Here is a 55,250-nt window from a genome sequence, read left to right as displayed (position 1 = left end):
ACGGGAAGGTGCTGAACCGGCACAACCTCGAACGCGCGCAGCGGTTCCTGGACCGGAAGGGCTTCTTCGCGATCGTGGCGGCCCGGTGGATCCCGTGGATCCGCACACTGGCGCCGCTGATCGCCGGGGCCGCGCGGATGGACCCGCGCCGGTTCATGGCGGCGACCGCGCTCGGCGGGCTGCTCTGGGTGCCGACGCTCGTGCTGCTCGGCTACTACGGCGCCGGCCTGCTCGACGCGCTGCCGTGGCTGAAGACGGTCGCGCTGTGGGTCAGCGTCGCGTTCTTCGTCTTCGGGACCGGCTTCGGCGTGGTGCGCTATCGCCAGGAGATGCGCCGTCCGGTGGACGAGCCGGACGACAGCAACGCCCGCGCCTGAAGCCCGCTCAAAGCTCCGGGTCGGCCCAGATCTCGAGCTGGATGCCGTCGGGGTCGCGGAACACGATGACGCGCGAGCCTTCGAAGGTGCGTGACGGCGCGGCCGGCTGGGACCAGACGCCGAATTCGGCGAGCCGGCTCTCCCATTCGGCCAGCTCGGCGACCGACCCCACCTTGAAGGCGACGTGGTCGAGCCCCGTCCGGCGCTCGTCGAACCCGCGTCTGCCGGTGTCCGCGTGCTGCACCAGCACCACGGAGAACTCGTCCCCGGCGGACCGCAGCAGGACCTTGCGCAGTCCCGTGTCCGGCTCTTCGCGCCGGGTGACCTCCTCGAGGTCGAGGACGCGGACGTACCAGGGCACGCTACGGTCCACGTCGGTCACGGTGAGCGCCAGGTGGTGCACGGACATGAGTTTTGCCATGGCTGTCGAAGCCGTCCTTTCGCGTGGCGGCTTCATCAGAGTCGCACAGCGCGACGGAGCCAAAACCTCGGTGACCAAGTTCCCCGGCCAATCGTGATCTCGCCGTCTCCGGACGTCTCATCCTCCGGAAATACCCTACCGCCGGTCACCCCGGCCTTACGGATGGCGACCGACGGTAGCAGTCAGGCATCCAGGCTCCGGGCCCGGAGGCGCTCGAGGGTGATCAGGCGTCGTTCCCGGTTGATGCGCTGCGTCGTCACCCGGTCGGGGTAGCAGCGGGTGAACATGTTCGTGAAGTGCGTGCCGTAGTGAATGGACTCCTCACCTCCCGTCAGCGGCCGGACGGTGGCGCCGAACGACGGCTCGTGGAAGTACGCCAGCGTGTACCGCTCCCGCGGCGCCAGCCGGACCTTGTGCGGTGTCGACAGCAGCCTGCCGCCGGTGAGGAACTGCAGGATGTCGCCGGGAAAGACGGTGAACACTCCTGGCTCGGGTTCGACGAAGTGCCACGGCTCGTCGTCCTGGTACATCCCCGCCGTGCTCTCCTGCGGCAGCCAGTTGCGGTTGCGGTGTTCCCCGGGCACCGGCGGCCGGACGAGGAGACCGCCGACGTCGTCCTGCGCGGCGATCACGAGCAGGCCGTAGTCGGTGTGCGCGCCGATCCCGCGTTCGGTCGTCGCGGACCGGGAGGGGAACCGCAGCACGCGCATGTGGTGCCAGCCGTCGCGGGTGAGGCGGGTCAGCCGGTCGGCCTCGAGGCCCAGCCCGAGCGCGACGAGCCGCAGGATCTTCTCGCCGATTTCCCCGACCTCCCGGAGGTGGGCCTTCATCACCGTCCGGTAGCCATCGTCCGGCCACGGCACCGGTCCGTGGCACGGCCAGGCTTCGGTGACGCGGGGGTCGTCGAGCGGGATGTCCGGGCAAACGGTGAAGATTTCGGAGAAGTCGGCTTCGCCCGCGGTCACTTCTTCCCCGGAGGCGATGTAGCCGCTGTAGGTCAGATCGCTGACGAACATCGCTTTTTCCGGTAGGGGTCTCGCGAAGAACCGCCTGCTTTCGGCAAGCGCTTCCCCGGTGATCCGGTCCTGCTCGGTCGTGGCCGCGACCTGGAAGATCCCGTCGGTCTCCCAGGTGCGGACCAGTTGACGGCCGAGTATTCGATCAACCGTCGTCCCACTCATCGAAACAGGCAGCTCGAACGTACGCAACGCGGTCATTCCTGTTCACCCTTTCGCCCGGTATTCGGGAACGTGCACCACACGAATAGCAGGAAATGCCGGTTCAGAAGGATCAGCGGCCGCCACCGACGTCCAGTACGGCGCCCGTGGTGAACGACGAGGCCGGCGACAGCAGGAACAACACCGCTTCGGCGATCTCGGCCGGCTGCCCGGCGCGGCCCATCGGGATCTGCCGCGCGTACTTCTCGAGCCGCCCCGGCAGGCCGGCGGCCTCGTGCAGCCCGGTGTGGATCATCCCCGGCGCGACGGCGTTGACCCGCACGCCTTCGCCCGCGACCTCCTGCGCGAGCCCGAGGGTCAGGGTGTCGACGGCGGCTTTGGACGCGGCGTAGTGCACCCACTCCCCGGCCGACCCGGTGCGCGCGGCCGTCGACGAGATGTTGACGATCGCCCCGCCCGCGCCGCCGTACCGGTCCGACATCCGGCGGACCGCCTCGCGGCAGCACAGGAACACGCCGGTGACGTTGACGTCGAGGGTCCGCCGGACGACCTCGACGTCGTAGGAGTCGAGCCGCCCGGGGGTGTTGCCGACGATCGCGGCGTTGTTGACCAGCGCGTTCACCGGCCCCAGCGCGGCGGCCGCGTCGAACAGCGCGCGGACGTCGTCCTCCACGGAGACGTCCGCGCGGAAGGCCAGCGCCTGACGGCCGTGCGCACGCACCTGCGCGGCGACGTCCTCGGCGGGCTCCGGGTCGCCGGAGTAGTTCACGACGACGTCGTAGCCGCGCGAACCCGCCAACGAGCAGATGGCCGCCCCGATCCCCCGGCTCCCGCCGGTGACGATGAGCGTCATCGTCAGATCGCGAAGTTGGCCAGGGGCAGGTTCTCCAGCACCAGGTCCGCGCGGTCCCGGGTCTGCGAAATGAGGTCGGCGTTGCGCTGGTCCGAGCCGAGCGCGCGCTGCCGGGCCTCGACCAGCGAACGGCCGTAACGGCGGTGGCGCGACACCAGGCGTTCGATCCGCTCGGGCTCGTCCGGCGCGAGGAACCAGGCCTCGGTGAGCAGCGGCCGGATGCCGCTCCACGGGTCGTCCGGCAGCAGCAGGTAGTTGCCTTCGGTGATGACCAGCTGGACCTCGGGCGCGACCGGGACCGCCCCGGCGATCGGCTCCTCGATCTCGCGGCGGAATTCCGGCGCGTACACCGTCTCGCGGCCTTCGGCGAGGCGGCGGATCATGTGGCAGTAGCCGGCGGCGTCGAACGTGTCCGGCGCTCCCTTGCGCTCGACCCGGCCCAGCCGGCGCAGTTCGACCTGCGCGAGGTGGAAGCCGTCCATGCCGACCACCGCGGCACGCGAGCCGAGCGCGTTCGCCAGCGCCCAGGCCAGCGTGGTCTTGCCGGACGCGGGCGCGCCCACGATGCCGAGCACGTTGCGCTGCCCGCGCACCGTCAGCCCCTCGGCCCTGACCAGCAGATCGTCGAACGCCGTCATGTCGTGTTCCTTCCTGCGATCGCGGTCGTCCACGACCGCGGTCCCACATGCCGCACCCGTTCGGCGGCCACCTCGTTGGCGAAGCGAATCCGGTCCGGCACCGTGCGTTCGCGCGTCACGGCGACGGCGAGCGCGCCGTGCCAGACGTCGCCCGCCCCCAGTGTGTCCCTCGCTTCGACAGGCGGGACGGGCACCTCTCCGGAACGCCCGTCCGCTGTGGACCACCGGACCGGAGCCGGCCCCGCGGTGGTGATCACGGTCGGTACGCCGCGCTGGTGCAGTCCGGGTTCCGGCGCGGTGAAGTGCGCGGAGCAGGCGGCGATGTCGACCAGCGGCAGAAGGTCGTCGAGCACCGGCTTCCAGCTCCCGGCGTCGAGCACGACGGGCACCCCCTCGGCCCTGGCTGCCTTCGCGACGGCAAGCGCAAGTTCCGGGTGGTGCCCGTCAACGAGCACCACATCAGCCCCACCAGCCTCAAAAAGTGGAGCTTTCCCTATGAAAGTGGCGCCTTCGGCGTTGCGGGAGACGACCGTGCGCTCGCCGTCGCGCTCGCGGACGGCGACCGCGCTGACCGGCGGCGGATCGGGCAGGTCGGGGGCCAGGTCGATGACGCGCACGCCGTGCGCGTCGAGGTCCGCTCGGGCGAGCGCTGCCAGCGGGTGCGCACCGAGGACGGTCAGCAAGGTCGCCTCGGCGCCGAGCGCGGCGGCCGTCACCGCGGCGTTCGTCGCGGGCCCACCGGCCGCGACGTCCACCGCGAGTGACTGCACCTTCTCACCCGGCGCCGGAAGCTCCGCGACCCGCTGGACGACGTCCACGGTGCACAGTCCCGCCAGCAGCACTCTCACTCCGGCCCGAGGCACTCTTTCCCGCCGAGGGCCCATTCAGCTGAGCCCGGCCACGTGGGTCGCGGCCGCGGCCTCTTCGACCTCGCCGTTCTCGTTGAGCCGCAGCGCACCCGTGAGCAGGCCGACGACCTGGTTCATCGAGTGCGTCTTCGGCGAGACGACCGCGACGCGCTTGCCGAGGCGGTGCACGTGGATGCGGTCGGCGATGTCGAAGACGTGCGGCATGTTGTGGCTGATCAGCACCACCGGCAGGCCGCGGTCGCGGATCCGGCCGATCAGGTCGAGGACCTTGCCGGACTCGGCGACGCCGAGCGCGGCGGTGGGCTCGTCCATGATCACGGCCTTGGTGCCGAACGCGGCCGCGCGGGCCACGGCGACGCCCTGGCGCTGGCCGCCGGAGAGGGTTTCCACGGGCTGGGTGATGCTCTTGATGTTGATGCCCAGCTCGTCGAGGATCCGCTGCGCCTCGGTCCGCATGGTGGCGGTGTCGAGCTTGCGGAACAGCCCGAACGCGCCGCCGAGGCGTTTCTCGCGGCCGAGGAACATGTTCGACGCGATGTCGAGCGCGGGCGCGACGGCGAGATCCTGGTACACCGTCTCGATCCCGTAGTGCCGGGCGTCCAACGGGGTCTTGAAGTGGACGGTCTGACCGTCCACTTTGATCTCCCCTTCGTCCGGGACCACGGCCCCGGACAGGGTTTTGATCAGCGACGACTTCCCGGCGCCGTTGTCGCCGACCACGGCGAGCACCTCGCCGGGGAGCAGGTCGAAGTCGGCGCCGTCGATGGCGGTCACCCGGCCGTAGCGTTTCACCAGTCCACGGGCCTGGAGGATCGGTTCACTCATGACTGCTGCTGCCTCCTCGCGATCCGGTCCACCACGACGGCGGCGATGAGCAGGGCGCCGGTGGCGAGGTCCTGGTAGTTGCCGTCGACGTTCATCTGCGTCAACCCGGACCGCAGCACCGCCACGACCAGCGCGCCCATCAACGTGCCGAGCACCGAGCCGCGGCCGCCGAAGAGGCTCGTCCCGCCGAGGACGACGGCGGTGATCGAGTCGAGGTTGCCGAGCTGGAACTGGTTCGGGTCGGCGTTCGGCGTCCGGCCGAGCGCCTGCCACGCGGCGATGCCGAAGGCCAGCCCGGCGACGATGTACACCGACAGCACCGTGCGGTTGACCTTGATGCCGGACAGCCGCGCGGACTCCGGCGCGTTGCCGACGGCGTAGACGTGCTTGCCCCACGCCGTTTTCGTCAGCGCGTACCAGACCCCGAGGTACATGAGCAGCGCCAGCGTCATGCCGTAGGTGATGGGGATGCCGCCGAAGAGGTAGCGCTTGGTGCCGAGCCACTGCAGCAGCCCGTCGGTCACCGGCACGGCCTGGCCGCCGGCGATCAGCTTGGACACCGCGGTCAGCATGGTGAAGGTGCCGAGCGTGATGATGAACGCCGGGAGCTTGATCCGCGTGGCGAGCGAACCGATGAAGATGCCGACGATGATCGTCAGCACGACCCCGGCCAGGAGCGCGACGAAACCGTTCGTGCCGGCGGCGGCGAGCTTCGCCATGATCAGCGTCGCGACGACCATCGAGGACGCGTTGGACAGGTCGATGCCCGCGATGAGGATGACGAGCGTCTGGCCCAGCGCGAGCGTCCCCACGACGAGGGACTGCTGGACCACGGTGGACAGGTTGTCGAGGTCGAAGAAGGTGTCCGTGGACAGCGAGAACACCACGATCGCGACGACCAGCGCGAGCGCCGGGCCGACCGCGGGGGCGCGGAGGAGGAACTCGCCGAGCGACGCACGTTCCTTTGTGGACGGACGGGCGACGGTGGCCGTCGTCGCGTTTGTGGATGTCACTGCGCGCCTCCCCAGCAGTTCTGCAGGCCCCACGCGGTGTCGTGGCTCTCGACGCCGGGCACGGGCTTGTCGGTGATCACGGCGGACCCGGTGTTGACGAAGCCCGTCGGCTTCTTCCCGGTCTTCGCGTACTCGACGGCGGCAAGCACGCCCTGTTCGGCCATCTTCTTCGGGAACTGCATGACGGTCGCCGCGTAGAGGCCGTCCTTGACGTTCTGGACGCCTTCGCAGCCGCCGTCGATCGAGCCCATCACGATCTGGCCGGTGAGCCCGCGGGCCTTCAGCGCCGCGTTCGCGCCGCGGCCCATCGGCTCGTTCATGGAGTAGACGGCGTTGATGTCGGTGGTGCGCTGCAGCAGGTTCTCCATGCCCTGCTGGGCGAGGCTCTGGTCACCGTTGGCCGCGGTGTGCCCCTTGATCTCGGGTGAGCCGTCGGTCAGCCCGATGCCCTTGAGGAAGCCGCCGTGGCGCTGGGTGTCGACCGAGCTGCCCGCCGTGCCGTCGACCATCAGCAGCTTGGGCGGTGTGCCGTTGAGCGCGGCCTTGACGTACGCGCCCTGCTGCTGGCCGGCCGCGAAGTTGTCGGTGGCGAAGGTGGCGTCGACGGCGTCCGGCGGCTCGGTCGCGGTGTCGAGCGCGATGACGAGGATCCCGGCGTCGCGGGCGTCCTTGATCGCCTTCAGCACGCCGGTGGACGAACTGGGCGTGATGAGGATGGTGTTCGCGCCCTGCTGCACAAGGTTCTCGATGGCGCGGACCTGGCCGTCGTTGTCGCCGTCGAACTGGCCGGCGAGCGCGCTGAAGTCGGCGCCGTTGGCCTGCGCGGTGGCTCTGGCCGAGTCGCGCAGCGCCACGAAGTAGGGGTTGGTGTCGGTCTTGGTGACCAGGCCGACCTTCGCTTTGCCGCTCCCGCCGGTGCTGGTGTTGCCGCCCCAATGGCGCTCGACCGTGCAGCCGGTCGTCGCGGCGAGGACGGCGGCCAGCACGACCGCGGTGAGACTTCGCTGTCTCATGGGTTCCTGCCCTTTACTGGTCCGAGGCTTGCCGATGGTCGGGAAGGTAGACAAGACTGCTCCGTGGGCGCAAGCGTTTGCGCAAACGCTTGCCGGAAAGGATTGGGATGCCCCAGCCGAGATCTTCGCGGCCGACCCAGCGAGACATCGCCGAGCTCGCCGGCGTCTCGATCACCACCGTCTCGCACGTGGTGAACGGGACGCGCGCGGTCGCGGAGGACACGAAGGCGGCCGTGCTGCGGGCGATCGAGGCGACCGGCTACACCGGCGACGCGATCGCCCGGTCGCTGGTCACCGGCGGGACCCGGTCGATCGGGATGGCGATCTCCCTGGTCGCCAACCCGTACTTCGCGACGCTGATGCAGGCGATCGAGCGGGAGGCGTCGGCGCACGGGTACACCGTCCTGCTGGCCGACACGCACGACACGGCGGACACGGAGCGTGACACCGTGCGGGCGCTGCGCTCCCGTCGCGTCGACGGCCTGCTGATCACCCCGGCACCCGGCGACGGCCCGGTGATCAGCGAGCTGGTGTCCCTCGACGTGCCGACGGTGCTGATCGACCGGCTGGCCACCCGCACCGACGTCGACCAGGTCGGCTCGGAGAACATCCAGGCGACGTCGGCGCTGACCGCGCACCTGGCCACGCTCGGGCACCGGCGGATCGGGATGATCAGCGGCATCCCCGGGCTGTCGACGAGCGAGGAGCGCGTGCTCGGCTACCGGCTGGGGCTCGGCCGGTCCGGCCTCACCTGGTCGTCCGACCTCGTGGCCTGCGGAAACTCCTCACGCGAGGGCGGCGCGCTGGCGTTGAGCACACTGCTGGCGCTGCCCGCGCCGCCGACGGCGCTGGTCGTCGCGAACGACAGCATGATGGTCGGGGTGCTGCACGAGGCGCGGCGGCGCGGGCTGCGGATCGGGCGCGACCTGCCGGTGGTGGTCTACGACGAAGTCGAGTGGGCGGACCTGGTCGACCCGCCGCTGACGACGATGGCGCAGCCGATCGAGGAGATCGGCCGGCAGGCGGTGCGGCTGCTGCTGGCCCGGATCAACGACCCGGCTCGCAAGGCCGAAACGGTGCGGTTGGCGCCCACTCTGCGTCACCGTGAGTCGTGCGGCTGCCCACCCGTTCACTCACCTCAGTGATTCTGGGTGCTCAGCAGCACCGCGTGGCCGTTCAGCGGATACCTTTCGGCTGAGCGTCTGCGAGGGCTTATGACCGTACTTTCGCCAGAGCTCCGGTTGTGGGACCCCCCGGTCACCTTCCGGATCGGCGTCGCGATGGGGGTACACGCGAACCCGTACTCGGGTGAGCTGCTGCGCTCGATCAGGGCGGCCGCCGCGCAGGCGGGGTGCGACGTCATGCTGTCCGACACCGAGGACACCGTCAGCGACGAAACCGCGGTGATGCACGCGCTGCGCGCGGACCTGGTGGACGGCGTGCTGCTGGTGCCCGCGCCCGGCGACGAAGCGGTGATCAACGGCCTGGTGCGGATGGGCGTGCCGACGGTGCTGGTGGACCGGGTGGCCGCCCGCAACGACGTCGACCAGGTGGGCACGGAGAACGTGCACGCGGTGGCGTCGCTGGTGAGGCACCTGACGGAGCGGCGGCACCGGAAGATCGGCTTGATCTCGGGTGACGACGGCTTGGAGGTCAGCCGCGAGCGCGTCCGCGGGTACCGGCTGGGCCTGGCACGGGCCGGGCTGCGCTGGAACCGCGAACTGGTGGAGTGCGGTTTGTCGACTTCGGGCGGCGCGGTCCGCGCGACGGCCAAGCTCCTGGACGGCTGGCCGTCGCCGACGGCGTTGGTGGTGGCGGACGAATCGATGCTGGTGGGCGTCCAGTACGAGGCCCACCGCCGGGGCATCCGGATCGGCTCGGAGCTGGCGGTGGTCGGCTACGGCGACATGGACTGGGCCCGCCGGGTGAGCCCGGCGGTGACGACACTGGCCCAGCCGGCGGCCGAGATCGGCCGCCGGGCGGTGCAGATGCTGCTGTCGAGAATGGCGGACCCGGACCGGCCGGCGGAGTCGGTCCACCTGGCACCGAAGTTCCTGCACGGCGCTTCCTGCGGCTGCTGAACTGGTGCGGTGATCCGGCTCGCGCACACCGCTGACCTCCCTTCCGCGACGCTCGTCACCGCACGCAACCTCCTGGACGACGCCTTCGACGGCGACTTCACCGACACGGACTGGGAGAACGGGCTCGGCGGGATCCACGCACTGGCCTTCGACGCCGACGGGTTGATCGGCCACGCGGCCCTGGTGCAGCGACGTCTCCTGCATGGCTCGCGCGTGCTGCGAGCCGGGTACGTCGAAGGGGTGGCCGTCCATCCGGACCACCGGCGGCGGGGTGTCGCCGGCGCGATGATGGCGTCACTGGAAGCCCTGCTGCCCGGCTACGACCTCGGGGCGTTGAGTGCCTCGGAGGAGGCGGTCGTGCTGTACGAGCGCAGGGGTTGGCAGCAGTGGCGGGGACCGACGTTCGCGCTGACGCCCACGGGTATCCAGCGCACCGCGGACGAGGACGGCGGCGTGTACGTGTTCCCGGGCAAGGCGCCGCTGGACCTCGACGGCGAGTTAACCGCCGACTGGCGGGCCGGCGACGTCTGGTGACAGTGTCGCCGCGGCTTCGAGGAGCATCCAGCCGCCCACCTGGACCGACATGTCCCGCTCCGGCGCGTCCTCCGGCAGCGGCACCCCTGGTGCCGGACGGTCCCAGTACGCGCTGAACAACGGCCCGTCGGGGGTTTCGGAAGCGCCGGACCAGCAGGCTGAGGCCGACTGAAGCACCAGAGAACGCGCCACCGCGGCCTCCGGACCCGGCAAAGCTCGTGCCGCCAACGCCAGGTACCGCGCCAGGATCGCCGCGAACAGCCCGCCGTCGCCGCCGCCTTGGCCGCGGAGCACCCCGCCGGGGGCGAGGTGTTCGGCCACCGCCCGGACCGTCCGCGCTGCTTCGTCCACTGAGGACAACTCAAGGCACGCGCCGAGGTACACCCCTTGGCAGTACGTGTAAATGTGCTTCACCAGTTCGCCCGTGCCGGCCCGGATCCCGTCCCACACGAGACCGGACGCGGGGTCGACCAACGTGGACGACATCCAGTCCGTCATCGAGCGCGCGCGAACGAGATTTCCCGACCGGGCGTGGAAGATCGCGGCCGGGCCGTTGGCCGGGGCGTTCTTGAAGTCGTCGCCTCGGCGCCACCAGATTCCGCCGCCCGCCGCCGATGTCCAGCCCGACAGCAACTGCGTGTCGATCGCCGCCAGCGCCGGGCCGGTGTCGATACCCAGCGACGAAACCCGTTGCAGCGCAAGGCCGAGCCACGCGATGTCGTCGTAGTAGTCGTTGGTCCAGCGGCCGAAGTTGCGCAGCCGCACCGAACGCACGAACGCGCGGATCAACGCGAGCCGGGCCGGCGAAGGCGCACGCAGCTGGGCATCCACCAACGTGTCCAGCAGGTGAGCCTGCCACCAGTAGTTCCAGTGCCAGTGCAGCCGCTGGCCCGCCGTCGACGGCCAGCCGCTGCGGCCGAGCACCGTGGCCGGCAGCGCCCAGACGCGACGCAGCTGCCGTACAGTCACCGCGCGTTCGGCAGCCGAGACGTCCATGTCGCGATTTTGCCTTGCCCACCGACATACCGCTCGGTATGTTGGAGGACCCGATGGCCTGCGAGGTGCCCATGACCACAGCACACGTCACCTGCCCGCTGTGTGAAGCGACCTGCGGCCTCGAGGTGACCCTCGACGAAAACCAGCAGGTCACGCGCGTGCGAGGCGACGAGAAGGACGTCTTCTCGAAGGGCTACATCTGCCCCAAGGGCGCGTCGCTCGGCGCGCTGCACCACGACCCCGACCGGCTGACCGCGCCGCTGCTCAAGCGCGACGGCGAGTTCGTCGAGGTCAGCTGGCAGGAGGCCTACGACGAGATCGCCCGGCGGCTCCCGCCGATCCTCGAGAAGCACGGCCGTGACGCCGTCGCGGTATACGCGGGCAACCCCGGCGTCCACAACATCGCGCTGACGCTCTACAGCCGCGTGCTCTACAAAGCCTTGGGCACCAAGAACTTCTACAGCGCGACCTCGGTCGACCAGATGCCGAAGCACTTCTCCTCCGGCACCCTGTTCGGCGACCCGCTCGCCATCCCCGTCCCCGACCTCGACCGGACGCGGCACCTGCTCGTCCTCGGCGCCAACCCGCTCGTCTCCAACGGCAGCCTGATGACCGCGCCGGACATCCGCGGGCGGCTGCGCGCGATCCGCGACCGCGGCGGCAAGATCGTCGTCGTCGACCCGCGCCGCACGCGCACCGCGCGGTTCGCCGACGAGCACCACGCCATCCGGCCCGGCACCGACGCGCTGCTGCTGTTCGCCCTGGTCAACGTCCTGTTCGCGGAGGACCGCGTCACGCTGGGCCGCCTCGCCGGGCACCTCAACGGCCTCGACGACGTCCGCGCGCTGGCGCAGCCGTTCACGCCGGAAGCCGTCGCGCCGCGCACCGGCATCGACGCCGCCGAAATCCGCCGGATGGCGCGCGAACTGGCCGACGCCGAAAACGCCGTGGTCTACGGCCGGATCGGCACCACCACCCAGACGTTCGGCACGGTCGCGAGCTGGCTGGTCGACGTCCTCAACGTGCTCACCGGCAACCTCGACGAGCCGGGCGGCGCGATGTTCCCGCTGGCGGCGTGCCAGCCCACCGGGAACCGGCGGCCGTTCGCGGTCGGGCGCTGGCGCAGCCGCGTGCGCGGCTACCCCGAGGTCGTCGGCGAACTGCCGGTCGCGACGCTCGCCGACGAGATCGAAACCCCGGGCGACGGCCAGGTCCGCGCGCTGATCACCGTCAGCGGCAACCCCTGCCTGAGCACGCCGAACGCCGGACGGCTGGCCGCGGCGCTGGAGAACCTCGACTTCATGATCTCCGTCGACGTCTACCTCAACGAGACGTCGCGCCAGGCCGACGTCATCCTGCCCGGCCCGTCGCCGCTCGAGCGCCCGCACTTCGACCTGGCGTTCTACCAGCTCTCGATCCGCAACGTCGCCAACTGGACGCCCGCGACGCTGCCGTCGGAGCTGCCGCAGGAGTGGGAGACCATGCTGCGGCTCACCGGCATCGTCACCGGCCAGGGCCCCGAGGCGGACGTCGCGGCGCTGGACGACTTCGTCGCCGCCGAGACCGCGCGCCGGAACCAGCTGGAGGTCAGCGTCGCCGGAGACCGCACCGGACCTGCCCGGCTGGTCGACCTGCTGCTGCGCGCCGGCCCCTACGACGTCACGCTGGCCGACCTCGAAGCCGCGCCGCACGGGCTGGACTTCGGGCCGTTGAAGCCGCGGATCCCCGAGGTGCTGTGCACCGCGTCCGGCCGGATCGAGCTGGCGCCCGCGCCGGTCGTCGCCGACGTCCCGCGGCTGCGTGACGAACTCGCGAAGGCGCCCGACGACGGACTCGTGCTGATCGGGCGACGGCACCTGAGCTCGAACAACTCGTGGATGCACAACCTGGAACCGCTCGTCCGCGGCGGCAACCGGTGCACCGTGCAGGTGCACCCCGCCGACGCGACGCGCCTCGGCCTCACCGACGGCGGGCTCGCGTCGGTGACCTCGCGCGCCGGCAAGCTCGAGGTGCCGGTGGAGGTGACCGACGAGGTCCGGCCGGGCGTGATCAGCATCCCGCACGGCTGGGGTCACGACGTCGACGGCTCGCGGATGCGGGTGGCGCACGCGAACCCCGGGGTCAACTCGAACCTGGTCGCCGACGAGACGCTGCTGGACGTTCCGTCCGGAACGTCCGTGCTGAACGGAATTCCGGTCGAGGTCGCCCCGGCCTGACGCTTGACACCGGTGTGGGCGCTGACGCATTCTCGGCTCCGATGTTGACGTAAACATCGATCTTCACCCGCGCGCCCCTCGGACATCGGAGTTCGTATGAAGCGCTTTGGCACCCGCATCTGGCTACGCGCCGCGATGACCGCGGCACTCACTGTCCCCCTGCTCGCCGTTCCGCACAGCGCCACCGCCGCCACGAACGCGTTCCGCGGCGTCAACTGGGCGGACGCCCGCGACAACTACGTGGACGGCTGGGTGATCCCGACCGGCCTCACCGCCGGGGACAGCTACGACAGCGTCCGCACCAAGGCGGACGGCATCATCACCGGTTTCCAGCAGAAACTGGGCGCGAACACCGTGCGGCTGCCGATCAACCCGCAGAGCGTCAACTCGGACTGGTGGGGGCGGTACAAGGGCGCCGCCGACTCGGCCCTCTCCCATGGCATGAAGGTCATCTTCGGCTATTGGGAAGCGAACAAGGACGGCTTCGTCGACGACGGAGGCGCCTGGAACACCATGTGGGACAAGGTGACCGCCGACTACGGCGGCAACGGCAACGTGTACTTCGAGCCGATGAACGAGCCGTTCGGCTACAGCCTGAACTCCTGGGTGTCGCTCTGCTCGACCTGGCTGTCCCGGCACTCGAACATCCCCCGCGGCCGGGTCCTGATCAGCGGCACCGGCTACAACGACAACGTCACCGGCGTCGGCGCGGCGAGCGCGTTGAACGGCACGCTGCTTTCGCTGCACTTCTACGGCTTCTGGGCCTCGGACACGACCCGCTCGGCGTGGACCACGAACCTCAGCAACCGGCTCGGGTCGTACTCGTCCCGCACCATCATCGACGAGGCAGGCGCCCCGATGACGACCGGTTTGGACTACTCCGCCGGGCACCAGGACGGCAACAACTTCACCGCGTACTTCGCCGCCACCACCGACCTGACCAGGTCCCGGCAGATGGGCGTCGTCTACTGGCCCGGCCTGCGCTCGGGCGACACGTATTCGATCACGCGGCAGACCGGCGGCGGGCTCGCGGTGAACAACGCGACGGGCGTCGCCCAGCTGCGATGGGGCTGGGGCCTGTAGTCACCAGGCGCGGCCGAGATCGGCGTGCTGCCGGATCCAGGCGTGCATGACGATCCCGGCCGCGACACCCGCGTTGATCGAGCGGGTCGTGCCGAACTGCGCGATCGACACGACCAGCGACGCGGCCGACTGCGCGACTTCGGACAGGCCCGGGCCTTCCTGGCCGAACAGCAGCACGCACTCGCGCGGGATCTCGGCCGTCTCCACCGGCCGGGCTCCCGGCGTGTTGTCCACCGCGACGACGGCCAGGCTCTGCTCCACGGCGAACGCCACCAGGCCTTCGACGTCGTCGTGGTGCCGGAGGTGCTGGTAGCGGTCGGTCACCATGGCCCCGCGCCGGTTCCAGCGGCGGCGGCCGACGATGTGCACCTCGGCGGCGGCGAACGCGTTGGCCGTGCGGACCACGGTGCCGATGTTGTGGTCGTGCTGGAAGTTCTCGATCGCGACGTGGAACGGATGCCGCCGACTGTCCACATCGGACACGATCGCCTCGCGGCGCCAGTAGCGGTAGGCGTCGACGACGTTGCGGCGGTCGCCGTCCCGCAGCAGCTCCGGGTCGTACCGCTCGTCCGACGGCCAGTCACCCGGCCACGGGCCGACGCCGACCTCTTCGCGGGCCACCCACTCGGTGGGTCCAGGCTGCGACATCCGGGGCTCCGCCCCGGGCCGGGGGCTCCGCCACCCGGACCCCCGAAAGGTTTGCGGTGTGCTCACACCGACGATTGTCGCCTAGCCGAGGCGGACCCGGTGCGCCCGGGCGTCCTCGCTGTGGTCGCGGTGGCGCCAGCGGTGGTACACGCCGACGTAGGAGTACACGACCACCACGATCGCGGCGATGCCGATCGCCGGCAGCCACGACTGCGGGAACACCGTGCCGTAGAGGTAGTAGGCGTTGAACCCGCCGGGCAGGTCGCCGAGGCCCTGCTGGTGCCGGAAGTAGTTCTCCAGCGCGGTGAACGGGCACGGCACTGGCGCCACGTTGACCAGGATGCCCCAGACCACCGCGAGCATGTGGACGAAGATCAGCTTCGGCCACCGCCACGCGAGGAAGCCACCCAAGCCGATGAGCACGAGAGCCAGGATGTGCACCACGACGGTGACCTCGGCCAGGAACTTCGCCATCGCACCCCCCTCCACCGATCCCCCTACCAGCGACTTTACTCCGGTGATCGGATCAGGCCGCCCTCAAGAGTGCCCCGGTGTGTGATGTTTAACCCCACCGGAGCAACCCGTTCACCTGGGCGGTGACGGAGGCGTTACGCCCGGTGGAAATTCCGGTGGGCGCTTCGCGGGGTACTGCGTCGGCTCCTCGTGCGGGTACTGGTCCGGCGCGCCGTCCGGTTTCTTCCGGTTCGGGTCGCGCGGACGGCGCGGTTCCGGCGGCTCGCCAGGCTTCGACGGCTCGTCCATGCTTCGACGGTACGCCCGGGGACCGCGCGCGGTCCCCGGATTTCGCCATCAGCCGATCGGTCAGTCCAGGCCGAGGTCGTCCTTGCCGAGGATGTACCGGTACTCCAGGCCTTCCTTCTCGATGGCTTCGCGCGCCCCGGTGTCGCGGTCGACGACCGTGACGACGCCGACGACGTCCGCGCCCGCTTCACGCAGCGCCGCCACCGCCGTGAGGACGCTGCCGCCGGTCGTGGAGGTGTCCTCGACGGCCAGCACGCGCTGGCCGCGGACCTCCATGCCCTCGATGCGCCGCTGCAGACCGTGTTCCTTGGTCGACTTCCGGACGACGAACGCGTCCAGCACGACCCCGTCGGTCGCCGCGGAGTGCAGCATCGCCAGCGCGACCGGGTCGGCGCCGAGCGTCAGACCGCCGGCGGCCACGTAGTCCCAGTCCGCGGTGAGCTGCCGCAGCAGCTTGCCGATCAGCGGCGCGGCCGCGTGGTGCAGCGTCGCCCGCCGGAGATCGATGTAGTAGTCGGCTTCCTTGCCGGAGGCCAGTGTCACTTTTCCGTGCACCACGGAAAGATCGGTGACCAGCCTGGCCAGTTCGAGTTTCGCCGCTTGATCCAACCCGGGGTTCGCCACGGCCGAGAGTCTTACACACGCGGCGCCTCACTCCCCGATCGATGTGGCGTCCACCGCACGCCCGCGCGTCGCGGCCCAGGCCGGAACGAGGATCGCCGCCAGCGAGAGCATCACGGCGATGGCGAGCACCGTCAGGTAGATCGCCACCGGCCCCGACGGCAGCAGGGAACCGGTCACCACCAGGCAGAACGGGACGATCGCGCCCGCCGCGACGAGCGTCCCGAGCAGCACCGCGATGGCCGCGATCAGCCCGCCTTCGACGCCGGCCATGCGCAGCACCTGGCCGCGGGTGAACCCGCCCAGCCGTTGCAGCCCGAACTCCCGGCGCCGCTTCGCGGTCGCCATCACCAGTGTGTTGACCACGGAAATCACCGTGTACGCGATGATCATCCCGACAAGCAGGTAGTTGACCCAGGCGCCGATCTCGTTGCCCTTCGCGTGCGCCGCGATCAGCGCGTCCCGGTCGCCGATCCGCACCGGCATCCCGGCTGTCGCTTCGCGTAGCCGCGAAGTCAGCGTCGCCGTGTCGACGCCGGGAGCGGCCCGCACCAGCAACTGCGGGACGAGCCCGATCGTCGTGTGCGGAGCCAGCAGCTCGGCGGGCAGCACGAGCCGTTCGAACCCGGCGCGCTGACTCACGACGGCGGTCACCCGCACCTCCACCGGCGTGCCGTCGCCGAGCCGCAGCGACAGCGTGTCCCCGACGTGGCGGCCGAGCTTCTCCGGCACCGCGACGGCGTTCCCGGTCAGCTCGCTGACGCCGAGCGCGGGCCAGCCGTCCTTGTCCTGGTTCGACTCGTACGGCTTCTCGACGAACACCGTGCTCGTGACGTACTCCGAAGCCTCGGCCACCCCCGGGGTCGCCAGCACCCGTCCGCGCACCGACGGGTCGAGCCCGTTCGGCGCGCCGACGACCGCGTCGGCACGCAGGTCTTCGGTGTACGCCTGGTTCGAGACGGCTTCCTGGGTGGTCTGCAGGTAGATGTTGGCGGTCGCGATGCCGACCGCGAGCATGATCGGGGTGACCGCGCCCGCCGTCCGCACCGCACCGACGCGGGTGTTGAGCAGCGCGACCCGCCCGGTGACGCCGCTGACCAGGCGCACCGGCCCGCTCAGGAGCATCGCCATCAGCTTCGTCACGCCAGGACTGATCGCCGCGAGGCCGAACGCCCACAGCATCACCGCCGGGCCGGCCGTGCTGGCCGCGACCGGGCCGGCCATCACGGCGACCGTGACGATGGCCAGTGCCGTCCCGCCCGCGAAGCACAGGATCGCGGTGATCAGCCGGATCGGCGTCAGCCAGCGCCGTTCGACGGCGGCTTCGGCGAGCGCCTCGGTCGGGCGGACCCGCGAAGCGCGTCGACCTGCGACGAAGGAGGCGGCCACGACGGCGAGCAGCGACGCGCCCGCGGCGACCGTCGCCGGGAGCCAGCCCTGCTCGAACCGCAGCACGTCCGGAACGACGTGCGCGGCCGCGAGCCGGCCGAACAGCCACTGCCCGAGCACCGGGCCGAGCACGACCGCGACACCGACCGCGAGCAGCCCGACGACGAGAGCCTCCCCGAGCACCATCCGCCGCAGCTGACGCGGAGTCGTGCCGATCGCCCGCAGCAGCGCGAGTTCGCGCTGGCGCTGCTGGGTGGACAGCGTGAGCGTGCCGGCGACGACGAACACCATGACCATCGCCGACAGCCCACCGGAGACGGCGGCCAGCACGATCAGGTCCTCGCCGCTCCGGCCGGCCTCGGGGAACTCGAGGACGCCGCGATCGGTACCGGTCGTCACGACACCGGCGTCCCCGACGACCGCCGACACCGCGGCGACGTCGCCGCCGAACACGCCGATGGTGTCGAAGCGGCCCGGATGCCCGGACAACCGCGAAGCGTCCGAAGGCGCGAAGAACAGGGCCGAATCCCGCATCGCCTGCGGGGCCTCGGCGATCCCGGCGATGCGGTACTGGCCGGCGATCCCGTGCGCGGCGACCGGCAGCACCCCGCCGACTGTCAGCCCGGCGGCCCGCGCCAACGCGGCGTCGACGACGACCTCGCCCGGTTTCGGCGCCTGGCCGCTCAACGCGTACGGCGTCAGCACGGCGGAATCCCAGGCGTGCCCGAGTGCGCTCGCGGCGCCGATCTGCGCCGGGAAGCTGACCTCGCCGACCACGCCCGTGACGCCGGGGACGGCGCGCAGGCGGTCGGCCAGTGCCGCGTCCAGCCGGACGCGCTCGGGCAGGGTCGCGTTGTCGAACTTGTGCTTGTCCTCGGGAGCGAGGGTCGCCGGGTCGTCCTCCGGCAGCTTGAGCGTCTGCTGCCCGCCGACGACGATCGGCGCCGCGGCCAGCCGCTGCACCGGCGTCTCGGACCGGATGCCGGTCTCCATCAGGCCACCGCACGCCGAGACGATCAGCGCGCCGAAGAACACGGCGACGAACGTCGCCAGGAAGGCGCCCTTGCGCAGGCGAAGGGTCCGCAGTGCCAGCATGAACATCAGATCCGCACCGCCAGCCGGTCCCAGGCACCCAGGTGGGTCATCCGCTCGGCGACGGTTTCCGCGGTCGGCCGCGCGAGCCGCCCGGCGATCCGGCCGTCGGCCAGGAACACGACGTCGTCGGCGTAGGACGCGGCGACCGGGTCGTGCGTCACCATGATCACCGTCTGAGCCGACGCCCGCACGGACTCGCGCAGCAGGCCGAGCACGTCGGCGGCGGTCCGGGTGTCGAGCGCGCCGGTCGGCTCGTCGGCGAACAGCACAGCGGGGTCGGTGACCAGGGCGCGCGCGATCGCGACGCGCTGCTGCTGCCCGCCGGACAGCTGCCCGGGCAGGTGCTTGCGGCGTCCGTCGAGCCCGACGTGCGCGAGGATCCGCGAGACGAGCCGCTTGTCCGGGCGCTGCCCGGCCAGCTGCCGGGGCAGCACGACGTTCTGCTCGACCGTCAGCGCCGGGAGCAGGTTGAACGCCTGGAACACGAACCCGACGCGGTCGCGCCGCAGCTTCGTCAGGTAGGTCTCGCTCTTGCCGTCGAGGTCCTGGCCGTCGAGCACGACGCGGCCCGACGTCGGGCGGTCGAGGCCCGCCGCGCAGTGCAGGAAGGTGCTCTTGCCCGAACCGGACGGGCCCATCACCGCGGTGAAGCCGCCGCGCGGGAACGAGATCGAGACCCCGTCCAGCGCGACCACGCCGTCGCCGTACTCCTTGCGCACGGCCTCGAGCCGAACCGCCTCAGTCGTCATGGCCGAAACGCTATGGGGCCGCGGCTGTCAGCACATTGAGGAGCGCATCCCCTTACGAGGTGGGGTATACCCCACCTCAGGTGCGGCCGCGGCCGCCGCTGATGCGCCGCAGCACCGCGCGCGGCAGCAGGCCGCCGATCGCGACGACGGCCTTGTACTGCAGGCTCGGCACGGAGATCACCTTGCCGCGACGCAGGTCCGCCAGTGCCTCGTTGACCACCTGTTCGACACCCAGCCAGGCGATTTTCGGGCCGGGTTTGCCGATGCCGGCCCGCTCGTGGAACTCGGTCGCGGTGAAGCCGGGGCACAGCGCCATCATCCGGACGCCCTTCGGCAGCGACACGGCGATGCCTTCGGTGAACGACGTGACCCAGTTCTTGCTGGCCGTGTACGTCGAGCCGCGGCCGCTGAAGAAGCCCGCGACGCTGCTGACCTGGATGACGTCGCCGTGGCCGCGTTCGATCATGCCGGGCAGCACCGCCCGGGTCAGCCGCAGCACCGCGGTGACGTTGACGTCGAGCTGACGCTGCAGCGCGTCCGGCGGGATCGTCCAGAAGTCGCCGCTCAACCCGAAGCCGGCGTTGTTCACCAGCAGGTCGACCGGCCCGGCGGCGAGGCGCTCCTCGACGGCGGCCCGTCCGTCCACTTCGGACAAGTCCGCGGGGAGCACTTCGACGGCGACGCCGTGGCGTTCGCGCAGCTCGGCGGCGTACGCCTCCAGCCGCGCGGCGTCACGGGCGACGAGCACCAGGTCGTACTTCTCGGCGGCGAGCGTGCGCGCAAACTGCGCCCCGATGCCCGCGGTGGCTCCGGTGATCACGGCGGTGTGCGGTCCGGGACTTCGCCCCGGGCCGGGGGTGGTGGTCATGTGAGTGAACGATACTCGCTGGTCAGGGCCGGACATGCGGGGCGATTCGGCGGGAAGTATCGTCCCGGCGCATGGGTAAGCACAACAGGCGCCTGAGCGGCTATCTGCCCAAGGTCGCTGTCGGCGCGGCACCCGTCGCGCTCCTCCTCGCGGCCCCGGCGACCGCACTCGCGACCCAGACCGACCTGACCCTGCCGCTCGACCGGATCGCGCTCCCGGTGGACCACCGGAGCGACGGCAGGCTCGACCGCGACGTCTCGGCCGCGACCGAGAACGAGACGTCGGCGGCGCGCGAGACCGTGGCCGCGACCCGCCACGACGTCGTGGCGAAGGAAGTCGCCGGCGCGGTGCTCGTCGACGACGTCGCGGAGTCCGCGACCGTCCGCCGCGAAGTGCGGCAGACCGCGACGACGGCTTCGACGCGGGAGTCCGAGTCCCTCGTCCGCTCCGGCCAGCACACCCTGCGGTTCGGCGACCTGCACGCGACCACCGCGAACAACCAGCGGGCCGGCCGGCGCGCCGGGCAGGCCGTGTCGCTCGCACCCGGTCTGCCCGACTTCAGCGAGCACCGGGTCGGCGCGGGCGAAGGCGCCGGCCACGGCGTCTGGCTCGCGGACGGCGTGGACGTGCTGAGCCAGAACGCGGAGCACGCCGACACCGGGCTGCGCGGCTCCTTCGCCGGAGACCTCCAGGGCGCGGTTTCCGCCCGCCGGTTGTCCGGGCAGGCCGTCGACCTCGGGGAGCTGGGCGCGCTCGGCACGACGTCCGAGCAACACGCGACCGGCCAGTTCTCCGGCGTCCTCGACCTGGGGCAGAAGCACGAACTGGGTGGTCAGCTGGGCCCGGCCGCGGGTCTGGTGCGGACGACACAGGCTCTCGGCCCGGCCAGGCCGGCGGGCACGATCAGCGGCGACCTCGGCGTCGACCACGTCGTCCAGGTCGAAGGCGGCACGACGTCGGTGCGCGGCACGCTCGACCAGCACCAGTGGGCGTCGGTGCGAGTGCTCGACCAGCCGGTGCTCGCGCTCTAGCCTCAGTCCTGCTTCGCCCCCGGCGGGGGGTCCGCGGGCGGCTCCTGGACCGGTGTCCCGGCGGCCGGGGTGCCCGGGCTCGCTCCGACGGCCGGGATCGGGGCGCTCGCCTGGGGGCGGCCCGCGTCGTAGTCCTCGTCGAACGGGTCGACGATGTCCGCGATCTCGCCGAGATCGCGGAGCAGCCGCTCGAGCCGCGACGGCCCGGCCGTCGGGACGACGCTGGCGAGCACCCACTCGTTCTCCAGCCAGGCCACGCCGACGTCGCCGCCGAGCTGGTCCGCGGCGTCGACCAGCTCCTGGGTGATCACCACGCGGGCGCCTTCGGCGTCGTCCGCGAAGGCGTAGCGCGAGCCGATCGGGCCGAGCATCTCCGGCATGTCCGTGCGCTGGAACGGCACGCTCGACAGCCACATCTCGATCGGGATCCGGTGCTTCTTGTTGCAGCGCACCGCGACGACGACCGCCGGGATCTGGCCCTCGGACTCGATGTCGAAGATGAACACCGGGCGGCGGCCGTCGGAGGTGAAGGTCGAGCCCGCGACGACGTTGACGGCGGCGTCCGCGCCGAAGTAGCCGATCGCCCCGCCGGACCACTGCTGCGGCAGCCGCTCGTCCTCCTCGACGAACTGCCAGCCGCGCAACTGTGCCCAGCGCATTCGCTCGCGGTTGCGCGAGCCCTCCTTCGCCCGGTCGGCCGCGAGCAGCCCCAGCCCCGCCACCAGCGCGACGGCGGCGATGACGAACCAGATCCACGCCGGAATACCCACGATCGTCAGGGTATCGCCTGCTACGCCGAAGAGATGATCGCCGGTACCCGTGTCGCCGCGCCCGTTCGGACCATTTCCGCGGGAAAACGTCGACAAATCGCCACAAGACGCCACTGTGGACGCCCGTGGACCGCCGCGAAGGGCACCCTCGCGGACCTTGAGGGTGCCCTTCACGGCAATCGGCGGCTCAGACGCGGGTGACGGTCAGCGCGTCGCCCGCTTCCAATTCCGGGATGTCGACGCGCACGGTGTCGCCGTCCCGGATCTCACCCGCCAGCAGCTGCTTCGCCAGCTTGTCGCCGATCGCCGACTGGACCAGCCGCCGCAGCGGGCGGGCGCCGTAGATCGGGTCGAAGCCGTTGAGCGCGAGCCACTCGCGGGCGCCTTCGGTGACCTCCAGGTGCAGGCGGCGCTGTGCCAGCCGCGAAGCCAGCCGGGCCACCTGAATGTCCACAATGGACGTCAGCTGCTCGGTGCCGAGCGAGTGGAACACGACGATGTCGTCGAGCCGGTTGAGGAACTCCGGCTTGAACTGCCGCTGCACGACCGAGAGCACCGCGTCCCGCCGCTGCCGCTCGTCGAGCGACGGGTCGGCGATGGCCTGCGAGCCGAGGTTCGACGTCAGGATCAGGATGGTGTTCCGGAAGTCCACCGTCCGGCCCTGCCCATCGGTCAGCCGCCCGTCGTCGAGGACCTGCAGCAGCACGTCGAAGACGTCCGGGTGGGCCTTCTCGACCTCGTCGAGCAGCACCACCGAGTACGGCCGGCGCCGGACGGCCTCGGTCAGCTGCCCGCCCTGGTCGTAGCCGACGTAGCCCGGCGGCGCCCCGACCAGGCGCGCCACCGAGTGCTTCTCGGAGTACTCGCTCATGTCGATGCGCTGCATCGCGCGCTCGTCGTCGAACAGGAACTCGGCCAGCGCCTTGGCCAGCTCGGTCTTGCCGACGCCGGTCGGGCCGAGGAACAGGAACGAGCCGGTGGGGCGGTCGGGGTCGGCGACGCCGGCCCGGCTGCGGCGCACCGCGTCCGCCACGACCTGCACGGCCTCCCGCTGCCCGATGACCCGCCTGGTCAGCTCCTCCTCCATCCGGAGCAGCTTGCCGGTCTCGCCCTCCAGCAGCCGGCCGGCCGGGATGCCGGTCCACGCGCTGACGACGTCGGCGACGTCGTCCGCGCCGACCTCTTCCTTGAGCATCATGTTCTGCTGGCTGGCCTCGTTCGCCGCGGTGGCCGCTTCGAACTCCTTCTCCAGCGCGGGGATCCGGCCGTAGCGCAGCTCGGCCGCCTTGCCGAGATCGCCGTCGCGCTCGGCGCGCTCCGACTCGCCGCGCAGCTGCTCGAGCTGCTCCTTGAGCTCGCGGACGCGCTCGATGGAGCCCTTCTCGTTCTGCCAGCGCGCGGTGAGCGCGGTCAGCGTCTCGCGCTTCTCGGCCAGCTCGGCGCGCAACGCGTTGAGGCGCTCCTTCGAAGCGGCGTCGCTCTCCTTGGCGAGCGCCATCTCCTCGATCTCCAGGCGGCGCACGGCGCGTTCGACCTCGTCGATCTCCACCGGCCGCGAGTCGATCTCCATGCGGAGCTTGGACGCAGCCTCGTCGACCAGGTCGATGGCCTTGTCCGGCAGGAAGCGCGCGGTGATGTAGCGGTCGGACAGCGTCGAGGCGGCGACGAGGGCGGCGTCGGTGATCCGGACACCGTGGTGCACCTCGTAGCGCTCCTTCAGCCCGCGCAGGATCGCGATGGTGTCCTCCGGCGACGGCTCGCCGACGAGCACCTGCTGGAACCGGCGTTCCAGGGCGGCGTCCTTCTCGATGTGCTGGCGGTACTCGTCGAGGGTGGTCGCGCCGACCATGCGCAGCTCGCCGCGGGCGAGCATCGGCTTGATCATGTTGCCCGCGTCCATCGCGCCCTCACCGGTCGCGCCGGCGCCGACGATCGTGTGCAGCTCGTCGATGAAGGTGACGACCTCGCCCGCGGAGTCGGTGATCTCCTTGAGCACGGCCTTCAGCCGCTCCTCGAACTCGCCGCGGAACTTCGCGCCGGCCACCATCGACCCGAGATCGAGGGCGACGACGCGCTTGCCGCGCAGCGATTCCGGCACGTCACCGGCGACGATGCGCTGGGCCAGACCCTCGACGATGGCCGTCTTGCCGACGCCCGGCTCGCCGATCAGGACCGGGTTGTTCTTCGTACGCCGCGACAGCACCTGCACGACGCGGCGGATCTCGGTGTCCCGGCCGATGACCGGGTCGAGCTCGCCGGCGCGGGCGCGCGCGGTGAGGTCGACGCCGTACTTCTCGAGCGCCTTGAAGGTGCTCTCCGGGTCGGCGCTGGTGATCCGGGCGGAGCCGCGGACCTTGGCGAACGCCTCCTGCAGCGCGTCCGGCGTCGCGCCGTGGCGCTTGAGCAGGTCGGCGACCTGGCCGCCCTCGGTCGCGAGCCCGACGAGCAGGTGCTCGGTCGAGACGTACTCGTCGCCCAGCTCGGTGGCCAGCTTCTGGGCGCGCGTCAGCGACTTGACGGCGAAGGCGTCGAACTGCGGGCTCGACACCGTCGCGCCGGTCGCGGACGGCAGCGCCGCGATGAGGGGCTCCAGCTCCTTGTGCACCACCCCCGGGTCGGCCCCGACCGCGGTCAGCAGCGGCGCGGTGAGCCCCTCACCCTGCGCCAGCAGGGCGCCCAGCAGGTGCGCGGCCGCGACGTGCGGATTGCCCGCCATCGTGGCCGCCTGCGCCGCCGAGGAGATCGCCTGCTGGGTCTTCGTGGTCGGGTTGAATGCGTCCATCCCTCACCTCATGCTCGGTACTGCGACTGAAAACGCCAGGTGACAGGGCCTGACCGTGGCCCGTCACCATCCATAACGCACGAAAACTTGAGTCTGTTCCGCTCAACTCTGACCGGGTGCGACGGCCCTCGCCGGCAGCCGCGAACCCAGCGTGCCCAGCCCGGCCACGGCAAGACCGGCACAACTCCCGACCAGTACCCAGGGTAACCAGTCCGCCACGGAGAACAACGCCACCACGGCCGGCGCGATCACCTGCGCCACGGTGAACGCGTACTGATAGGCAGCGAGATAACGGCCACGGGCGACCGGAGGTGCCGCGGCCTCGGCCAGTGCCCCCGATCGCGGGCCGAAGACCAGGTCACCGGCGGCGAACACCAGTGTCGACGCCAGCAGGTAGGCCACGCGCCAGCTGTCCGGGACGAGCAGCACGCCGAGGCTGACCAGGCACCACGCGGCGAACAACGCCGAGCCGGCCCGCATCGCGGCGATCCGGCTCAGCCGCGCGGTGAGCCGCAGCGCGAGCGTGCCGCCGAGGCTGGTCAGCACGGTCAGCAGGGCGAGGATCGCGCCCGGCAGCCAGGCCGGGCCGCGCAGCCGGTCGAGCACGAACACCGGCATGCCGATCAGGAAGAAGTCGAGCGAGAGCCCGAAGAGTCCGCTGAAGAGGATCAACGCGAGGTACGGCCGGTTGCGCAGCACCCGGATGGACCGTTCGCCGTGCTCCCGGTGCGGACGGGCGAGGTGGACGAAGAAGGCGAGGATCGACGCGGCCACGAAGAACGTCACCGCGTCCGCGGCGAGCGCGATGCGGTACCCGATGGCGCCGAGCCAGGTCAGCAGCGCGCCCGCCGCGAGACCGCCGAGACCGAAGGAGGCGGCCCGCACCATCCCCACTTCGGCGAACGGCCGATCTTTGGGGACGTCGCCGGCGACGTCCGCGATCAGCACGAACAAGGAGCTGTAGAACAACTGCTGACCGGCGGTGAACAGGACCGTGGCGGCCACCACCGGACCCGCGCTGCCGGCGAAGAGGTAAGCGCCCGTGCCCGCCGCCTGCAGCAGCTGGGCGACGATCACCACGGCCCGCGGCCCGACGCGGTCCACGAGCCGGCCGGCCAGCGGCGGTATGACGAGGCCGCCGGCCGCGCCGAGAGTGACGGCGGTGCCCGCCACGGCCAACGGCAGACCGACCACCTGGGTGACGTAGACCAGTGCCAACGGGAGGAACAGACCTGAGCCGAAGTTGTCGATCCCCAGCGCGCACAGCAGTGCGGTGCGGCAACGCGTCACCTCCCGACGTTAACCCTGCCGAACACCGGGAAGTCAGGACCGAAAGGAGACAATCTGCCCCGCGAAAGACCACTTCGGGTGGTGCTTCGTCAACGCGGTGTCACTTGGTCGTGTCGGCCAGGCAGGCGTCGCTGCCGAGGGCGCGGCGGAGGTCGGCGTTCATCTCCGCGAGCCGCCCGGTGAGGTCGGTGACGCGCTCGTCGTCCCAGCCGCCGAGCGCCTTCTCCATGAACTCGAGGTAGTTGGCGCGCCAGCGCGCGAGCTCGGCGCGGCCCTTCTCGGACACGCTCACCAGGGACGCCCGGCCGTCCTCGGGCGCGGGACGGCGGTCGACCAGCCCCGCGGCGGAGAGCTGGGTGATCTGCCTGCTCACGACCGACAGGTCCACGAACCGGCGTTTGGCCAGTTCGGACGGCCTGGCCTCGCCGTTCTTCGCGAGGTCCGACAGCAGCATCGCGGCCGCGGGGTGCAGCCCCGGTTCGCTCTGCCAGGCCTGCATGATCCAGGCGTGCTGGAGCTGGGACGCGGCCTTCAGCTCACGCATGAGCTCGACCCGGACGTCGTCCTCGGTGTCGTCGAAGCCCATCGGAACCTCCCGGCGCCCTTAGTTGTGCAATACAAGTTTATTGCCGGACGCTTGCCATGGGCAACCATCGCCCCGGTGAGGTCGCCCACGCCGTGACCGGGGCGAATACACCCGGTCGGAGCAACAATGCGAGCAAAAGGCCGCCCGGCGGCTACCCTGCGGACGGGCCGTGCGAGCGGCGCGATCGAGTGACGAGGTGGAAACAGTGGCGATGGATCCAGGAGGCGGCCGTGAGCGGCGGCATCCGATCACGCGCCGCCGTCCCCGGGCCCGGGCCGGCGGTGCATGATCCGGTGCCACCGCTCACCCGTCCCCAAGCTGCGTCTTCTGGGGCCGAGCCCCAGACCCCGGCCCCGGGGCACGCCCCCCTGGACCCCCCGAAAGCAGTAGTCATCCACCCATGACAGCCGACTCCGTCAGCCCGCTCCCCAGGTCATCGGCGCCGCGCGAAGCCCCCGCCGCCGTGACCGCGATGGTCCGGCTCATCCGGGACAGCTGGGCGAAGGCCGAGCCGTACATCGCGGACATCTCGCAGTTCTTCTACGGGATGCTGTTCACCCTCGCCCCGACCACGCGCGACTTCTTCCCGATCAACATGGAGATCCAGCGCGGCAGGCTGGTACGCGCGCTGGTGCACATCGTGCAGATGGTGGACCGGCCCGACGATCTCGCGCCGTTCCTGCAGCAGCTGGGCCGCGACCACCGCAAGTTCGGCGTCGTCCCGCGCCACTACGAGGCGGTCGGCACCGCGCTGCTGGCCTCGCTGAAGAACCACCTCGGCCGGGAGTGGACGCCGGAGGTCGAACGGGCCTGGGCCGAGGCGTTCACCATCGCCGCGCGGGCCATGCAGGACGCGGCCGCGGCCGACCAGAACCCGCCGTCGTGGCAGGCCACCGTGGTCGAGCACCGGCGGCTGACCTGGGACCTCGCCTTGGTGCGGCTGACCCCCGACCAGCCCGTTCCCTACCACCCCGGCCAGTACGTGAGCGTCGAAGTACCGCAGCGGCCGCGGCTGTGGCGCTACCTCTCACCCGCGAACGCGCCGCGTGAGGACGGCGGAATCGAGTTCCACGTCCGCGCGATCGACGGCGGCTGGGTCTCCCGCGCCATCGTCAGCCACACCCAGCCCGGCGACGTCTGGCGGCTCGGCCCGCCACTCGGCCGGATGACGGTCGACCGGGAGCGGTCGCGGGGTGTGCTGATGGTCGCCGGCGGCACCGGGATCGCGCCGCTGCGGTCGATCCTCGACCACCTCGCACTGTGGGGCGAAAACCCGAAGGTGCGCCTGTTCTACGGTGGGCCGAGCCGGGAGGACCTCTACGACCTGGACGAACTGCGCGCGCTCGCGACCATCAACCCCTGGCTGACCATCACGCCGGTGGTGGAGCACGGCGGCGAGGTCCCCGGGTTCGAGCAGGGCACGCTGGCCGAGGCGGTCACGCGGTACGGCGCCTGGCCGAACCACGACATCCTCGTGTCCGGCTCACCGGCGATGATCCGCGCGACGGTGTCGCGCATGCTGGTGGCGGGCAGCGCGCTGGACCAGATCCAGTACGACCCGTTCACGATCGACTAGGCGCGTTTCCCGCCAATAACTCGCCACACCTGACAAATCATGTGCTGATCGTTTTTACTCAGTGCCAGATCGGGTTGACTTGGCGTGGCGAAATTGCTCCGATCGAGCGGGAACGCGCGGAATCACGCGCATCTGCACGGGAATAGGCCTACAGTCGGGACGTCTCGGGGGCGGCACCGCTACAGCGTTGCCGCGTGGACGGCACAAAAAGCCTTCGCACGACTGGAGAATACCGTTCCCGATGAGTGCTGAATCCGTGAAGATCTCCGCGCTGCCCCCGACCGTTCCCGTTTCGGCCGTGGAAGGTAGCGAGATGGCCCGGCTGATTCGTGAAAGCTTTGCCGCGATCGAGCCGAAAGCCGACGAACTGGCGCAGTACTTCTACGGCGCGTTGTTCGTGGTCGCGCCGGATTGCCGCGCCCTGTTCCCGATCGCCATGACGACCCAGCGGAACAGGCTGCTGCGCGCGCTCGTGTACGTCGTGCAGATGGTGGACCGGCCCGACGACCTCGCGCCGTTCCTGCGGCAGCTGGGCCGCGACCACCGCAAGTTCGCCGTCGTCGCCCGCCACTACGACGCCGTCGGCGTCGCGCTGATCGAGGCGCTGAAACGGTTCCTCAAGGAGAAGTGGACCCACGAGGTCGAGTCCGCGTGGACCGCGGCGTACGGGCTGATCGCCAAGACCATGCGCGAGGCCGCCCAGGCGGAGACCGAGCCGGCGGCGTGGACGGCGACCGTGATCGAGCACCGCAGGCTCACCCGCGACGTCGCGCTGGTGAAGGTGCGGACCGACGGCCTCCTGCCGTACCGCGCCGGCGGCTACGTCAGCGTGGAAGTGCCGCAGCGACCCCGGTTCTGGCGGTACCTCTCCCCGGCGAACGCGCCGCGCGGCGACGGCCAGCTCACCTTCCACGTGCGCGCGGTGCCCGGCGGCTGGGTCAGCGGCAGCATCGTCAGCCACACCAGGCCGGGCGATGTCTGGCGCATCGGGCCGTCGATGGGGATGCTGAACGTGCGGCCGACCAGTGCGAGGCGGCGGCTGCTCATGATCGGCGGCGGCACCGGGATCACGCCGTTGCTGGCGATCCTCGACGACCTCTCGCACTGGAAGCGGAATCCGCCGGTGCACCTGTTTTTCGGTGGCCGAAGACCGGATGACCTGTACGCGCTGGACGACCTGCACCGGCTGGCCATGGCGTCCAGCTGGCTGACGGTCACCCCGGTCACCGAAGAGGGCGCGCTGGCCGGCGGCGATCGCGGCACGCTCGCCCACGCGGTGACCCAGCGCGGCACGTGGCGGAACCACGAAGTGCTCGTTTCCGGATCGCCGCCGATGATCCAGGCGACCATCGCGAAACTGCTGGCCGGCGGGGTCGAACTGGAACGAATATCCTACGACCCGTTCACGATCGACTGAGCCTTTTTGCCTGAATGGACTGAGGAACTCTCAGCGTCTCGCGCGGAATCGGCAGGTTCTCGCGGACCTCGTTCTTCGGCGAGCGCCTGCGGCAGCCGGCCCGACCTTCGCACTGAGCCGAGTGGAGCAGTGAAATCGTCGAACGGCGGTAGTTCGTTGACCGTCGCGCCCTCATCGCCGTATGGTCTAGACCACATCTTCCCGGATGTGTTCGTTCGCCCTCTCTCCGGAACAACGGTGTTCCCCCTCGAGGAGCCGAAATGACCTGGAAACGCAAGCTCTTCGCGGCCGCGGCCGGTGTCGTCCTCGCCCCGCTGCTGGTCGTCGTCCTCCCCGCCACCACCGCGAGCGCCCACGGGTACGTCTCGGACCCGCCCAGCCGGCAGGCCAACTGCGCGGCCGGGAAGGTCTCGGGCTGCGGCGCCATCGTCTACGAACCCCAGAGCGTCGAAGGTCCCAAGGGCCTGCGCAGCTGCAACGCCGGCTTGGACCGGTTCGCCGAGCTCGCCGACGAATCGAAGCCGTGGCCCGCGAAGTCCGTCGGCACGACGGTGACGTTCAACTGGGTGTTCACCGCCCGGCACTCCACATCGAACTACGAGTACTACGTCGGCAACACCCGCGTCGCGGTGTTCAGCGGCAACAACCAGCAACCACCGGCGACGGTGTCGCACCCGGTGAACCTGGCCGGCTACTCGGGCCGGGTGAAGGTCCTCGCCATCTGGAACATCGCGGACACCACGAACGCCTTCTACAGCTGCGTCGACCTCCAGATCGGTGGCGGCGGCACGCCACCGACGACCACACCGCCCCCGACGACGACCAAGCCGCCCACCACGACCCCGCCCCCGACGACCAAGCCGCCTTCGGGTGGCACCTGGTCGGCAGGCACGGCGTACAAGGTCGGTGACGTCGTCACCTACGGCGGCGCGAGCTACCGCTGTCTCCAGTCGCACACGGCCATCGCGGACTGGGAGCCGCCGAACACCCCGGCGCTCTGGCAGCGCCAGTGAGGCCTGACTCGCTCGCGGCTACCCGTTGACGAGAGAAGGCCTCCCCGGTCGCCCGGGGAGGCCTTCTCCGCTCAGGTGGTCAGCGGCGCTTGGGGCGCCAGACCACCAGGGCCGTCTGCTGGTTGAGCGGCACGAGGTCCCGGCGGTACGACGCGTGCGCCGCCGCCGCGGCCTGTTCCGCGGCCACGTACGCCGCGGCCAGTTCCTCGGTCAGCTCCGCGAGCCGGGCCCGGAGCGCATCGACCTGGTTCTCCAGCTCGATGATGCGCTTGATCCCGGCCAGGTTGACACCATCCTCCTGCGACAGCCGCTGGACCTCGCGCAGCAGCGCGATGTCCCGCATCGAGTAGCGCCGCCCACCCCCGGCGGTGCGGCCCGGTGACACCAGGCCCTGCCGGTCGTAGGTGCGCAACGTCTGCGCGTGCATCCCGGCGAGCTGGGCCGCCACCGAGATGACGAACACCGGGGTCTCCTCGTCGCCCTCCGGGGGAATCCCGCCGAACATCCCACTCACCTACCTTGGAGCAGCTCGGTGATCTCCGGCCGGGGGTCGTGCCCGGCCATCGCCTCGGCGTACGCCTGCAGTGCCTCGCGCGCCTTGTCGTCCAGTTTGGCGGGAATCGCCGCCTGGAGGGTGACGAGCAGGTCGCCCTGCGCGCCATCGCGCTTGGCGATGCCCTTGCCGCGCACGCGCAGCACCCGTCCGCTCGCGGTGCCCGGCGGCACCTTGAGCGAGACCTTGCCTTCGAGCGTCGGCACCGTGATCGTGGTGCCGAGCGTCAGTTCGGTGAAGTCCACCGGGACGGTGATCGTCAGGTCGAGCCCCTTGCGGCCGAACAACGCGTGCGGGGCCACGTGCACCCGGACGTACAGGTCGCCCGCCTGCGCGCCACCCCGGCCCGGCTCGCCCTGGCCGGCCAGCCGGATCCGCTGGTCGTCGTCGACGCCCGGCGGGATCCGGACGGTCAGCGTGCGGGTCCGCGTGCTGACGCCTTCGCCCCCGCACTCCGGGCACGGGTCGTCGATGATCGACCCGCGGCCGCGGCAGTCGCGGCACGGCTCCGAGAACGCGAACGCGCCCTGGCTCCGGCTGACCAGACCCGACCCGGAACAGGTCGGGCAGGTCCGCGGCGAGGTGCCCGGCCGCGCGCCGTTGCCGGCGCACGACCCGCAGGTCGCCGGGCTCGACAGCCGCAGCGGCAGGGTCGCGCCCTTGACCGCCTCGGTGAAGTCGATCCGGACGTCCGTCTCGACGTCGGCTCCGCGCTGCGGCCGGTTCGCCGTGGCGCCCGCCGCCCCGCGGCCCCGGCCGAACAGCCCGCCGAGGATGTCGCCGAGCCCGCCGAAGCCGCCCTGCTGGCCGGCGCCGGCCTGGCCGAAGATGTCGCCCACGTCGAAGCTGCCGGAACCGCTGGCGCCACCGGGGAAGTTGAACCCGCCCCCGCCGCCGAACAGCCGCCGCGCCTCGTCGTACTCCTTGCGCTTGGCCGGGTCGGACAACACGCCGTAGGCCTCGGAGACGGCCTTGAACTTCTGCTCCGCCTGCGCGTTGCCGGAGTTCGCGTCCGGGTGGTTCTCCTTGGCCAGCTTCCGGTAGGCCTTCTTGATCTCGTCCGCGGTGGCGTCGGAGGAGACGCCCAGTTCACGGTAGAAGTCCTTACCGATCCATTCCCGTGCACTCATCGGGCGTCTCCTCCTCCCACTTGAACCGGATACTGCTTACTGCTGCTGGTCATCGGCTCCGCCGCCGAGTGGCAGCTCGCCACCGACGGTCGGGTCCACCGGGGCCGCGCCGGGCTCGTGGTCGGTGACGCCGACCAGCGCCGCCCGCAGTACGCGGTCCCCGAAGCGGTAGCCGCGGCGCATGACCACGGTGACCGTCGGGCCCGCCACGTCCGGCGAGGTGTTGTGCTGCACGGCCTCGTGCACGCTCGGGTCGAAGGGCTCGCCCTCGCTGCCGAACGACTCGAGACCCGCGCGCTGCAAGCCGCTGATCAGCTTGTCGCCGACCGCCTTGAACGCCCCGGTGAGGTCGCCGTGCTGGTCGGCCCGCTCGAGGTCGTCGAGCAGCGGCAGCAGGTCGTTCACCACGGTCGCCTTCGCGCCGAGCACGACCGCCTCGCGGTCACGCTCGACCCGCTTGCGGTAGTTGGCGTACTCCGCCTGCAGGCGCTGAAGGTCGGCGGTGCGCTCGGCCAGCTCCTTCTCCACGTCGGAGAAGACCGACACCGAATCGTCCACAATGGATTCGCCGAGGGAGGGACCCGCGTGCTCCACGGGCGCCTCGTCCGGGTCCGGTGCGGCGTGGGCCGGACCGGGCGGGCGGACCTGCCCGGTCTGGGGGTCCACCCGTCGCCGATCCCGTACGACCACCGGCTCCTCGGGGCCTCGGCCCTGGTTCTCGGATTCGTCGTAGCTGTGAGTCACTTCTTCTCGTCCTCTTCGACGATCTCGGCGTCCACCACGTCATCGGCCTTGGCCTGGCCGCCGGCCGCACCGGCGTCGCCGGCCGCGCCGGCGGCGCCCGAGGCACCGGCCGCACCGGCCGCCGCGTCGGCGTTCGCGTTGGCGTACAGGGCCGTGCCCAGCTCCTGCGAAGCGGTGTTCAGCTTCTCGATCGACTCGCGGATCTTGGTCGAGTCGGTGCCCTTCAGCGCCTCGTTGGCCTCGTCGATCGCGGTCTTGACCTTGCCCTTGAGGTCGTCGGGCAGCTTGTCGTCGTTGTCCTTGAGGAACTTCTCGGTCTGGTAGACCAGCGTCTCGGCCTGGTTGCGGGTCTCGGCCTCTTCGCGACGGGTCTTGTCCTCCTCGGCGTGCGCCTCGGCGTCCTTGACCATCCGCTCGATGTCGTCCTTCGGCAGCGCCGAGCCACCGGTGATCGTCATCGACTGTTCCTTGTTCGTGCCCAGGTCCTTCGCGGTCACGTGCACGATGCCGTTGGCGTCGATGTCGAAGGTGACCTCGATCTGCGGCACGCCACGCGGTGCGGGCGGGAGACCGGTCAGCTCGAACATGCCGAGCTTCTTGTTGTGCGCGGCGATCTCACGCTCACCCTGGAACACCTGGATCTGCACCGACGGCTGGTTGTCGTCCGCGGTGGAGAAGATCTCCGAGCGCTTGGTCGGGATCGTGGTGTTGCGCTCGATGAGCTTGGTGAACACGCCGCCCTTGGTCTCGATGCCCAGCGACAGCGGGGTCACGTCCAGCAGCAGGACGTCCTTGACCTCGCCCTTCAGGACACCGGCCTGCAGCGCCGCGCCGACCGCGACGACCTCGTCCGGGTTCACGCCCTTGTTCGGCTCGCGGCCACCGGTCAGCTCCTTGACCAGCTCGGCGACGGCCGGCATGCGGGTGGAACCACCCACGAGCACGACGTGGTCGATGTCGCCGACGGAGATGCCCGCGTCCCGGATGACGTTGTTGAACGGCGCCTTGGTGCGGTCGAGCAGGTCCGAGGTGATCTTCTGGAACTCCGCGCGCGAGAGCTGCTCGTCGAGGAACAGCGGGTTCTTGTCCGCGTCCACGGTGATGTACGGCAGGTTGATGCCGGCCGAGTTCGAGCTGGACAGCTCGATCTTCGCCTTCTCCGCCGCCTCGCGGATGCGCTGCAGCGCCATCTTGTCCTTGGTCAGGTCGATGCCGTTCGTGGCCTTGAACTTGTCGACCAGCCACTTGACGATGCGCTCGTCCCAGTCGTCACCACCGAGGTGGTTGTCACCGGAGGTCGCGCGGACCTCGACGACGCCCTCGCCGATCTCCAGCAGCGAGACGTCGAACGTGCCGCCACCGAGGTCGAAGACCAGGATGGTCTGTTCCTTCTCGCCCTTGTCCAGGCCGTACGCCAGCGCGGCGGCGGTCGGCTCGTTGACGATCCGGAGCACGTTCAGGCCGGCGATCTGCCCGGCTTCCTTGGTGGCCTGCCGCTGCGCGTCCTCGAAGTACGCCGGGACGGTGATCACCGCGTCGGTGATCGTCTCGCCCAGGTACGCCTCGGCGTCACGCTTCAGCTTCATCAGCACCCGGGCGCTGATCTCCTGCGACGTGTAGTTCTTGCCGTCGATCTCGGTCTTCCAGTCGGTGCCGATGTGCCGCTTCACGGACCGGATCGTCCGGTCGACGTTCGTCACGGCCTGGTTCTTCGCCGGCTGACCGGTCAGCACTTCGCCGTTCTTGGCGAAGGCGACGATCGAGGGGGTGGTCCGGGAGCCTTCCGAGTTGGCGATGACCGTCGGCTCGCCGCCCTCAAGGACGGCGACGACCGAGTTGGTCGTGCCGAGGTCGATGCCGACCGCTCGCGCCATGGTGCTTTCCTCCTGTGTAAGCAGCTCGCCTGCTGTGGTTCTTGACCTGCACGTTCGTCCCCACCTTGAGCGGGGTCCTGGCAAGTTCTATCCGGCCTTCGCGCGCCTCGTCAAGTCGTACTTGAGTCGACTGCACTCAACCTTCGTACCCAGCCTAACGAGCCGGTTCGGGTTCTTGTTCCCGGGTTCACCGGCAGACCACCCCAGGAGCGGGTGTGACCCCGCTCACCAGGTAGTCCACCTCGGCCGCCCGGGCGCAGGCGGAGTTGAATAGCCCTGTGTGACCGTCGTCGAGGCGGGTGAGCAGGGCCGCGCCGTCGATGCTCGCGGCCAGCCCGCGGGCCCAGGCCAGCGGCGTCGCCGGGTCGTGCGCGCCGCCGACGACCAGGATCGGCGGAGCGCCGTGCACCGGGTGGGGCTGTGGTGGGTTCTTCGCCGGGATCGGCCAGCCGGTGCACCCGCTGGTGAAGTCCCAGTACTCCGAGTACCGCCAGCTGTGCGGGGCCACGGCGCGGACCAGCGCGGCCATGACACCCATGTCCGCCGGCCCGGTGAACGGCGACGGGAAGTCGTGGCAGCCGATCGCCCGGTAGGCCCCGTAGATCGGGGACCGGAACTGGTTCCGCTCGGTCAGCCCCTTGGCGTCCGGGAACTCGCCGCCGGCCGCGGCCAGCGCCTTGCCCAGCGCGGGCCACTCGTCCCGGAGGTAGAGGTGGTTGTAGACGCCGGCCGAGACCTCGTCGGCCGTCGCCTTGCGGCCCAGGTCGCTCGACCAGATCGCGCCGTGCGCCGCCCGCGTGACGACGTCGTCGTAGAAACCGAGGACGTCCTGCCCGCGCAGGACGCAGCCCGCCGAGCCGCGGCACCAGTCCGCGAACCGGACGAGCGCGTCCTCGGTGGCCGCGGCCTCCTCGAGGATCGCCTGACGCAGCGGCCGCGCGTGGTCGACCGCGCCGTCGAGCACCATCGTGCGCACCCGGCCGGGGTGCTTCGACGCGTAGACCGCGCCCAGCTCGGTGCCGTACGAGAGGCCCAGCCAGGAGATCTTCGGCTCGCCGAGCGCGACGCGGATCGTTTCGATGTCCTCGGCCGCGCTCTGCGTGTCCACGGTCGCCAGCAACGGCCCGGTCCGGGTCAGGCAGTCCTCGCCCGCCTTCCGGTTGTGCGCCACCAGCGCGTCGAACCCCGGTTTCGTCGCCGGGAACCGGTCGAGCGCCGGATCCCACAGCGTCGCCGCGTCGCACGTGATGCGTGGTGTGCTGAACCAGTCGCCGCGCGGGTCGAAGCCCACGACGTCGAACCGCTGCCGCAGCCGCGCGAGGTCCGGCGACGCCAGCCCGCCGAACTGCACGAACCCGACGCCGGAACCGCCGGGCCCGCCCGGGTTCACCAGCAGCGAGCCGATCCGGCGGGCCGGATCGAGCGCGGGCAGCCGGGCCAGCGCGAGCCGCGCCGATCCCAGCTCCGGGCGGGCGCGGTCGATCGGCACGTCGACCGTCGCGCACTCCGTTGCCGGTTCCTGCTGCGTGGCACACGGGTGCCACGCGGTCGCCGCCGCTGCGGCGACGGCCGGGACCGCCGCCATGATCACGACCGCCGCGACGATCGCGCCGATCCGGCCCACGTCCATGATGTCTTTCCTCCCCCTGCGCGCCGTCCCTCGGCGCACCCCATTCCTAACAGCGACCACCGACAACTCAGGAGCGGCGGACGTGCCGGGAGGCGAGGGAGAATTCGATATTTCCTTGCCGCGCAACGACTTCAGCCGGCGTGCCGACCCACGAAGTCACTCGATAGTGGGAATCCACGGAGACCGGCACCCCCTGCGCCGGAGTTTCGGTCTGCTCGCCGCGCATGAAACCCACGACGCCGAACATCGCAATGGCCCCCAGCAGCGCGGCGGCCAGCACTCGCCGTTCGATCTTGCCCATCGGAAAAGCCCCCGTAGTAAGGAAAGTCAGTAAGGAAGTCAGGCCGCGCGGACCCTGACGCTGCCGCTGTCGGTGGAAAGGTCGAGCACGTGCCGGCCCGAGCCGTCCGTCGGGACGTCGATGTCCCGGTGCCCGCTGTCGCTGTCGCCCTGCACGCGGTACGGCCCGCCCGGCGCGTTCACCTCGACGCTGCCGCTGTCGGACTTCACCTTGACGTCGGTCTCCTGGGTCAGCGTCAACTCGACGCTTCCGCTGGAGGACGTCACGTCGACCGGCCCGCGCACGTCGTTGCCCTGGACGTGGCCCGAGTCGGCGTGCAGCTGGACCTCACCGACGTTCCGCACGTCGATCGCGCCGCTCTCCAGCCGCAGCTTCACCGTGCCGGAGACGTCCTCGACGCGGGCCTGCCCGGAGTGGGACTGGACGTCCACGCTCGACACCCCGGCGACGTTCAGTTCACCGGAGTCGAGCTTGCCGGTGACCGGAACGCCGGCGGGCACGACGACCTCGAAGTCGACCGTGCAGTTGCGCCCGCAGCCGGCGAGCACGAGCTGGTCACCCTCGACGCGGAAGAAGTCGCCGCCCGGCTTGCTTCGCCAGTTGTAGTGGATCGTCTCGCGCACCGTCGGCTGTCCCGAGCCGGTGCGGATCTTCACCGACCCCGAGTCGCCGTCCAGCTTCACGCCGCGGACGGTCTCCGAAACGGTGTGGTTGTTCTCGAACCTTGAGCCCAAGCCCCAGCCGAACGCGGTCGCCACCCCGACGCCGATCAGGACGATGCCACCCAGAGCCAGAAGCGGGCGCGCCATGGTCGTTGGTCCCCTCAGTGTTGTTTCCTCTGCGTGGGAAACGTTAGGGGTGAGTGAGAGGGCGGCACATGGGGGTAACCCCCCGAAAGAACCCTGAGATCCCTCCCTGAGACGCGGGGGTGGGTCCAGGGGCCTAACCTGGCGCAAGTCTCGGAGTTCCTTGATCAGGAGGATCCATGCCGCAAGCACCCGGCCCGTACGAATCCCTGCCCGACGTGCCGTCCTTCACCCTCCGCAGCAACGACGTCGCGCACGGCGAAATCCTGGCCACGCCCCATTTGTCCGGCATCTTCGGCGCCGGTGGCGAGGACCGTTCGCCGCACCTGGCGTGGGAAGGCTTCCCGGCGGAGACGAAGAGCTTCGCGGTCACCTGCTACGACCCGGACGCCCCGACCGGCAGCGGGTTCTGGCACTGGGCCGTGTTCAACCTCCCGGCCTCGGTGACGGAGCTGGCGGCCGGCGCGGGCGACGGCTCCGGCCTGCCCGAAGGCGCGGTGACGTTGAAGGGCGACGGCGGGGTGCAGCGGTTCCTCGGCGCGGCGCCCCCGCCCGGGCACGGCCCGCACCGGTACTACTTCGCGGTGCACGCACTGGACGTCGACAAGCTCGAGGTGCCGGACGACGCGACCCCGGCGTTCCTCGGCTTCAACATGTTCGGGCACACCCTGGCCCGCGCCGTGATCACGCCGGTCTACGAGAACAAGGGCTGAGTTTCCGGGCCCGGCGCTGTCGCGGATCGGCGACAGCGCCGGGCCCGGTTTTGTCGGTGCCCGATGACACACTGCGGTCATGCCACCACCGATAGCGACACCCCGGTCGAGAGCGCTGGGGTTCGGACTCAGGAAAGCGCGGACGGCGCGCGGGATCGGGCTGCGCGAGCTGGCCCGGGCCACGGGTGTGCACGCGGCCGAACTGTCCAATTGGGAACTCGGCCTGCGGGTGCCCAAGGTCGAAGAGGTCGCGCTCCTGCTCGGGCAGCTGAGGGTGGATGTCGAGGAGCGGAACCGGTTGCTGGAGCTGGCGGCGCACGCCCGGGAGCCCAACTGGCTCGAGAGCGACATGCCCGACGCGCCACGGATCCTCACGACGCTGGCCGAATACGAGCGCACCGCGGTGTCGATCTTCAGTTGGCAACCGCTGCTGGTGCACGGGCTGCTGCAGACGCCCGACTACGCGCGGGCCGTCTTGGCTCTCGGCGGCACTCCGGCGGCGCTGATCGACCAGCGGCTGCGGGTGCGAATGATCCGCCAGGCAGCGCTGCGCGAGCATCGGGCGCCGGAGTGTTCCGTCCTGCTCGGGGAGATCGCCCTCCGGCAGCGGATCGGCGGCACCGAGACTTTGCTGGAGCAGCTTCGCCTCCTGCTCGATCTCCCCCGCCGGATCGAGGTGCGGGTGGTTCCGTTCGGCGGCGACTACCACCCCGGGCTCAACGGTTCCTTCAGCGTCTTCGAGTACTCCGACCTGCCGGCCATCGTCTTCCTGGACCAGTACCGCGGCAGCGCCTACCTCTACGATGAGGATCAGGTGGCGGATTACAAGTCCGCCGCGAAGACCCTGGCGTCCCTCGCCTTGAGCGCGGCCGAATCGCGCGCGTTCGTCGAGGGGGTGATCGCCGACTTGGAGGCCTGACGTGAACAACTGGCGGAAGTCCAGCTACAGCGGGCCAGAGGCCGAGTGCGTGGAGGTCGCGCTCGCGCGGGTGGTGCGGATCCGTGACACCAAGGACCGCCCGGGCGGAACGCTCGAAATCTCCACCCGATCGTGGGACGCCTTCCTGAAGCTCAGCGCAAGGACTCCGTGTTGACGCCTTCGCGCTCCAGGTAACGGCCCTTGGTGTGCTCGCCGAAGCCGAACTGCCGGTACAACCCGTGCGCGTCGGCGGTGTGCAGCATCCAGCGGAAGCCGGCGCCGGGGCCGTTGTCGATCATCTCGCGCACGATCTCCTTGCCGAGCCCGGCGCCGCGGGCGGAGTCGACGACGAAGACGTCGGCCAGGTAGGCGCTTCCCACGCCGTCGGAGAACGCCCGCGCGAAACCGACCTGCTCGCCGCCGCGGTAGGCGCCGATGACCCGCCATGACCCGGCGATGGCGGCGACGACCTGCTCACGCGTGCGCCAGCGGCCCCAGTACGCCTCGGCGGAGAGGAACTTCCACACCACTTCGAGGTCCAGCCGCGCCGGGTCGTCGTCGAGTTCGAAGTCACCGAAAGTCCGCATGATCCGAAGCTAAAGGAAGCGTCAACGCGGTTTCAGCAGGTAATCCACCACCGGGCGCAGCTCCTCCGCCGACGGCGGTCCGTCGTCGATCAGGCCCTGGATCAGCAGCCCGTCGATGCCGGCGAGGAACACCCGGAACGCGACCTCGTCGTCGTGGCGGACCATCGACGTCAGGACGTCCAGCCAGCGACGCGCGGCCGGGCGCAGTTCCGGCTTCCGCGCCGCCAGCAGGTACAGCTCGTACTCCGCCATCGTGCGCCCGCGCTGCGGCCCCAGCGCCTCGGCGAGCAGGCCCGCGACCTCCTCGGCGCCGCGGCTGCCGCGGGACCGGGCGCGGTCGATCATCCAGTAGACCTCGGTCGCCATGTCGCGGGCGCACGAGATGAGCGTCGCGACGAGCAGGTCGTCCAGTGACGAGAAGTGGTACGTCGTGGACGTCGTCGGCACGCCGGCCTCGGCCGCGACGGTCCGGTGCGTGACGCCCGCGACGCCGTCGCGCTCGATCACGCGCAGCGCGGCCGCGATGATTTCGGCGCGCCGCTTGTCGCCCCGGGCCTTGCGTCCGTCGACCTGCAGTTTCACGGCGACGCCCTCTCGAGTTCGTTCAGCACCGATTGAGGGGAAACTACCTGAACGATCGTCCCGAAACAAAGAGCGACGTACACCACATCGATGGGACTTAAGGCCACTCCACGGGTTACTCATCGGTAGGAAGCGTTAGCCTGCCGGCTACCACCACACGATTCATCCGGACGAAAGGCACCCGAACGATGGGCGCTCTACAACTGACGCTGGGCGGCATCGCCGTCGTCCTCGGCGTCGTCGCCTGGGGGATGTTCGCCGCGACGATCGCGCGCTTCGTGCGCGTCATCCGGCTCGGGCAGCCCGACTCGACGCGCAACGGGCCGTTCATGCCGCGCTTCAAGACCCTGGTCAAGGAGTTCGCGGCCCACACCCGGATGAACCGCAAGCGCAGCGTCGGCCCCGCGCACTGGCTGGTGATGTGGGGCTTCCTGCTCGGCTCGCTCGCCCTGTTCGAGGCCTACGGCGAGGTCTTCGTACCCACCTGGGGCTGGCCGATCCTCGACGACTTCCCGCCGTTCCAGCTGCTCATGGAGCTGCTCGGGCTCGGCACGATCGCCGGCATCCTGGTGCTGATGGCGATCCGGCAGCGCAACCACCCGCGTCGCGCCGACCGCCAGTCGCGCTTCCAGGGCTCCAACTTCAAGTGGGCCTACTTCATCGAGGCCGTCGTGCTCGTCGAGGGCATCGGCATCATCGGCGTCCGCGCCGCGAAGGCCGCCCTCGGCGCGCACGAGACGCCGACCTGGGCCGCCTTCGTCTCGAACCCGCTCGGCGAACTGCTCCCGGCCAGCCCGAACCTGGTCACGGTGTTCGCGTTCGTCAAGCTGATGAGCGCGACGGTCTGGCTGATCGTCGTGGCCCGCACGATGACCATGGGCATCGCGTGGCACCGCTTCAGCGCGTTCTTCAACATCTACTTCAAGCGCGAGCAGGACGGCGGCGTCGCCCTCGGCGCGCTCAAGCCGATGATGAGCGGCGGCAAGGTCCTCGACCTCGAGGAGGCCGACCCCGACGAGGACACCTTCGGCGTCGGCAAGATCGAGGACTTCAGCTGGAAGGGCTGGCTGGACTTCTCCACGTGCACCGAGTGCGGCCGCTGCCAGGAGCAGTGTCCCGCGTGGAACACCGGCAAGCCGCTGTCGCCGAAGCTGGTCATCACGCAGCTGCGTGACCACGCCTACGCGAAGGCGCCGTACCTGCTGGCCGGCGGCAAGCGTGACATGGCCGGTGACGAGATCGGGCTGTCCGGCGACAACATGTACGCGGGCATCGACGTCCTCGCGATCGCGGAGTCGCAGAAGGCGCTGATCGGCGATGACGGCGGCGTCATCGATCCCGACGTCCTGTGGTCCTGCACCAGCTGCGGCGCCTGTGTCGAGCAGTGCCCGGTGGACATCGAGCACGTCGACCACATCGTCGACATGCGCCGCTACCAGGTGATGATCGAGTCGTCCTTCCCCAGCGAGCTGAACGGCATGTTCAAGAACCTGGAGAACAAGGGCAACCCGTGGGGCCAGAACGCCAAGGACCGGCTGGCCTGGACCGAGGACCTCGACTTCGAGGTGCCGGTGTTCGACGGCGACCTCGGCGACACCGAGTACCTCTTTTGGGTCGGCTGCGCCGGCGCGTTCGAGGACCGCGCGAAGAAGACGACGCGTGCGGTCGCGGAGCTGCTGCACATGGCCGGCGTCAAGTACACCGTGCTCGGCTCGGAGGAGTCCTGCACCGGTGACCCGGCGCGCCGCGCGGGCAACGAGTTCCTGTTCCAGATGCTGGCGCAGCAGAACGTCGAGATCCTGAACTCGGTGTTCGAGGGCCGCGAGCGGAAGGCTCGCAAGGTCGTCGTGACCTGCGCGCACTGCTTCAACACCCTCGCGAACGAGTACCCGGAGCTCGGTGGCCAGTTCGACGTCGTGCACCACACGCAGCTGTTGAACCGCCTGGTGCGCGAGAAGCAGCTGGTGCCGGTGGCGCCGGTCGCGGAAGACGTCACCTACCACGACCCGTGCTACCTCGGCCGCCACAACAAGGTGTACGAGGCGCCGCGCGAGCTCGTCGGCGCGACGGGCGCGCGGCTGCGCGAGATGCCGCGGCACGGCGACAAGTCGATGTGCTGCGGCGCGGGCGGCGCGCGGATGTGGATGGAAGAGAAGATCGGCAAGCGGATCAACGTCGAGCGCGTCGACGAGGCGCTCGGCACCGCGCCGTCGAAGATCGCCACCGGCTGCCCGTTCTGCAAGGTGATGCTGAACGACGGCCTCACCGCGCGGCAGAGCGACGGCAGCGCGAGCGAGAAGGTCGAGATCGTCGACGTCGCGCAGATGCTGCTGGAAGCGGTCAAGCGCAAGCCGGAGCCGAAGCCGGTGCCCACCGGGGCGCCGTCGCTCGCGGAGGAGTGACACCAGGAGAAGGACGCGCGGCCCCGGTCAGGACTTCCTGGCCGGGGCCGTTTCCATTCCGGAAAGTGATAGTCGAACAGCCGGTTCGCATTCTCGTAGCCGAAGCACTACACATTGTCACCGCACACGATTCTGGCAACCCGCACCGTCCACAAGCTGGGATTTCGCGACAGAAATCGATTTCCCGAATGATGTTCATGATATTCACCGAAATGGCCTATCAAGGCAATGGCAAACTATGAACTGAAGGCTGGACAACCGGCGTATCCTGGCGTTTCCTCGCCGCCGCCGTTGCCAGCGAGGGCGACTTTGACGACCACGGAATCAGGGGGCGGCGAGGATGGCTGAGGACCGGAGAACCACGGCGACCGGACGCGTGGGCGCACGCTTCCCGGCGACCGGCCGGCACGCCCTCCGCACCCTCCCGGACGACGTCGAAGACCGCCTCGCCCTGCCCGAGCCGTCGCCCCGGACCGGCCACGTCGGTGCCCGGTTCCCCGCCCCGGCGGCCGTCGAGCCGCCCGCCCCGGCACCCGCCGAGCCGGAACCCGAACTCGTCGAAGAAGCCGTCGCCGAGCCCGTCATCCCGCCGCAGGACCACATCCCCAGCCCGCGGACGCTCGTGCGCCCGTACGTCCTGACGCGCGGCCGGACGCAATCGCGGCGGCACCTGGCGATCGAGGCGCTCGTCTCGACGCGCGCCGGCGCGCACTGGAACGTCGCCCGGCTGACCGGCGAGTTCCGCTCGGTGCGCTCGCTCTGCCACCACCCGCGCTCGGTCGCCGAGGTCGCGGCCACGCTCAGCGTGCCGCTCGGCGTCGCCCGCGTGCTGCTGGACGACATGGCCGAACAGGGCCTGGTCACGATCCACGACAGCCGTGTCAGCGCCGACGGCCGTCCGGCGATAGCGCTCATGGAGCGCGTTCTGCACGGCCTGCGCCGGCTCTGACTATTACGCTCGGCAAGGTGAGCGAGGAACCCGAAAACGCCGGTAGCGAAAGCACGTTGACCGTCCTGCTCGCCGGTGGCGTGAATCTGGCGATCGCCGTCATGAAGCTGATCGCGGGGATCATCAGCGGCTCCGGCGCGATGCTGTCCGAAGCGGCACACTCGGTCGCCGACACGATCACCGAGGTCCTGCTGCTGACCGCGTTGAAACGCTCGGCGCGCCCCGCCGACCGCGTTCACCCCTTCGGCTACGGCAAGGAGCGCTATTTCTGGTCGTTGCTCGCGGCCGTCTCGATTTTCGCGTCGGGCGCGATGTTCGCGCTCTACGAGGGCGTTTCGACCATTCTCGGGCACGGCGAAGCGCAGAGCACCTCGGTCCTCAGCTACATCGTCCTGGCGGTGGCGTTCCTGCTCGAAAGCACGTCCTGGCTGCAGGCCGTCCGCCAGGTCGTCCGGGAGTCGAAGGCCGAGAACCGGTCCCTGTGGACGTACCTGCGGCTGATCGACGACCCGACGCCGAAGACCGTGCTGTTCGAGGACTCGGCCGCGCTGGTCGGCCTGCTGCTCGCCTTCGGCGGCATCGGACTGCACCAGCTCACCGGCTCGGAGGTCTGGGACGGCGTCGCGTCGATCGCCATCGGGCTGCTGCTCGCCTGCGTCGCCTACCTGCTCGGCCGCACCAACCGCGGTCTGCTCGTCGGGCGTCAGGCCGACCCGACGCTGGTCCGAGGCGTCCGCGACCACCTCTCCGCCGCGCCGGAGATCGAGGCCGTCGTGGACCTGCAGACCATGCTGATGGGCACCGACCAGGTCCTGGTGTGCACCCGCGTCGACTTCGACGATTCACTCGGCGCCGCGGACCTCGAACGCGCCTGCGTCCGGCTCGCGGTCGAGCTGGCCGAGGCGTTCCACGACGTCACCGAAGTGTTCATCGAACCGGTGCCGCGCTCGGACCCGGAACTGCGGGCGACGGTGCTGGCGCGCTACGGCGATATCGCGGAACGGTGGAGCAGGCCTCAGTAACTCAGTAACTCAGTAGCCGAAGTCCTGGACCCAGTACCAGCCCTTCGTGGTGACGCCGACGCCGAGCTTGGTGAGCGTGCAGTTCAGGATGTTCGCGCGGTGGCCCTCGGAATTCATCCAGGCTTCCATGACCTGCGCCGCGGACGTCTGCCCCTTCGCGATGTTCTCCGCGCCCGGCTTCGCATAACCGGCGTTCTTGATGCGCTGGTCGAAGGTCGTGCCGTCGGGGCTGTTGTGGGAGAAGAAGTTCTCGGCCGACATCTGGTCGCTGTAGTCCTGCGCGGCCTTCGTGAGGTGGGATTCCTCGGCCAGCGGCTTGCAACCGGCCTTCGCTCGTTCGTCGTTGACCAGCGTGAGGACCTGGGCGGCCACCGAGGGCGCGAGCCGGGCGGCGGGCTTGGTGGTCGGCGTCGGCGTTTCGGACTTGGTCTGCTCCGGCGCCGGGGACGTCTCGGTCGGAGTGGGCGCCGCGCTGGACGTCGTCGGCACCGGTGCCGGCGCCGGTGGCTCGGCCTGCTTCGTGGTCTGGACCTGACCACCGGCGAGATCGGTCCCGGCGCCGGCCCCCGCTCCGGCGGGCGCGTCGGGCAGCACCAAGGCCGCGGCGCCGAGCTCGGCGGTGTTTCCTTCGGCGGTGGCCATCCAAGTGCCGGTAGCGGCGGAAAAAACGCCGAGCAGCACACTGAGTGACACCATCACCACACGAGAACGTTCACCAATGGGGGACACGGCGCAGGAACGTATCACGGAACGATTACAGCGAGAACCCTTCTTGCGCACTGGTCACAATTCTTCGGCCCGCTGTCGGTGACGGGTCCGGATTTCGCGGCAATCGGACGCTTCCGCGTTACTCCATTCAGCCGTCTTTTCTCAGTGCCATTCGATTGCACTGGGCGACCAGTCGGGTCGATTCCGGTTACTTCGGAGCCGTCAGCTTCGCCGTCGACTCGTGCGTGAGGGCCGTGGCCGCCTCGATGAACCCGATCACCGTGCGGAGTTCGTCGTCGCTGTAGCGGTCACACAGCTCGTACATGCCCTTGACGAGGTGGTCCCACAGGTGCACGGCACCCGCGATGGCCTGTTCGTCCAGCGCGATCAGGACCCGGCGGCGATCGTCCGGGTGCGGACGGCGGTCGACGATGCCCTTGCGCTCCAGCCGGTCGATCATCGCGGTCACGGACGCGGGCGCCAGGCCGGACAGCCGCGCCAGGTCCTTCGGCGTCTGCGGCCCGAACCGCGCGAGGTAGTCCAGGACCTTGCCCTCGACCGCGGACAACCCCCGCGTCTCGGAGATCGCGGTGTGGAACATGACCGTCTCCGTCGACAGCTCCCGCGACCTGAGCAGGACTTTCTCGACCAGCTGCGCTCGTTCGCTTGACACAGCGTCCAGCTTAGCCCACTCTTTAGTTCGACAGAACGAATTAGTTTCTAAGAGATTCGAGGGAACGAACGAGATGACACGGGCACTGATCATCGGGGGCGGCATCGCGGGCACGATCACGGCCATCGCCCTGCACGAGGCCGGGCACGAGCCGGTGCTGTTCGAGGCGTACGACCGGAGCTCCGAAGGCGTCGGCGCGTTTCTCACCCTGGCCGTCAACGGCTTGGCCGCACTGCTCCCGCTCGGCCTGAAGGACGTGGTCCGGAGCGCGGGCTTCGATTCACCACGGATGTCGATCGGGCTCGGCAACGGCACTCAGCTGGCCGAGTTCACGCTGGGCGGCACACTCCCGGACGGGACCGTGAGCCAGACCGTGCTCCGCTCCGACCTCTACGTCGCCCTGCGCGACGAGGCCGCGCGGCGGGGGATCCAGGCCGGGTACGGCAAGCGCCTGATCGGCGCGAGCCAGACGTCTTCCCAGGTCAGGGCGGACTTCTCGGACGGCTCGCACGCCGAAGGCGACTTGCTGATCGGCGCCGACGGCCTCCGCTCGCGAGTCCGCACGATCATCGACCCGAACGCGCCGTCGCCGCGGTACGTGCCGCTGCTCAACACCGGCGGCTTCGCCGAAGGGCTGAAGCTGCCGGACGAGCCGGGCGTGCTGAACATGGCGTTCGGCAAGCGGGTCTTCTTCTGCCACGTCGTCAGCCCGGACGGCCGCGTCTGGTGGTTCGCGAACCCGGCCCGCAAGACCGAGCCGACCGAGTCCGAACTGGCCAAGCTCGCCGGCGAGAAGCTGCGGGCCGAGCTGCTCCACCTGGTGGCGCCCGACCGGACGCCGGCCACCGAGATCATCCGCGCGACGCGGGAGATCTACCCGGCCTGGCCGACGTACGACTTCCCGACGGTCCCGGTCTGGCACCGCGGCCGCATGGTGATCATCGGCGACGCGGCGCACGCGACGTCACCGGCGGCGGGCCAGGGCGCGTCGATGGCCATCGAAGACGCCGTCACGCTGGGCAAGTGCCTCCGCGACGTGCCGGACATCGCGCAGGCGCTGACCACCTACGAGGGCTTGCGGCGCGAGCGCGTCGAAGCCGTCGTCGCGGCCGGGAAGCGCAACGGCGACGACAAGGTGATCGGCCCGGTCGGGCGCGTCGTCCGCGACTTCTTCATCAAGCGGGCGTTCTCGAAGCCGTCCAACGAGGACCCGAACGCCTTTATGTGGAACCACCGCATCGACTGGAACGAGAAGGTCTCGGCCTGACGACCGACGCACTCTTTCCCGCCGAGGGCGAATCCACTACCGCCAGGTGTCGACGCGGTGGAAGTTCTTGTACGCCCGGCTCGGGGTCGGGCCGCGCTGCCCCTGGTAGCGGGACCCGGCTTCGCTCGAGCCGTACGGGAACTCGGCCGAGCTGGAGAGCCGGAAGATGCACAGCTGGCCGATCTTCATGCCCGGCCAGAGCGTGATCGGCAGGTTCGCGACGTTCGACAGCTCGAGGGTGATGTGCCCGGAGAAGCCGGGGTCGATGAACCCGGCGGTCGAGTGCGTGAGCAGCCCGAGCCGGCCGAGCGAAGACTTGCCCTCGAGGCGGCCGGCGAGGTCGTCGGCGAGGGTGACGAGCTCGAACGTCGAGCCGAGCACGAACTCGCCCGGGTGCAGCACGAAGGGCTCCTCGCCCTCCTTCTCGACCAGCGAGGTCAGCTCGTCCTGCTGCAGCTGCGGGTCGATGTGGGTGTACTTGCTGTTGTCGAAGACGCGGAAGAACCGGTCGAGCCGGACGTCGATGCTGGACGGCTGGACCATGCCGGCATCGAAGGGGTCGATGCCGAGCCGGCCGGCGTCGAGCTCTTTGCGGAGGTCACGGTCACTGAGCAGCACGGCCGAAGCCTAACGGGTGTGTTCAGGCGGCCCGCATGTGCTGCGCGTAGCTGGTGTCGGGCGCGAAGATCTTCTCGAGCCGCTTCACGTACCCGCGACGCCCGGCCTCGCCGAGCCGTTCCTGCAACGCGGTGGCACCGGGGATGAACCGCCGCACCGTCTCGGCGGCGAAGTTGACCCCCGCGACGGTGACGATCACGGCCTGCGCGACCGGGTCGTTCGGGAGCCCGAGGAAGTCGGCGTTGGTCTTCCCGAGCACGAGCCGGCTGATCGACGAGTGCACGGCCACGGAGACGTGCGAGAGCACCTTCCCGACGGCACCGCGTCCCTCGCCGACGGCGGCGTTGGCCTCGACCAGCGCCTTGGCGAGCCGTTTCGAATCGTCGTCGGGGATGAACTCGGTCGCGGCGAGCAGCCACAACAGGCGCCAGGCGTCCTCTTCGCCGCTGGGCAGCAGTTCGTCGTCGACGCCCATGAGCCAGCCGATGTAGCGCCACAGGTGCAGGATGTCGCCGCGTTCACGGGCGGAGTAGCGGAGGCCGAGCAGCTGCGTGCCGAAGACGTAGACGAGCGAGAAGAGAAGGAGGGTCCCGGCGGTCTGCACCTGGTTGACGGGCCGGTCCCAGGCGTCGTAGTCCCAGTCGTCCCGCCGGTTCATGGCGGCGCGCACGTGGGCGTGCACGAGCCGGATCCGGAGGGCGGAGGCGTAGCCCTTCTCGCCGTGTTTGAGGGCGCCGGGCGTGGTGACGTCGATCCACCAGGTGGCGGTCTCGACGAGCCTGCGCGTGGCCTTGTGCTCGATCTGCCCGGTCCCGACCAGGGATTTCGTCGCGCGCGAGGCGAGGTAGCCACCCATCAGCGACATGTCCCCGAGCGGGAACAACCCGAGCAACCCGGCCCGGGTGATGGCCTTGGCCCCGCGTTCGAGCCGTTCATCGTCGACCCAGTAGGGCTTCGCCTCGACTTCGGCGAAGAAGGCCTTCAACGGCTCGGGCGCCGCGCTGTCGACGCCGTTCTTGATCGCCGCTTCGAAGAGTGCGTGTCCCTGCCCCTTCGGCTGCTGCGCCATCCAGGCGACGACGTCGTCGGCGAGCCGATCCTGGACCTGGGCGAACTCCCGCAACCGCGCGACCTGCCGCTCGTCACCCCGGATGTCGCCTTCGATGAACAGCCACCTGCCCAGCCGGAACCCGCCTTGCCGGAACAGCTCGGGCTCGTCCATGACAGCTCACCTCCGATGGCGACAACAAGTGTTGTCACTTGACGCGCCGACGTCAAGGAGGGAGGGGCCTGGACAAGGGGATCACGCCGCCGTGTATGCTGGCAACGCACTGCGGATGTAGTTCAATGGTAGAACATCAGCTTCCCAAGCTGAATACGCGGGTTCGATTCCCGTCATCCGCTCTCAGCCGAAAGCCCCGGGCGCGAAGTCCGGGGCTTTCGCATTTGTTTCAGGACCAGAAATTGTCGTCGGCGGCTTCGTCGCTCGAAACGTCCGTGAGTTCCGCGGCTTTGCCGTCGCGGATGCGGAAGACCAGGGCGTGGCGGGTGTCCAGCTGCTTCCCTTCGCGCCTGCCGGTCACGTGGTAGACCGTGACGACTTCGTCGTCGTTCGCGTACACCTCCTCCAGCTCCACCTTCAGCGTTCCGCCGCTGCGCTCGGCCAGTTGCCCGTACATGGCCAGGATCGAGTCGCGGCCCTTGTGGTCACCGGAGAACGTGTTGTGGCCGGGCATGTGCTGCACGGCGTCCGGCGCGATGATTTCCGACAGTGTGCCGAGGTCGCCCGCGGAGAATGCCTCGTAGCCCCGGCGGACGAGAGTGGCGTTCTGGTGTTCGGCCATGGATGACCTCCTCGGATAGGATGTCCGTCCATCGAACGCGCTCCCGCGGACCACGGTCAAGACTGCCCGGGCCCAGGTTTTTCAGGTGAACGGTAAGGAAAACACCCACTACGAGCCTTGTCTACTGTGGACCCAACCGGCGTCGCAGATGAGCCACGTGCGCCGCCGGCAGGCCGGTCTCCACCGCACGGTCCAACGCGCCGAAAGCCGACGGGGAACCCAAGCGGTGCAGCAACTCCGCCCGCGACGCGTGCCACCACGGGTAATCTTCGAGCCCCGCCAACCCGTCCACCAGAGCCAACGCCGCCGCCGGGCCGTCGCGTTCCGTCACCGCCGCCGCCCGGTTCAGGTGCACCACGGCCGTGTCCTGGACCGACAACAGGACGTCGTACCAGGAGATCACCGCGTCCCAGTTCGTCTCGGCGTACGACGGTGCCAGATCGTGGCATGCCGCGATCGCCGCCTGGACCACGTACGGGTTCGGCACCGACGGCGTGCGCCGCAATCCCACGCCCACCAAGGCGACGCCCTCCTTGATCAGCGCGGCGTCCCAAAGAGAACGATCTTGCGCGGAAAGCAGCACGGGCAACCCACATGCGTCGAACCGAGCCGTGCGGCGGGCGTCCTGCAACAACATCAGCGCCAGCAACCCCAACGCCGTCGGCTCGTCCGGCATCAGCTCCGCCAGCAGGCGCGCCAGGCGGACACTCTCGGCGATCAACGAAACACGACCCGTGTAACCCTCGTTGAAGATCAGGTACACCGTCGACGCCACGCCGGCCAGCCGCTCCGGCAACTCCTCGGAAGCAGGCACCCGGTAAGGGATACGAGCAGTAGCGATCTTCTGCTTCGCGCGCGTCAGGCGCTTGGCCATCGTCGCCTCGGGGACCAGCAGGCCGCGGGCGACCTCCGCGGTCGACAAACCGCCCAAGGTCCGAAGCGCCAAAGCCACCTGCGCGTCCAGCGACAACGCCGGGTGGCAGCACGTGAAGACCAGCCTCAGCAGGTCGTCGCGGACCGACACCGGGTCCGGGCCCGGGTCGACGGCGGGCATCGCGTCCGCCTCCTTCCCGAGCCGCTTCGCTTCGCGGCGGACCACGTCCACCGCTCGGCGGCGGGCCGCCACCAGGAGCCAGCCGCGCGGGTTGCCGGGGACGCCGTCGCGCGGCCACGTCTCGAGCGCGCGCACGACGGCGTCCTGGACCGCGTCCTCGGCCAGGTCGACGCTGCCGGTGACGCGGACCAGCGTGGCCAGTACCCGGGTGCCCTCTTCCCGGACCAGCCGCGCGACCGCGTCCCCGGCGCCGGTCACTTGCCGAAGTCGACGACCGGCCGGACCTCGATGGCGCCGTCCCAGGCGCCCGGGATCTGCGCCGCGACCTTGACGGCTTCGTCGAGGTCGGCGCACTCGATCAGGTAGAAGCCGGTGAGGGCTTCCTTCGTCTCCGCGTACGGGCCGTCGCTGGTGACGATGTCGCCGCCCTTGCCGCCGGTGACGCGGACCGTCGTCGCGGTCGCCGTCGGGTACAGCGCCGCGCCGCCGCGGATCACGGCCTGCGCGGCCGCGCCGAACTCGTTGTAGTCCTCCATCATCGCGGCGGCCTCGGCCTGGGTCGGGTCGACGTCGGAGGCGTAGATGATCGCGGCGTACTGGGGCATGAGGAGCTCCTCACAGGTCGTGACCGGCGCCGATCGCCGGCTCTCACTGTAAGGACGAACGGCGCGGACGTCTCCGGGACAACCGCGGCGAACTTTTCTCAGCCCTCGACGAGCTCCCAGTCGCCGTCCGGGGTCGCGCGGTCGTACACCTGGCCGGGCGCCGCCTTGAGGACGCCGCGAACGTCCGGGTACAGCTTCGCGACGTGCTCCAGCTCCAGGCCTTCGACCTCGAAGTCCTCCGCCTCGGGCACCTCGAACCCGACGAACAGCCAGGTGCCGTCCTGTTCGCGGACGACCTGGCGGACCGCGCGCACCGGCTGCCGCGAGCCGACGGGGATTTCGGTGAGGCCGCTGCTGATCTGGGCTTCGTCGTCCGGCGAGCCTTCGTACTCCCAAGCCGCGACGCGGGCCGCGAGGAGACGGCTGTCCTCTTCGTCGTCGTCGGACCCGGTCACCGACGACAGCAGCCACGTGCGCCGCTCGGGGTCCCAGTCGGCGGCCATGCCCATCGGCAGGGCCGCCAGCGCGGCCAGCTGCGGGAGCAGCCCGACGGCCTCCCGCAGCGACAGCCTGCCGAAGCTTTCGCGGTTGACCAGCACGTCTTCGGACAGCTCGGTGCCGTCGCTGATGAACCAGTCGTCCTCGTCGTCCAGCACGACGAAACCCAGCGATTCGGGGTCATCCACCAGGGCCAGCGCGATGATGACGGGCGCTTCCGGGTCCTGGCGCAGCGGCCATTCGCTCGACATGCGCCCCATCCCACCATCGCGGCGGCGCGCGCCGGGAGCCGGGGTCATCCGATCGGTTAATTCATCGGTCGTTGATATCTGCCTCCCACGGGATCATGATGGGAGCATGGTGCTCTCAAAGCGGGTCGCCCGCTTCAACCGCGTCGCGACCAACCAGGTCCTCAAGCACATCGCCGGCTGGGCGCCCGGGTTCGCCATGGTCGTCCACAAGGGACGGAAGTCCGGCCGCGAGTTCCGCACGCCGATCAACGTCTTCCGCACGAAGGACGGTTTCGTCGTCGGGCTGACCTACGGGCCCGACGCCGACTGGGTGAAGAACGTGCTGGCCGCCGGCGGCTGCACCCTCATCACCCGGCGGCAAAAAATCCACGTGCGCGGCGCCGAACTCGTGCACGATGATTCGCGGCAGGCCATGCCGGTGCCGATCCGGCAGGCCCTCGGCTTGCTGGATGTCAACGACTTTCTGCTGTTGAAACGGGAGTGAAGATGCTCGAGGGGGAGCTCGTCCGGCTACGTGCGCTCGAACCGGAGGACGCGGAGAAGATCCACGGGTGGGCAAACGACCCCGAAGTCGGCCGGTGGATGAACACCGGCCACCCACGGTCGCTCGCGCAGTATCGCAAGCGCGCCGAGGAACGCCCGGTCAACAGTTACGAGCTGGTGGTCCTCGGGATCGAGGCCGACGGCAAGCTCATCGGCATCGTCGACCTCCGGGACGCCGAGCCCGAGGTCGGCAACGCCGAGCTGGACATCTACATCGGCGACGCCGAGTACCGCAACGGCGGCGGCTACGGCACCGAAGCGCTGCGCCTGATGTGCCGCTACGGCTTCAACGCCATGCGGCTGCACATGATCACACTGTGGGTGGTCGCCGAGAACGAGATCGCGCGGCACGTCTACCGCAAAGTCGGGTTCTCCGAAGACGGCCGCCACCGCGAAGCGTTCGTCGCGGCGGACGGCCGGCGCCACGACATGATCCTGATGAGCATGCTCAAGGGCGAACTCAAGTAAGCCGGCGAGGCGCCTTCCGCCGCCATGCCTCTTCGAGCAGCTCGCGCAACTGGTCGACGTCGACGCGTTCGAGGTCGACGATGATCGAGCCGTGGCCGTCGTAGTGCGGTGTCGTGAAGAAGGCCGCGTCGCCGGAGTCCAGCAACGCGGCCTTCTCGTCGAGCCCGCACATCACGACCAGGCCACCTTCGGCCTCGGTGCGCAGCCGCGCGAACCCCTTGCCCGCCACTTTCAGCGCGGGCGTCCGGTACCAGGTCGACGCCTCGACCTCGGGGAGTCCCGAGGCCAGGCGTACGACGTCTTCCCAGGTCGTCATGGGTCCATTGTCGACCCGGTGTCTTGGAAAAAGCGGATTACGGCAGCCGGGTGATCCGGTCCGCCGCGGGCGGGGCCAGGTTCGGGTGGGCGCCCAGGTACTCGATCAGCGCGTCCAGGTCCACCGGTCCGCCGGTCAGGTCCGTGCCGTTCCTGAACTCGGTGAAGCCGTCCCCGCCGGCGGCGAGGAAGTTGTTCACCGACACGCGGAACGTCGCCGCCGGGTCGACCGGCGTGCCGTTCACCGTGATGTTCGAGATCCGCGAGCCCTGCGGCGCGGACGCCGTGTACGTGTAGTGCAGCGAGCTCGAGATCTGCAGGATGCGCGTCACCGAGCCCTGCCACTGCTGCTCCAGCACGTTCTTCAGGTTCGCGCCGGTCAGCGTGATCGTCTGCATGATGTTCGCGAACGGCTGGACGGTGAACGCCTCGCCGTAGGTCACCACGCCGTCGCCCTCGCCGTTCGGGGACGACTTGTACGTCAGGTCGGCGCGGATGCCGCCCGGGTTGGTGATCGCGATGACCGCGTTGTTCGTCCGCGTGCCCGCGAGCTGCGCGTCGGCGATGACGTCGCCGAGCGGCGACTCACCGGCCGGGTTGCCCGCCACCGGCAGGTCCGCGGTGATGGTGCCGATCTGCCGGTTCGCGATCGGCGCCGCCTTCGTCTTGGCGTCGGCGACCAGGGCCGCCACCGCCGGGTCCGGCGTGACGGTCCGCGTGACGATCTCGTTGAACGCCTTGCTCTGCGACCGCACGACGTCGCGCGTCTTGAGGCTGATCTTCAGGTCCACCACCGACAGGAGGCGGCCGAACGACGAACCCTGGATGACCGGCCGCGGCTGGCCCGCCGGGTCGTTGATCACGCAGTTGTACTGCTGGTGGCTGTGCCCGGTGAAGAACGCGTCGACCTTCGGCGTCACGGCGGCCGCGATCGCGGCGGCCGGGCCGGGCCGCAGCTTGCAGTCGTTCGGGCCCTCGACCTCGGTGCCGTCACCCTGGTGCATCAGCACGACCTGAGCCTTGACGCCGAAGTAGTCGAGCAGGTTCGAGGTGCGGTTGATCGCCTCGACCTCGTCGCCGAACTTCAGGCCCTTGATGGCCTCCGGCGTGACGACGGTCGGCAGGTCCTTCAGCGTGGCGCCGATGACGCCGATCGGCACCCCGCCCTCGAACTTCACGGTGAACGGCAACAGGGCGGGCAGGCCGTTGGTGAAGTACACATTGGACCCGAGGAACGGGAACTTCGCACCGCTGAAGGTCTTCTCGAACTGGCAGCCGTCGGTGGGGTGGCAGCCGCCGAACTGCATGCGCTGCAGTTCCTTGTACCCCTCGTCGAACTCGTGGTTGCCGACGACGGACGCGCTGACGCCCAGCATGTTCAGGAAGTCGATGGTGGGCTCGTCGTGGAACAGCGCCGAGATCACCGGCGACGCGCCGATGTTGTCGCCGGCGGACACGACGAACGAGTCGCGCACCTGCGACCGCAGCTGCTTGACGTGC

57 protein-coding genes and 1 tRNA gene (2 of these 58 cut by a window edge) are annotated in these 55,250 nt (G+C 70.2%); 20 read left to right on the top strand and 38 right to left on the bottom strand.

All coding sequences use genetic code 11. From position 1 onward, the window contains the following. Positions 1-377 carry the 3' portion of a DedA family protein gene (locus AB0M82_RS25360; protein WP_364726432.1) on the top strand. The gene continues 298 nt to the left of window position 1, outside the view, so 377 of the gene's 675 nt are visible here — the last part of the coding sequence; its start codon lies off the left edge, out of view; its stop codon occupies positions 375-377. 7 nt (positions 378-384) lie between these two features. Here AB0M82_RS25360 and AB0M82_RS25355 read toward each other — a convergent pair whose 3' ends face one another. The 8 genes from AB0M82_RS25355 to AB0M82_RS25320 all read right to left on the bottom strand — a co-directional run bounded on the left by AB0M82_RS25355 (position 385) and on the right by AB0M82_RS25320 (position 7,187). After that, entirely contained in the window at positions 385-798 is a 414-nt protein-coding gene (locus AB0M82_RS25355; RefSeq protein WP_364726430.1) for a VOC family protein, read from the bottom strand. Between the two features lie 182 nt (positions 799-980). Beyond that, complete coding sequence (locus AB0M82_RS25350) at positions 981-2,015, bottom strand: 2OG-Fe(II) oxygenase family protein (RefSeq protein WP_364726428.1); 1,035 nt, start codon at positions 2,013-2,015, stop codon at positions 981-983. A gap of 73 nt (positions 2,016-2,088) precedes the next feature. Beyond that, positions 2,089-2,829: an SDR family oxidoreductase gene (locus tag AB0M82_RS25345; protein WP_364726425.1), complete on the bottom strand. Its 741-nt coding sequence runs from the start codon at positions 2,827-2,829 to the stop codon at positions 2,089-2,091. Positions 2,830-2,831: 2 nt separating this feature from the next. Further along, the gene (locus AB0M82_RS25340) at positions 2,832-3,467 is read right to left on the bottom strand and encodes a nucleoside/nucleotide kinase family protein (RefSeq protein ID WP_364726423.1); all 636 of its coding nucleotides are present in this window, start codon (positions 3,465-3,467) and stop codon (positions 2,832-2,834) included. Beyond that, on the bottom strand, positions 3,464-4,309 hold the full coding sequence (locus AB0M82_RS25335; RefSeq protein ID WP_364726420.1) for a PfkB family carbohydrate kinase: 846 nt from the start codon (positions 4,307-4,309) through the stop codon (positions 3,464-3,466). Before AB0M82_RS25335 ends, AB0M82_RS25340 begins: the two co-directional genes overlap by 4 nt. A 42-nt stretch (positions 4,310-4,351) precedes the next feature. Continuing rightward, entirely contained in the window at positions 4,352-5,161 is an 810-nt protein-coding gene (locus tag AB0M82_RS25330) for an ATP-binding cassette domain-containing protein (protein ID WP_364726418.1), read from the bottom strand. Further along, a complete protein-coding gene (locus tag AB0M82_RS25325; protein WP_364726415.1) occupies positions 5,158-6,174 on the bottom strand; it encodes an ABC transporter permease in 1,017 nt (338 codons plus the stop codon). Before AB0M82_RS25325 ends, AB0M82_RS25330 begins: the two co-directional genes overlap by 4 nt. After that, positions 6,171-7,187: a substrate-binding domain-containing protein gene (locus tag AB0M82_RS25320; protein ID WP_364726412.1), complete on the bottom strand. Its 1,017-nt coding sequence runs from the start codon at positions 7,185-7,187 to the stop codon at positions 6,171-6,173. The genes AB0M82_RS25325 and AB0M82_RS25320 overlap by 4 nt, the downstream gene beginning before the upstream one ends. Positions 7,188-7,294: 107 nt before the next feature. Between AB0M82_RS25320 and AB0M82_RS25315 the strand changes: the two genes are divergently transcribed. The 3 genes from AB0M82_RS25315 to AB0M82_RS25305 all read left to right on the top strand — a co-directional run bounded on the left by AB0M82_RS25315 (position 7,295) and on the right by AB0M82_RS25305 (position 9,802). Then, positions 7,295-8,332, top strand: a complete 1,038-nt coding sequence (locus AB0M82_RS25315) for a LacI family DNA-binding transcriptional regulator (RefSeq protein ID WP_364726410.1) — start codon at positions 7,295-7,297, stop codon at positions 8,330-8,332. A gap of 69 nt (positions 8,333-8,401) precedes the next feature. Further along, positions 8,402-9,268, top strand: a complete 867-nt coding sequence (locus tag AB0M82_RS25310) for a substrate-binding domain-containing protein (RefSeq protein WP_364726407.1) — start codon at positions 8,402-8,404, stop codon at positions 9,266-9,268. 9 nt (positions 9,269-9,277) lie between these two features. Continuing rightward, on the top strand, positions 9,278-9,802 hold the full coding sequence (locus AB0M82_RS25305; protein ID WP_364726404.1) for a GNAT family N-acetyltransferase: 525 nt from the start codon (positions 9,278-9,280) through the stop codon (positions 9,800-9,802). On the opposite strand, the gene AB0M82_RS25300 is transcribed toward AB0M82_RS25305, so the two are convergent. Continuing rightward, positions 9,767-10,798, bottom strand: a complete 1,032-nt coding sequence (locus tag AB0M82_RS25300) for a glycoside hydrolase family 76 protein (RefSeq protein WP_364726401.1) — start codon at positions 10,796-10,798, stop codon at positions 9,767-9,769. The genes AB0M82_RS25305 and AB0M82_RS25300 overlap by 36 nt on opposite strands. A gap of 71 nt (positions 10,799-10,869) precedes the next feature. Between AB0M82_RS25300 and AB0M82_RS25295 the strand changes: the two genes are divergently transcribed. Then, complete coding sequence (locus tag AB0M82_RS25295; RefSeq protein WP_364726399.1) at positions 10,870-13,014, top strand: molybdopterin-dependent oxidoreductase; 2,145 nt, start codon at positions 10,870-10,872, stop codon at positions 13,012-13,014. Positions 13,015-13,110: 96 nt separating this feature from the next. Beyond that, the gene (locus tag AB0M82_RS25290; RefSeq protein WP_364726396.1) at positions 13,111-14,097 is read left to right on the top strand and encodes a cellulase family glycosylhydrolase; all 987 of its coding nucleotides are present in this window, start codon (positions 13,111-13,113) and stop codon (positions 14,095-14,097) included. Here AB0M82_RS25290 and AB0M82_RS25285 read toward each other — a convergent pair whose 3' ends face one another. The 6 genes from AB0M82_RS25285 to AB0M82_RS25260 all read right to left on the bottom strand — a co-directional run bounded on the left by AB0M82_RS25285 (position 14,098) and on the right by AB0M82_RS25260 (position 20,229). Then, complete coding sequence (locus AB0M82_RS25285) at positions 14,098-14,745, bottom strand: RNA methyltransferase (RefSeq protein WP_364726393.1); 648 nt, start codon at positions 14,743-14,745, stop codon at positions 14,098-14,100. 81 nt (positions 14,746-14,826) lie between these two features. Next, a complete protein-coding gene (locus tag AB0M82_RS25280) occupies positions 14,827-15,219 on the bottom strand; it encodes a DUF2784 domain-containing protein (protein ID WP_364726391.1) in 393 nt (130 codons plus the stop codon). 348 nt (positions 15,220-15,567) lie between these two features. Next, on the bottom strand, positions 15,568-16,131 hold the full coding sequence (gene pyrE / locus AB0M82_RS25275) for an orotate phosphoribosyltransferase (RefSeq protein ID WP_364726388.1): 564 nt from the start codon (positions 16,129-16,131) through the stop codon (positions 15,568-15,570). A gap of 27 nt (positions 16,132-16,158) precedes the next feature. Continuing rightward, on the bottom strand, positions 16,159-18,618 hold the full coding sequence (locus AB0M82_RS25270) for an FtsX-like permease family protein (protein WP_364726385.1): 2,460 nt from the start codon (positions 18,616-18,618) through the stop codon (positions 16,159-16,161). Next, complete coding sequence (locus tag AB0M82_RS25265) at positions 18,618-19,361, bottom strand: ABC transporter ATP-binding protein (RefSeq protein ID WP_364726382.1); 744 nt, start codon at positions 19,359-19,361, stop codon at positions 18,618-18,620. Before AB0M82_RS25265 ends, AB0M82_RS25270 begins: the two co-directional genes overlap by 1 nt. Positions 19,362-19,437: 76 nt before the next feature. Next, positions 19,438-20,229 (bottom strand): SDR family oxidoreductase, encoded by a 792-nt coding sequence (locus AB0M82_RS25260; protein WP_364726380.1) that lies wholly within the window; start codon positions 20,227-20,229, stop codon positions 19,438-19,440. Between the two features lie 71 nt (positions 20,230-20,300). Here AB0M82_RS25260 and AB0M82_RS25255 point away from each other — a divergent pair, with 71 nt between their 5' ends. After that, positions 20,301-21,260, top strand: a complete 960-nt coding sequence (locus AB0M82_RS25255; protein ID WP_364726377.1) for a hypothetical protein — start codon at positions 20,301-20,303, stop codon at positions 21,258-21,260. Between the two features lie 2 nt (positions 21,261-21,262). Here the strand turns inward: AB0M82_RS25255 and AB0M82_RS25250 are convergent, their stop codons facing one another. The 4 genes from AB0M82_RS25250 to AB0M82_RS25235 all read right to left on the bottom strand — a co-directional run bounded on the left by AB0M82_RS25250 (position 21,263) and on the right by AB0M82_RS25235 (position 26,688). After that, positions 21,263-22,030: a hypothetical protein gene (locus tag AB0M82_RS25250; RefSeq protein ID WP_364726374.1), complete on the bottom strand. Its 768-nt coding sequence runs from the start codon at positions 22,028-22,030 to the stop codon at positions 21,263-21,265. Positions 22,031-22,217: 187 nt separating this feature from the next. Further along, positions 22,218-24,812: an ATP-dependent chaperone ClpB gene (gene clpB / locus AB0M82_RS25245; RefSeq protein WP_364726371.1), complete on the bottom strand. Its 2,595-nt coding sequence runs from the start codon at positions 24,810-24,812 to the stop codon at positions 22,218-22,220. A 102-nt stretch (positions 24,813-24,914) separates the two neighbouring features. After that, a complete protein-coding gene (locus tag AB0M82_RS25240) occupies positions 24,915-26,102 on the bottom strand; it encodes an MFS transporter (protein WP_364726368.1) in 1,188 nt (395 codons plus the stop codon). A 100-nt stretch (positions 26,103-26,202) separates the two neighbouring features. Continuing rightward, the gene (locus AB0M82_RS25235; RefSeq protein ID WP_364726367.1) at positions 26,203-26,688 is read right to left on the bottom strand and encodes a MarR family winged helix-turn-helix transcriptional regulator; all 486 of its coding nucleotides are present in this window, start codon (positions 26,686-26,688) and stop codon (positions 26,203-26,205) included. 400 nt (positions 26,689-27,088) lie between these two features. On the opposite strand from AB0M82_RS25235, the gene AB0M82_RS25230 reads away from it, so the two are divergent. From AB0M82_RS25230 to AB0M82_RS25220, 3 genes are all read left to right on the top strand, one after another. Next, a complete protein-coding gene (locus AB0M82_RS25230) occupies positions 27,089-28,264 on the top strand; it encodes a globin domain-containing protein (protein WP_364726364.1) in 1,176 nt (391 codons plus the stop codon). 313 nt (positions 28,265-28,577) lie between these two features. Beyond that, on the top strand, positions 28,578-29,681 hold the full coding sequence (locus AB0M82_RS25225; RefSeq protein ID WP_364726486.1) for a globin domain-containing protein: 1,104 nt from the start codon (positions 28,578-28,580) through the stop codon (positions 29,679-29,681). 260 nt (positions 29,682-29,941) lie between these two features. After that, positions 29,942-30,694 carry a lytic polysaccharide monooxygenase gene (locus tag AB0M82_RS25220; RefSeq protein WP_364726361.1) on the top strand — a complete coding sequence of 251 codons (753 nt, stop codon included), beginning with the start codon at positions 29,942-29,944 and terminating at the stop codon, positions 30,692-30,694. A gap of 79 nt (positions 30,695-30,773) precedes the next feature. Here AB0M82_RS25220 and AB0M82_RS25215 read toward each other — a convergent pair whose 3' ends face one another. The 7 genes from AB0M82_RS25215 to AB0M82_RS25185 all read right to left on the bottom strand — a co-directional run bounded on the left by AB0M82_RS25215 (position 30,774) and on the right by AB0M82_RS25185 (position 37,735). After that, a complete protein-coding gene (locus AB0M82_RS25215; protein WP_364726358.1) occupies positions 30,774-31,199 on the bottom strand; it encodes a helix-turn-helix transcriptional regulator in 426 nt (141 codons plus the stop codon). Positions 31,200-31,204: 5 nt separating this feature from the next. After that, positions 31,205-32,377, bottom strand: a complete 1,173-nt coding sequence (dnaJ, locus tag AB0M82_RS25210) for a molecular chaperone DnaJ (RefSeq protein WP_364726356.1) — start codon at positions 32,375-32,377, stop codon at positions 31,205-31,207. A gap of 36 nt (positions 32,378-32,413) precedes the next feature. Next, positions 32,414-33,121 (bottom strand): nucleotide exchange factor GrpE, encoded by a 708-nt coding sequence (gene grpE / locus AB0M82_RS25205; protein ID WP_364726353.1) that lies wholly within the window; start codon positions 33,119-33,121, stop codon positions 32,414-32,416. Beyond that, positions 33,118-34,995 carry a molecular chaperone DnaK gene (dnaK, locus tag AB0M82_RS25200; RefSeq protein WP_364726350.1) on the bottom strand — a complete coding sequence of 626 codons (1,878 nt, stop codon included), beginning with the start codon at positions 34,993-34,995 and terminating at the stop codon, positions 33,118-33,120. The genes grpE and dnaK overlap by 4 nt, the downstream gene beginning before the upstream one ends. Positions 34,996-35,182: 187 nt before the next feature. After that, positions 35,183-36,625, bottom strand: coding sequence for an alpha/beta hydrolase (locus AB0M82_RS25195; RefSeq protein WP_364726347.1), 1,443 nt, complete (start codon positions 36,623-36,625; stop codon positions 35,183-35,185). A gap of 67 nt (positions 36,626-36,692) precedes the next feature. Further along, positions 36,693-36,926, bottom strand: a complete 234-nt coding sequence (locus AB0M82_RS25190; RefSeq protein ID WP_364726345.1) for a hypothetical protein — start codon at positions 36,924-36,926, stop codon at positions 36,693-36,695. A 38-nt stretch (positions 36,927-36,964) separates the two neighbouring features. Beyond that, on the bottom strand, positions 36,965-37,735 hold the full coding sequence (locus tag AB0M82_RS25185; protein ID WP_364726343.1) for a DUF4097 family beta strand repeat-containing protein: 771 nt from the start codon (positions 37,733-37,735) through the stop codon (positions 36,965-36,967). Positions 37,736-37,911: 176 nt separating this feature from the next. Here AB0M82_RS25185 and AB0M82_RS25180 point away from each other — a divergent pair, with 176 nt between their 5' ends. The 3 genes from AB0M82_RS25180 to AB0M82_RS25170 all read left to right on the top strand — a co-directional run bounded on the left by AB0M82_RS25180 (position 37,912) and on the right by AB0M82_RS25170 (position 39,539). Then, positions 37,912-38,445 (top strand): YbhB/YbcL family Raf kinase inhibitor-like protein, encoded by a 534-nt coding sequence (locus AB0M82_RS25180; RefSeq protein WP_364726340.1) that lies wholly within the window; start codon positions 37,912-37,914, stop codon positions 38,443-38,445. Between the two features lie 79 nt (positions 38,446-38,524). Continuing rightward, complete coding sequence (locus AB0M82_RS25175) at positions 38,525-39,364, top strand: helix-turn-helix transcriptional regulator (protein ID WP_364726337.1); 840 nt, start codon at positions 38,525-38,527, stop codon at positions 39,362-39,364. A gap of 1 nt (position 39,365) precedes the next feature. Next, positions 39,366-39,539, top strand: a complete 174-nt coding sequence (locus AB0M82_RS25170) for a DUF397 domain-containing protein (RefSeq protein WP_364726334.1) — start codon at positions 39,366-39,368, stop codon at positions 39,537-39,539. Here AB0M82_RS25170 and AB0M82_RS25165 read toward each other — a convergent pair. Both AB0M82_RS25165 and AB0M82_RS25160 read right to left on the bottom strand, forming a co-directional pair. Then, positions 39,517-39,951: a GNAT family N-acetyltransferase gene (locus tag AB0M82_RS25165; protein WP_364726331.1), complete on the bottom strand. Its 435-nt coding sequence runs from the start codon at positions 39,949-39,951 to the stop codon at positions 39,517-39,519. The genes AB0M82_RS25170 and AB0M82_RS25165 overlap by 23 nt on opposite strands. A gap of 21 nt (positions 39,952-39,972) precedes the next feature. Continuing rightward, on the bottom strand, positions 39,973-40,533 hold the full coding sequence (locus tag AB0M82_RS25160) for a TetR family transcriptional regulator (protein WP_364726328.1): 561 nt from the start codon (positions 40,531-40,533) through the stop codon (positions 39,973-39,975). A 188-nt stretch (positions 40,534-40,721) separates the two neighbouring features. On the opposite strand from AB0M82_RS25160, the gene AB0M82_RS25155 reads away from it, so the two are divergent. The 3 genes from AB0M82_RS25155 to AB0M82_RS25145 all read left to right on the top strand — a co-directional run bounded on the left by AB0M82_RS25155 (position 40,722) and on the right by AB0M82_RS25145 (position 44,906). Next, positions 40,722-42,935 carry a (Fe-S)-binding protein gene (locus AB0M82_RS25155; protein ID WP_364726326.1) on the top strand — a complete coding sequence of 738 codons (2,214 nt, stop codon included), beginning with the start codon at positions 40,722-40,724 and terminating at the stop codon, positions 42,933-42,935. Between the two features lie 340 nt (positions 42,936-43,275). Further along, complete coding sequence (locus AB0M82_RS25150) at positions 43,276-43,884, top strand: DUF742 domain-containing protein (protein WP_364726323.1); 609 nt, start codon at positions 43,276-43,278, stop codon at positions 43,882-43,884. Positions 43,885-43,901: 17 nt separating this feature from the next. Then, positions 43,902-44,906: a cation diffusion facilitator family transporter gene (locus AB0M82_RS25145; protein WP_364726320.1), complete on the top strand. Its 1,005-nt coding sequence runs from the start codon at positions 43,902-43,904 to the stop codon at positions 44,904-44,906. Positions 44,907-44,915: 9 nt separating this feature from the next. Here the strand turns inward: AB0M82_RS25145 and AB0M82_RS25140 are convergent, their stop codons facing one another. Both AB0M82_RS25140 and AB0M82_RS25135 read right to left on the bottom strand, forming a co-directional pair. Then, positions 44,916-45,608, bottom strand: a complete 693-nt coding sequence (locus AB0M82_RS25140) for a CAP domain-containing protein (protein WP_364726317.1) — start codon at positions 45,606-45,608, stop codon at positions 44,916-44,918. 214 nt (positions 45,609-45,822) lie between these two features. Next, positions 45,823-46,287, bottom strand: a complete 465-nt coding sequence (locus AB0M82_RS25135) for a MarR family transcriptional regulator (RefSeq protein ID WP_364726315.1) — start codon at positions 46,285-46,287, stop codon at positions 45,823-45,825. A gap of 73 nt (positions 46,288-46,360) precedes the next feature. On the opposite strand from AB0M82_RS25135, the gene AB0M82_RS25130 reads away from it, so the two are divergent. Continuing rightward, positions 46,361-47,554: an FAD-dependent monooxygenase gene (locus AB0M82_RS25130; protein WP_364726312.1), complete on the top strand. Its 1,194-nt coding sequence runs from the start codon at positions 46,361-46,363 to the stop codon at positions 47,552-47,554. A 36-nt stretch (positions 47,555-47,590) separates the two neighbouring features. On the opposite strand, the gene dcd is transcribed toward AB0M82_RS25130, so the two are convergent. After that, positions 47,591-48,172 carry a dCTP deaminase gene (gene dcd, locus AB0M82_RS25125; protein ID WP_364726309.1) on the bottom strand — a complete coding sequence of 194 codons (582 nt, stop codon included), beginning with the start codon at positions 48,170-48,172 and terminating at the stop codon, positions 47,591-47,593. A gap of 22 nt (positions 48,173-48,194) precedes the next feature. Next, positions 48,195-49,394 carry an oxygenase MpaB family protein gene (locus tag AB0M82_RS25120; RefSeq protein WP_364726307.1) on the bottom strand — a complete coding sequence of 400 codons (1,200 nt, stop codon included), beginning with the start codon at positions 49,392-49,394 and terminating at the stop codon, positions 48,195-48,197. Between the two features lie 111 nt (positions 49,395-49,505). Between AB0M82_RS25120 and AB0M82_RS25115 the strand changes: the two genes are divergently transcribed. Continuing rightward, positions 49,506-49,576 (top strand) — tRNA-Gly (locus tag AB0M82_RS25115). A gap of 47 nt (positions 49,577-49,623) precedes the next feature. Here the strand turns inward: AB0M82_RS25115 and AB0M82_RS25110 are convergent. The 4 genes from AB0M82_RS25110 to AB0M82_RS25095 all read right to left on the bottom strand — a co-directional run bounded on the left by AB0M82_RS25110 (position 49,624) and on the right by AB0M82_RS25095 (position 52,424). After that, positions 49,624-50,016, bottom strand: a complete 393-nt coding sequence (locus AB0M82_RS25110; RefSeq protein ID WP_364726304.1) for a nuclear transport factor 2 family protein — start codon at positions 50,014-50,016, stop codon at positions 49,624-49,626. Between the two features lie 121 nt (positions 50,017-50,137). After that, a complete protein-coding gene (locus AB0M82_RS25105) occupies positions 50,138-51,328 on the bottom strand; it encodes a DUF6596 domain-containing protein (RefSeq protein WP_364726302.1) in 1,191 nt (396 codons plus the stop codon). Then, positions 51,325-51,675, bottom strand: a complete 351-nt coding sequence (locus tag AB0M82_RS25100) for a YciI family protein (RefSeq protein ID WP_364726299.1) — start codon at positions 51,673-51,675, stop codon at positions 51,325-51,327. Before AB0M82_RS25100 ends, AB0M82_RS25105 begins: the two co-directional genes overlap by 4 nt. Positions 51,676-51,773: 98 nt before the next feature. Next, entirely contained in the window at positions 51,774-52,424 is a 651-nt protein-coding gene (locus tag AB0M82_RS25095) for a hypothetical protein (protein ID WP_364726296.1), read from the bottom strand. A 106-nt stretch (positions 52,425-52,530) separates the two neighbouring features. Here AB0M82_RS25095 and AB0M82_RS25090 point away from each other — a divergent pair, with 106 nt between their 5' ends. Together AB0M82_RS25090 and AB0M82_RS25085 are read left to right on the top strand one after the other, a co-directional pair. After that, a complete protein-coding gene (locus AB0M82_RS25090) occupies positions 52,531-52,908 on the top strand; it encodes a nitroreductase family deazaflavin-dependent oxidoreductase (RefSeq protein WP_364726294.1) in 378 nt (125 codons plus the stop codon). A 2-nt stretch (positions 52,909-52,910) separates the two neighbouring features. After that, positions 52,911-53,435 (top strand): GNAT family N-acetyltransferase, encoded by a 525-nt coding sequence (locus AB0M82_RS25085; RefSeq protein ID WP_364726291.1) that lies wholly within the window; start codon positions 52,911-52,913, stop codon positions 53,433-53,435. Here the strand turns inward: AB0M82_RS25085 and AB0M82_RS25080 are convergent. Together AB0M82_RS25080 and AB0M82_RS25075 are read right to left on the bottom strand one after the other, a co-directional pair. Further along, a complete protein-coding gene (locus AB0M82_RS25080; protein WP_364726288.1) occupies positions 53,428-53,751 on the bottom strand; it encodes an MmcQ/YjbR family DNA-binding protein in 324 nt (107 codons plus the stop codon). The genes AB0M82_RS25085 and AB0M82_RS25080 overlap by 8 nt on opposite strands. A 37-nt stretch (positions 53,752-53,788) precedes the next feature. Further along, a protein-coding gene (locus AB0M82_RS25075; RefSeq protein WP_364726285.1) for a bifunctional metallophosphatase/5'-nucleotidase crosses the window boundary here: on the bottom strand, positions 53,789-55,250 show its 3' portion. It continues 230 nt past the right edge of the window; 1,462 of the gene's 1,692 nt are visible here — the last part of the coding sequence; its start codon lies beyond the right edge, outside the window; its stop codon occupies positions 53,789-53,791.

Source organism: Amycolatopsis sp. NPDC051128, assembly GCF_040682715.1.
In the GTDB taxonomy this organism is placed as follows: domain Bacteria; phylum Actinomycetota; class Actinomycetes; order Mycobacteriales; family Pseudonocardiaceae; genus Amycolatopsis.
Note: the sequence above shows the minus strand (reverse complement) of the source record. Positions and strands in the feature narration are given on the sequence as shown.

Coding starts and splice junctions, on each gene's coding strand:
- AB0M82_RS25095 (WP_364726296.1), bottom strand. CDS start 52,424: ATGTCGAGCGAATGGCCGCTGCGCCAGGACCCGGAAGCGCCCGTCATC.
- AB0M82_RS25175 (WP_364726337.1), top strand. CDS start 38,525: ATGCCACCACCGATAGCGACACCCCGGTCGAGAGCGCTGGGGTTCGGA.
- dnaK (WP_364726350.1), bottom strand. CDS start 34,995: ATGGCGCGAGCGGTCGGCATCGACCTCGGCACGACCAACTCGGTCGTC.
- AB0M82_RS25080 (WP_364726288.1), bottom strand. CDS start 53,751: ATGACGACCTGGGAAGACGTCGTACGCCTGGCCTCGGGACTCCCCGAG.
- AB0M82_RS25215 (WP_364726358.1), bottom strand. CDS start 31,199: ATGTTCGGCGGGATTCCCCCGGAGGGCGACGAGGAGACCCCGGTGTTC.
- AB0M82_RS25355 (WP_364726430.1), bottom strand. CDS start 798: ATGGCAAAACTCATGTCCGTGCACCACCTGGCGCTCACCGTGACCGAC.
- AB0M82_RS25190 (WP_364726345.1), bottom strand. CDS start 36,926: ATGGGCAAGATCGAACGGCGAGTGCTGGCCGCCGCGCTGCTGGGGGCC.
- dnaJ (WP_364726356.1), bottom strand. CDS start 32,377: ATGAGTGCACGGGAATGGATCGGTAAGGACTTCTACCGTGAACTGGGC.
- AB0M82_RS25290 (WP_364726396.1), top strand. CDS start 13,111: ATGAAGCGCTTTGGCACCCGCATCTGGCTACGCGCCGCGATGACCGCG.
- AB0M82_RS25165 (WP_364726331.1), bottom strand. CDS start 39,951: ATGCGGACTTTCGGTGACTTCGAACTCGACGACGACCCGGCGCGGCTG.
- AB0M82_RS25340 (WP_364726423.1), bottom strand. CDS start 3,467: ATGACGGCGTTCGACGATCTGCTGGTCAGGGCCGAGGGGCTGACGGTG.
- AB0M82_RS25185 (WP_364726343.1), bottom strand. CDS start 37,735: ATGGCGCGCCCGCTTCTGGCTCTGGGTGGCATCGTCCTGATCGGCGTC.
- AB0M82_RS25150 (WP_364726323.1), top strand. CDS start 43,276: ATGGCTGAGGACCGGAGAACCACGGCGACCGGACGCGTGGGCGCACGC.
- AB0M82_RS25130 (WP_364726312.1), top strand. CDS start 46,361: ATGACACGGGCACTGATCATCGGGGGCGGCATCGCGGGCACGATCACG.
- AB0M82_RS25315 (WP_364726410.1), top strand. CDS start 7,295: ATGCCCCAGCCGAGATCTTCGCGGCCGACCCAGCGAGACATCGCCGAG.
- AB0M82_RS25100 (WP_364726299.1), bottom strand. CDS start 51,675: ATGCCCCAGTACGCCGCGATCATCTACGCCTCCGACGTCGACCCGACC.
- AB0M82_RS25320 (WP_364726412.1), bottom strand. CDS start 7,187: ATGAGACAGCGAAGTCTCACCGCGGTCGTGCTGGCCGCCGTCCTCGCC.
- AB0M82_RS25280 (WP_364726391.1), bottom strand. CDS start 15,219: ATGGCGAAGTTCCTGGCCGAGGTCACCGTCGTGGTGCACATCCTGGCT.
- clpB (WP_364726371.1), bottom strand. CDS start 24,812: ATGGACGCATTCAACCCGACCACGAAGACCCAGCAGGCGATCTCCTCG.
- AB0M82_RS25255 (WP_364726377.1), top strand. CDS start 20,301: ATGGGTAAGCACAACAGGCGCCTGAGCGGCTATCTGCCCAAGGTCGCT.
- AB0M82_RS25235 (WP_364726367.1), bottom strand. CDS start 26,688: ATGGGCTTCGACGACACCGAGGACGACGTCCGGGTCGAGCTCATGCGT.
- AB0M82_RS25270 (WP_364726385.1), bottom strand. CDS start 18,618: ATGTTCATGCTGGCACTGCGGACCCTTCGCCTGCGCAAGGGCGCCTTC.
- AB0M82_RS25330 (WP_364726418.1), bottom strand. CDS start 5,161: ATGAGTGAACCGATCCTCCAGGCCCGTGGACTGGTGAAACGCTACGGC.
- AB0M82_RS25090 (WP_364726294.1), top strand. CDS start 52,531: ATGGTGCTCTCAAAGCGGGTCGCCCGCTTCAACCGCGTCGCGACCAAC.
- AB0M82_RS25195 (WP_364726347.1), bottom strand. CDS start 36,625: ATGGACGTGGGCCGGATCGGCGCGATCGTCGCGGCGGTCGTGATCATG.
- AB0M82_RS25295 (WP_364726399.1), top strand. CDS start 10,870: ATGACCACAGCACACGTCACCTGCCCGCTGTGTGAAGCGACCTGCGGC.
- AB0M82_RS25225 (WP_364726486.1), top strand. CDS start 28,578: ATGGCCCGGCTGATTCGTGAAAGCTTTGCCGCGATCGAGCCGAAAGCC.
- AB0M82_RS25350 (WP_364726428.1), bottom strand. CDS start 2,015: ATGACCGCGTTGCGTACGTTCGAGCTGCCTGTTTCGATGAGTGGGACG.
- AB0M82_RS25120 (WP_364726307.1), bottom strand. CDS start 49,394: ATGGACGAGCCCGAGCTGTTCCGGCAAGGCGGGTTCCGGCTGGGCAGG.
- AB0M82_RS25220 (WP_364726361.1), top strand. CDS start 29,942: ATGACCTGGAAACGCAAGCTCTTCGCGGCCGCGGCCGGTGTCGTCCTC.
- AB0M82_RS25230 (WP_364726364.1), top strand. CDS start 27,089: ATGACAGCCGACTCCGTCAGCCCGCTCCCCAGGTCATCGGCGCCGCGC.
- AB0M82_RS25260 (WP_364726380.1), bottom strand. CDS start 20,229: ATGACCACCACCCCCGGCCCGGGGCGAAGTCCCGGACCGCACACCGCC.
- AB0M82_RS25085 (WP_364726291.1), top strand. CDS start 52,911: ATGCTCGAGGGGGAGCTCGTCCGGCTACGTGCGCTCGAACCGGAGGAC.
- AB0M82_RS25110 (WP_364726304.1), bottom strand. CDS start 50,016: ATGGCCGAACACCAGAACGCCACTCTCGTCCGCCGGGGCTACGAGGCA.
- AB0M82_RS25300 (WP_364726401.1), bottom strand. CDS start 10,798: ATGGACGTCTCGGCTGCCGAACGCGCGGTGACTGTACGGCAGCTGCGT.
- AB0M82_RS25310 (WP_364726407.1), top strand. CDS start 8,402: ATGACCGTACTTTCGCCAGAGCTCCGGTTGTGGGACCCCCCGGTCACC.
- AB0M82_RS25155 (WP_364726326.1), top strand. CDS start 40,722: ATGGGCGCTCTACAACTGACGCTGGGCGGCATCGCCGTCGTCCTCGGC.
- AB0M82_RS25265 (WP_364726382.1), bottom strand. CDS start 19,361: ATGACGACTGAGGCGGTTCGGCTCGAGGCCGTGCGCAAGGAGTACGGC.
- AB0M82_RS25345 (WP_364726425.1), bottom strand. CDS start 2,829: ATGACGCTCATCGTCACCGGCGGGAGCCGGGGGATCGGGGCGGCCATC.
- AB0M82_RS25285 (WP_364726393.1), bottom strand. CDS start 14,745: ATGTCGCAGCCTGGACCCACCGAGTGGGTGGCCCGCGAAGAGGTCGGC.
- AB0M82_RS25180 (WP_364726340.1), top strand. CDS start 37,912: ATGCCGCAAGCACCCGGCCCGTACGAATCCCTGCCCGACGTGCCGTCC.